A 54,692-nucleotide genomic window follows, 5' to 3' on the forward strand; every position below is an offset into this window, starting at 1 on the left:
GCAACGTGGGCAAGGTGGTGTTCTTCGCCAAGCACGTCGACGTGATGGACGTCGCCGAGGACACCTTCGCCCGCCGCGGGATCCGGTACTCCTCCATCCGCGGCGACCAGACCTCCCAGGCCCGGCAGCGCAACATCGACGCGTTCGTCAACGACCCCGAGGTCGAGATCGTCGTCTGCTCGCTGACCGCGGCCGGCGTCGGGCTCAACCTGCAGGTCGCCTCCAACCTGGTGCTGGCCGAGCTGTCGTGGACCGACGCCGAGCAGACCCAGGCGATCGACCGCATCCACCGCATCGGGCAGGAGGAGCCGGTCACCGCCTGGCGGATCATCGCCGCGCAGACCCTCGACACCCGGATCGCCGAGCTCATCGACAGCAAGGCCGGCCTCGCCGCCCGCGCGCTCGACGGGTCCGACACCGAGCTGCCCAACAGCGCCGACATCCAGCTCGAGGCCCTGGTCGCGATGCTGACCGACGCGCTGGTCAAGCGCGGGGACGCCGCCTGATGCGGACCGGCCGGCGGCGTCGTACGACGGGCGCGGGCGCCGTGGCGGTGCTCGCGGCGCTGGCCCTGGCCGGCTGCTCCTCCGAGCCCGAGCCGCTGCCGGTCGGGCCGGACGGGTCGGGCTCCTACCGGTCGGCCGAGCGGATCACCGCGACGCTGCCGACGCCCGACGGCGACGGACCCGCGCTCGGCCGCGCCGAGATCGCGCCGTCCGGCGACGGCGTGCGGCTCGAGGTGCGGGTCAAGGAGGCCGACACCGGCACCTGGACCGTCGCGCTGCTGCCGGGCACGACCTGCGACGAGCAGGCGGAGGCCGGCCAGGACGAGCAGGGCGCCGGCCTGCCCGACCTCCCCGACCTCGAGGTGGGGGAGACCGGCTCGGGCCTGCTGGACGCCGAGCTGGACCTGACCATGGCGGACCTCGAGGACGGCGCAGCCCTGGTCGTCGACGGGCCCGGGGGCACCAGCTGCGGGAACCTCGCGGACTACTGATCCGCCGGTGCGCAGCGGTGCCGGCGGGTACCGGACCGGGCATGACCACCGAACCGCTGACCCCCGAGCCCCTGACCGACCCCGATCCCGACATCGTGCCGAGCACCGACCCGGCCACCTCGCCGATCCCCACGCCCGACACCCCGCCGACGGAGCCGTCCCCCGCGGGTGCCTGACCGCCCGCCGCCGCGGCGGGCCTGACCTGGGACGATGCGGGCGTGAACGCGCCCGTCGACCCCTCCCCGCCCCTCGCGCGGGTGCTGCTGGGGCTGCTGGTCCTGGCGGTGACCCTGGTGTTGCTCGGCGCCCCGGTGTGGGCGTTCATGCACGGCTCGGCCTCCGGGTGGACCGACGAGCGCACGGTCCTCGCCCGGGTCGCCGCCGGTGCCGAGTGCCGCACCGGGCCGCCGCCGGGGGACCCACGCACCTGCGACGCGACGTGGCGGGACGGCGACGCGGTCGTCGAGGGCGAGGTGAGCGACCGGTACGGCGGGCCGGAGCCGCGCGCCGGCGAGGACGTCGAGGCCCGCGTCGTGGGCGACGGCCTGGCCTTCACCGGCTACCAGGGAGCGCTGCTCGGCTGGGGCCTCGCCGCGCCGTACCTCGCGGTCGGCGGGCTGGCGCTCGGCGCGCTGGCGGTGGCCGGACTGGTGCGGATCGACCCGCGCTGGGCCGCCCCCGGTGGGAGCCGGCCGGGGCGGCCCCCGGCCGAGACGGTCAGAACAGCCCGCGCGACCCCAGGAACCGGTCGACGGAGATCCGCAGCGCCACCCGCTCGGCGTTCTCGCGCGGCTGGCGGTAGCGGCCGGCATACCGCTCGACGGCGCGCGCCACGTCGCCGGCGTCGGAGGTGACCACGGCCGTCCCCTCGAGCGTCGACCAGCGGGCCCCGTCGACCTGGCACACCGCGACCGGACCGGGGGCGGCGAGCAGGTTGCGCACCTTGCGGGAGGTGCGCGAGGAGATCACCCAGGCGCACTGCTGCTCCGGGTCCAGCACGCAGCCGACCGGGACGACGTGCGGGCGGCCGTCGGGCCGCAGCGTGGTGAGCGTGCACAGGTGCCGCTCGGTCCACATCTGTGCGAGCGGGGCGGGCAGGGACGACCAACCGGGCCGGAAGGAGCTCACGGACGGTGACGCTACCCGCCGGCGGGCGGGCACCCGTCCGGCCGGACCCAGCGCTGGACCCAGCGCTCGATCAAGCGCTCGATCCAGCGCTAGATCCAGCGCTGGAACCAGATCCGGTCGAGCCACTCCGAGTGCGTGAGCAGCCCGTTGGTGTAGACCGGCCAGAACCAGGCGAAGTTCAGCAGCACCAGCACGACGAAGGAGCCCGAGAGCACCACGCCGACCGTCCGGCGTGGGGTCGGGACGCGCGAGGGCCCGACCGACCTGCCCATGGCGAGCACGATCGCGATCACGACGAACGGCAGCGAGAGCGAGACGTAGAACAGGAAGATCGGCCGGTCGTCGTACTGCAGCCAGGGCAGCCAGGTCGACGCCGTCCCCACCACGGCCACGCCCGCCCGCCAGTCCCGGGCGCCGACCCAGGTGGCGACGGCGACGAGCAGGGCGAGCAGCCCGCCCCACCACAGGACCGGGGTGCCCAGCAGCAGCACCTGGCGCAGGCAGTCGCTGCCCTCCGGTGCGTCGCAGCCCCGGGTGCCCGGCTCGATCCCGGTGTCGGCCGCGACGCCGACCGGCCGGTTCATCAGCAGCCAGCCCGACGGCTTCGAGGCGTAGGTGTGCGAGCTGCAGCTGAGGAAGTGGGTGTGGAAGGTGAACAGGTCCTGGTGGTAGCTCCACAGCGACCTCAGCGACTGCACGGCCTCGGCCGGGCCGGAGGCGTCGGGCTCGGTGGCGGTCGGCCAGCGCCTCCCCTCCTCCGGCGCCCCGTCGACGAACGAGTCGCCCTCGCACTGGCCGGTGCCGGAGTAGCGGGTGTACTGGGTGGAGGACAGGCTCTGCTCGTACTCCGGGGCGTGCACCAGCCAGCCGGTCCACGACGCGACGTACACGACCATCGCGACGAGCACCATCCACGCGAACGCCGGGACGCCGTCGACGAGCGCCGAGCGCAGGGTCGCCCGCCGCACGCCCGCCGCCCGGCGGGCCCCCGCGCTCCAGGCCCAGACCAGGATGCCGAAGGCGGCCAGGGGGTACGCCGCGGTCCACTTGGTGCCGAGCGCCAGGCCGAAGCAGACCCCGGCCCCGAGCAGCCAGGGCCGCCACAGCAGCCCGCGGACCGGGCCCCAGCCGCTGGTGACCGGGTCGGGGGCGAGCGCGGCCAGCCGGGCGCGGTACCAGTCCCGGTCGGCGACCACGCACGCGACGGCGCAGAGGGTGAAGAAGGCCAGGAAGATGTCGAGGAGCGCGAGCCGGGACAGCACGAAGTGCAGCCCGTCCAGGCTCAGCAGCAGCCCGGCGGTCAGGCCGAGCACTGTGGAGCCGGTCATCCGCCGGACGAGCCGCACCATCACCAGCACCATCAGCGCGCCGACGACGGCCGAGGCGACCCGCCAGCCGAACGGGTCCATGCCGAAGAGCCGCTCGCCGATCCCGATCAGCCACTTGCCCACCTCGGGGTGGACGATCATCGAGGGCTCGGACTCCCACAGGCCCTCGGTGGTCCCGGCGAGGATCTGCTCGTTCGCGTCGTCGACGTAGTCGCGGACGTAGCCGTGGTTGGCCAGCGACCAGGCGTCCTTGGCGTAGTAGGTCTCGTCGAACTCGAACTCGCGCGGCTCGCCGAGGTTCCACAGCCGCAGGGCCAGCGCGACCAGCGCGAGCGCGATCGCCGCGGTCCACGAGACCACCGGGTCCTCGACCCGCGCCCGGACCGTCCTCGCCGCCGCCACGGGGCAGGACTCTACGGGGGAGGACACGACCGTCGGGGCGCTGACGGGCGGCTGCCATGATCGGCCCATGACCGGCGTCCTCGTCCTCGCCGCCACCCCCATCGGGCGGGTGGCCGACGCGCCGCCCCGGCTGGCCGAGGAGCTCGCGGGCGCCGACGTCGTCGCCGCCGAGGACACCCGGCGGCTCAAGCGGCTCACCTCCGACCTCGGCGTCACCGTCGGCGGCCGGGTGGTGTCGTACTTCGAGGGCAACGAGTCCGCCCGCACGCCGGTCCTGCTCGAGGCGCTGCTGAACGGCGACCGGGTGCTGCTCGTGACCGACGCCGGCATGCCGAGCGTCTCCGACCCCGGCTACCGCCTCGTCGCCGCGGCCGTCGAGCACGACGTGCACGTGACCGCCGTGCCCGGGCCCTCCGCGGTGCTGACCGCGCTGGCGGTCTCCGGGCTCCCGGTCGACCGGTTCTGCTTCGAGGGCTTCCTGCCGCGCAAGGCCGGCGAACGGGCGCGGCGGCTGGCCGGGCTCGCCGCGGAGGAGCGGACGATGGTGTTCTTCGAGGCCCCCCACCGCACGGGGACGGCGCTGGCCGCGATGGCCGAGGCGTTCGGCGGGGACCGGCCCGCCGCGGTGTGCCGCGAGCTGACCAAGACCCACGAGGAGGTACGCCGCGGCCCGCTCGCCGACCTCGTCGCGTGGGCGGCCGAGGGCGTGCGGGGCGAGGTGACCGTCGTCGTGCAGGGCGCGTCGCCGGTCGCCGAGGTGGGCACCGACCCGGCGAGCCTGCGGGCGGCCGTCGCCGAGCGCGAGGCCGCCGGCACCAGCCGCAAGGAGGCCATCGTCGAGGTGGCCCGCCTGGCCGGGGTGCCGAAGCGGGAGGTCTACGACCTGGTCCACCGGGGAGAGGGATGAGCATGAGCGCACGACTGGAGCGGTTCCACCACGAGGGCCTGACCTTCGACGTCCACGACAGCGGCCCGGAGGACGGCGACCCCGTCGTCCTGCTGCACGGCTTCCCCGAGCGCGCGACGTCGTGGCGGCACGTCGAGCCGCTGCTGCACGCGGCCGGCCTGCGGACCTACGCGCTGGACCAGCGCGGCTACTCCCCGGGCGCCCGGCCCGAGGGACGCAGGCACTACCGCACCGAGCTGCTCGCCGGCGACGTCGAGGCGCTGGTGCGCACGATCGGCCGCCCGGTGCACCTGGTCGGCCACGACTGGGGGGCGATCGTCGCCTGGACCGTCGCCGGTCTTCACCCCGACCTCATCCGGACGCTGACCGCCGTCTCGGTCCCGCACCCCGCGGCGTTCCGCCGCTCGATGACCTCCTCGCCGCAGGCCCTGCGGTCCTGGTACATCGGGCTCTTCCAGGTGCCGCGCCTGCCCGAGCTGCTGCTGGGCCTCTCCGGCGGGCGCTTCCTGGAGCGGGCGATGATCGCGACGGGCATGTCGCGCGAGGACGTCTCGCGGGTCCAGGAGGAGGTCGTGGCGACCGGGGCGCTGCCGCACGCGCTCGGCTACTACCGGGCGCTCCCGCTCTCCGACCGCTCGGTCCTCGGCCGCACTGTCCGGGTCCCCACGACGCTGGTGTGGAGCAGCGGCGACACCGCGCTGGACCGCCGCGGCGCCGAGCTGACCGGCGAGCACGTCGACGCGCCGTACGAGCTGGTCGTGCTCGAGGGGGTCAGCCACTGGATCCCGACGCACGCGCCGGAGGCGCTGGCCGAGGCGGTCCTCGAGCGGGTGGCCGGCACGTGAGCGGGCGGCCCTCGGACCGCCCGCCCGTCCCCGACCCGCTCCCGGCGCCTGTCGTCGACAACCACTGCCACCTCGACATCACCCGGGGCGAGGCCCCGGACGGCCCGGGCGCGCAGGTCGACGTGGCCCCCGCGATCGCCGCCGCCGCGGCGGTCGGCGTGCCCCGGATCGTCCAGATCGGCTGCGACCTGCCCGGCGCCCGGTGGGCGGTCGAGGCGGCGGCGACGTACGACGCGCTCGTCGCCGGGGTCGCGCTGCACCCCAACGAGGCGCCGCGGCTGGTGGCGCAGGGCACCGACCTCGACACCGCGATGGCCGAGATCGAGGCGCTGGCCGGTGCCCACCCGAAGGTGCGGGCGGTGGGGGAGACCGGTCTCGACCACTTCCGGACCGGCGAGGAGGGGCGCGCGGTGCAGGTGGAGTCGTTCCGCCGGCACGTCGACCTGGCCAAGCGGCTGGACAAGACCCTCGTCATCCACGACCGCAACGCCCACGAGGACGTGCTGCGCGTCCTCGACGAGGAGCGCGCGCCCGAGCGCTGGGTGATGCACTGCTTCTCCGGCGACGCCGCCTTCGCGCGCGCCTGCCTGGACCGCGGGGCCTACCTCTCCTTCGCGGGCACCGTGACGTTCAGGAACGCCCAGCCGCTGCGCGACGCGCTGGTCGTGACCCCGCGCGACCGGGTGCTCGTGGAGACCGACGCGCCGTACCTCACCCCGCACCCGCACCGCGGCCAGGTGAACGCCTCCTACCTCGTCCCGCTCACCGTCCGAGCGATGGCGGAGGTCCGCGGGGACGACCTCGAGGACCTCTGCGTGGCCATCGACGCCTCGACCGAGGAGGCCTTCGGAGGGCCCTGGTGACCCGGTCGGACCGCCCCTGAGAGCCCTGATCAATGCACTGAGAGCCTGCCCACAACGGTGGACGAGGGTTTGCGATCGTCTCTCCGGCCTGTTGTGCTGGAGCACTGATGGCCGGGATCGGGACGATCACGCCAGTGCGCGAGGCGCGGACGACCATGGGTGGGGAAGCCCTCGGACGCAGTCGACTCGGGCCTGTCGCGAGCCGCTGGAAGGCGCTCGCGCGGGACGCACGGCAACCCGAGACCCGGGGAGTACGACGTTCGGAGAATCGTGCGCAGCAAGATCGCACACTGGGTGGCCCGGTCCAGCCGCAGCCGCCCCGTGATGGTGGCCCTGGCCGCCGTCGTCGCCCTGGCAGTCGCCGGGACCACCCTGGGCTACTCGGCCCTCAGCAAGTCCGTGACCCTCAGCCTCGACGGTGAGTCCTCGGACGTCAGCTCGATGGCAGCGACCGTCGGCGACGTCTTGGAGGACCAGGGCGTCGAGGTCGGCGAGCGCGACGAGGTCGCGCCCAGCCTCGACGAGGAGGTCAGCGACGGGATGGAGATCTCGGTCCGCTTCGCCCGGCCGGTCGAGCTGACCGTCGACGGCGACACCTCCACCCACTGGGTCACCGCCACCGAGGTGTCCGGTGCCCTCGGCCAGATCGGCCGCAGCTTCGACGGCGCCGACCTGTCGGCCAGCCGTGGCGGGTCGATCGACCGCGAGGGCCTGGCCCTCGAGGTGGTCACCCCCAAGACGCTCAAGGTCAAGCTGGGCGCGAAGGACTGGAAGAAGCGCACCGTCACCGCGCTCACCGTCTCCGAGGCGCTCGACCAGCTCGGCGTGGACCTCGGCAAGCGCGACGAGACCAAGCCGGCGCTCGACGCCGAGGTCGCCGACGGCGACCGGATCGTCTTCACCGACGTGCGGGTCGAGACCAAGCGCGTGCGGGCGGAGTCGATCGACTTCACCACCACCCGGCGCGAGGACGGCACGATGACCGAGGGCGAGACCAGCACGGTCCGGGCCGGCCGCGCCGGCGTGCGCGACGTGACGTACCGCCTGACCTACCGCAACGGGAAGCTCGTCGGCCGCGTCGTCAAGCGCGCCGAGGTCACCCGCGCCCCGGTCGACGCGATCGTCAAGGTCGGCACCAAGGAGCCCGAGCCGGAGCCCGAGGCCGTCACCGCGCCGAACTACGCCTCCGGCGGCACCGTCTGGGACGCCCTGGCCAAGTGCGAGTCCGGCGGCAACTGGGCCATCAACACCGGCAACGGCTACTACGGCGGCCTGCAGTTCTCGCTGTCGACGTGGCAGGCGTACGGCGGCCCCGGCTACCCGCACCAGCAGAGCCGCGAGACGCAGATCGCGATCGCCGAGAAGGTCCGTGCTGCGACCGGTGGGTACGGCTCCTGGCCCCACTGCTCACAGTCCCTCGGGCTGCCTCAGTAACCTGAGGCCCATGTCTGACACCTCCGCCGGTCCGAGGCTCCTCGGGCCGGCGGAAGTGCGTTCGCTCGCCGCGGCGCTCGACCTCCGCCCGACCAAGCAGCGCGGCCAGAACTTCGTCATCGACGCCAACACCGTGCGCAGGATCGTCCGCGAGTCCGGCGTCACCGCCGAGGACGTCGTCATCGAGGTCGGGCCGGGCCTCGGCTCGCTCACCCTGGCCCTGCTCGAGGTCGCCGGCCGGGTCGTCGCGGTCGAGGTCGACGAGCGGCTCGCCGGCGCGCTGCCCGCCACCATCCGCGAGCACGCGCCCGCCCAGGCCGACCGGTTCGAGGTGGTCCTGGCCGACGCGATGCGCGTGACCGACGTGCCCGGGCCGCCGCCGACGGCGCTCGTCGCGAACCTGCCGTACAACGTCTCGGTGCCGGTCCTGCTGCACCTGCTCCAGCTGCTGCCCTCCCTCGAGCGCGGCCTGGTCATGGTGCAGGCGGAGGTCGCGGACCGGCTCGCGGCCGCCCCCGGCTCCAAGGTGTACGGCGTCCCGTCGGTCAAGGCCGCGTGGTACGCCGACGTCCGCCGCGCCGGCGCGATCGGCCGCAACGTCTTCTGGCCCGCCCCGAACGTCGACTCCGGGCTGGTCGCCTGGAGCCGGCGCGAGCCCCCGGCCACCACCGCCACCCGCGAGCAGGTCTTCGCGGTCGTCGACGCGGCGTTCGCGCAGCGCCGCAAGGCCCTGCGCGGCGTGCTGCGCGGGCTGGCCGGCTCCGCCGAGGCCGTCGACGCCGCACTGACCCACGCCGGCGTGGACCCGCTGGCCCGCGGGGAGTCGCTGCGGGTGGAGGACTTCGCGCGGATCGCCGAGGGCCTGGCCGGGGCGGGGACGGCGGCATGAGCGCGGTGACCGTGCGCGCCCCCGCGAAGATCAACCTCCACCTGGGGGTCGGCGCGCCGCGCCCCGACGGGTTCCACCCGCTGACGACCGTCTACCACGCGGTCGGCCTCTGCGACGACGTCACCGCGACGCCGGCCGACGGGTGGGGCGTCTCGATGGCGGTGCCCGACTGGGTCAGCGCCGCGGACCTGCCCGCCGACGGCGCCAACATCGTCGACCGTGCCGCCACCCTGCTCGCCGCGCACCACGGCATCCCGCTCACCGGCCTGGTGTCGGTGACCAAGGCGATCCCGGTGGCCGGCGGCATGGCGGGCGGGTCGGCCGACGCCGCGGCCGCCCTGGTCGCCCTGGACCGGGTCTGGGACGTCCGGACCTCCGACGAGGACCTGCTCGCCATCGCCGCCCAGCTGGGCAGCGACGTGCCGTTCGCCCTCGTCGGCGGGACCGCCGTCGGCACCGGGCGGGGCGAGGTCGTCGAGCCGGTCGCCGACCACGGCACCTGGTGGTGGGTCGTCGTCCCCTCCGACGAGGGGCTCTCCACGCCGGCGGTCTACCGCCACTTCGACGAGATGTTCCCCGACGCGGCGCCCGAGCCGTGCGGCGCCGACGCGCTGCTCGCCGCCGTGGCGTCCTGCGACCCGCACCGGCTCGCCGACGTCCTCCACAACGACCTGCAGCTGCCCGCGATCGACCTGCGACCCGACCTCGGCGAGCTCATCGACCGCGGCCAGGGCGTGGGTGCCCTCCGTGGGCTCGTGTCGGGGTCCGGCCCGACGTGCGTGTTCCTCTGCGAGTCCGCCGACCACGCCCGGTCGGTGGCCGCCTCCCTCGAGCAGGACCACCCGCTGGTCCTGGTCGCCAACGGACCGGTGGCCGGCGCCCACCTGGTGGAGTACGCGTAACCCTCATGAGCAACCTCCTCAACCTCGAGCGCGTCTCGAAGTCCTACGGCGTGCGCCCGCTGCTCACCGACGTCTCCCTCGGCGTCGGGGCCGGCGACCGGATCGGCATCGTCGGCCGCAACGGCGACGGCAAGACCACGCTGCTCGAGGTGATGACCGGCATCGAGGAGCCCGACACCGGCCGGGTCTCGCGCCAGCGCGGCCTGCTGGTCGGCTACCTCCACCAGGGCGACGAGCTCGACGACACCCACACCGTCCGCGAGGCGGTGCTGGGCGGCCTCGACGACCACGAGTGGGCCGCCGACGGCCGGACCCGCGAGATCGTCGAGGTGCTGCTCGCCGGGGTGTCGCTGGACCGCGCGGTGGTCGGGCTCTCTGGCGGCGAGCGCCGCCGGTGCTCGCTGGCCGCGCTCCTGCTCGGCGACCACGACCTCGTCGTGCTCGACGAGCCCACCAACCACCTCGACGTCGAGGCGGTCGCCTGGCTCGCCCAGCACCTCGCCGGCCGCCCGTCCGCGCTCGTGGTCGTCACCCACGACCGGTGGTTCCTGGACGCGGTCTGCCAGTGGACCTGGGAGGTCCACGACGGCCAGGTCGACGCCTACGAGGGCGGGTACGCCGCCTTCGTGCTGGCCAAGGCCGAGCGCCAGCGGCAGATGGCGGCCTCGGAGATCCGCCGGCAGAACCTGGTCCGCAAGGAGCTGGCCTGGCTGCGGCGGGGCCCGCCGGCCCGGACCTCCAAGCCCAAGTTCCGCATCGACGCCGCCAACCAGCTGATCGAGGACGTGCCGCCCCCGCGGGACCGGCTCGAGCTGCAGCGCTTCGCCACCCAGCGGCTGGGCAAGGACGTCATCGACGTAGAGGACGTCGACCTCGTCCGCGGCGAGAGGACGCTGCTCTCGCACGCCACCTGGCGGATCGGGCCGGGCGACCGGATCGGCCTGGTCGGGGTCAACGGCGCCGGCAAGACCTCGGTCCTCGCGCTGCTCTCCGGCGAGCTCGCGCCGAGCGTCGGCCGGGTCAAGCAGGGCCGCACCGTCGCGCTGCAGCACCTGACCCAGCAGCTCGACGACCTCGACCCGAGCGGGCGCGTGCTGCCCACGGTGGAGTCCATCCGGCGGGTCACCAAGACCCTGGAGGGCCAGGAGCTGACGGCGACCTCGCTGCTGGAGCGGTTCGGCTTCACCGGCGACCGGCTGACCGCCCGCATCGGCGACCTCTCCGGCGGCGAGCGGCGCCGCTTCCAGCTGCTGCGCCTGCTGCTCACCGAGCCCAACGTCCTGCTGCTCGACGAGCCGACCAACGACCTGGACATCGAGACCCTCAACGTCCTCGAGGACTTCCTCGACGGCTGGCCCGGCACGCTCGTCGTGGTCAGCCACGACCGGTACTTCCTCGAGCGGGTCACCGACTCCGTCTGGGCGCTCCTCGGCGACGGCCAGGTCTCGATGCTGCCGCGTGGGGTCGACGAGTACCTCGAGCGCCGCGCCGCGTCCCTCCACCTTCAGGGCGTCGAGGTGCCGACCGGGCCGGACCCGGTGGCGTCCGGGGCTTCCGGGGCGGCCGGGGCTTCCGGGGCGTCCGGCGGGGTGGTCGCCGCGGAGCCGGCGAAGGCCAAGGTCGGCGGCGCCGAGGAGCGCGCCGCCCGCAAGACGATCAACCGGATCGACAAGCGGCTGGCGCGGATCGCCGAGCTCGAGGCCGGGCTCAACGCCCGGGTGCTCGAGCACGCCCAGGACTACACCGAGCTCGCGCGGCTCAGCGCGGAGCTGCAGGAGCTGGCCGACGAGAAGGAGCAGCTCGAGCTGGAGTGGCTCGAGGCGGCCGAGGCGCTGGAGTAGCCCGGCTGGGGCCCCACCTGCGAGATGTCCGGTGACCACCTGGTCGACCTCGAGCCGTACCGGCCGCGCACAGTCCGCCGCCGACTGGCGGCCTGACCGAGCATTCCGCCGCGGTTCGTCTACCGCGCCGTTGCGACATGCAACGCGCCGTTCGACGTCCTGGCGCGCCGTTCGACGACTACCGCGCCGTTGGCATGTCTGCCGCGCCGGTCCAACGGCGCGGTAGATGCACGAACAGCGCGTTACAAGCCGGCAGCGTCCGCTGGTCACTGCACAAACGCAGTACCGCGTGTGGAGCGACCGTACGGTCGCTGGAGACCCCGGCAGGGTCAGGCGAAGGGCGCGAGCAGCCGGCGCAGCAGGTCCGCGAGCTGCTGGCGGTCGGCCGGGGGCAGGTCAGCGAGCAGGCCGTGCTCGGCGCGCAGCAGGGCGGTGAACCCGCCGTCGACGGCGTTCTTGCCCTCGGCGGTGAGGCGCACGATGACGCCGCGCCGGTCGTCGGGGTCGGGGTAGCGCTCCACGAACCCGCGGGCGGCCAGCCGGTCGACCCGGTTGGTCATCGTCCCGCTGGTCACGAGCGTCTCCCGCAGGAGCCGGCCGGGGGAGAGCTCGTACGGCGCGCCGGCCCGGCGCAGCGCCGCGAGGACGTCGAACTCCCAGGACTCGATGCCGTGCTCGGTGAACGCCTGCCGGCGCGCGAGGTCGAGGTGGCGGGCGAGCCGGGAGATCCGGCTGAAGACCGCGACGCCGTCGAAGTCGAGGTCGGGGCGCTCGCGCGCCCACGCCTCGACCAGCTCGTCGACCTCGTCCCACATGTCCGCACTCTAACGGAGGTCGAGAATCTTGACATCAAGATATGTGCGGCGCAGCATGGCGGGATGGCACACACCTGGGACCCCGACCGGTACCTCACCTTCGCCGACGAGCGGGGGCGGCCGTTCGTCGACCTCCTCGCCCGCGTCGGCGCCGCCGGCCCGCGGACCGTCGCCGACCTCGGCTGCGGTCCGGGCAACCTCACCGGCCTGCTGCGCGAGCGGTGGCCGGACGCCGAGGTGACCGGCGTCGACTCCAGCCCGGAGATGGTGCGCCGGGCGCGGGAGCGCGAGGACGGCGTGCGGTACGACGTCGCCGACCTGCGCGACTGGTCGCCGGCCACCCCGGTCGACGTGCTGGTCTCGAACGCCACGCTGCAGTGGCTCCCCGACCACCTCCACCTCCTGCCACGGCTGCTCGACCACGTCGCCGCGGACGGCTGGCTCGCGTTCCAGGTGCCGGGCAACTTCGAGGAGCCCAGCCACACGATCCGCCGAGACCTCGCGGCCCGGGCGCCGTACGCCGAGCACCTGCGCGACGTCGCCGTGCCCGCCAGCCACGACCCCGCGACGTACCTCGACGTGCTCAGCGGGCTCGGCTGCGAGGTCGACGCCTGGGAGACGACGTACCTGCACGTGCTCACCGGGCCCGACCCCGTGTTCACCTGGGTGTCCGGCACGGGCGCCCGACCGACGCTGCAGGCGCTGCCCGAGGACCTGAGGCCGGTCTTCGAGGAGGAGTTCCGGGCCCGGTTGCGGACGGCGTACCCCGAGCGGGCTGCGGGCGTGGTGCTGCCGTTCCGGCGCGTCTTCGTCGTCGCCCGGAAGCCCCGCGCCTGAGGCGCACCGCACGGCGTAACCCGGCGCGACATGGGGCGTTGTCAGGGCTACCGGCACGGCCCCCGAACGTGCCGGTGCGGGGACTCGGCCCCGGACGACCTGCCTCCCTGTCGAAGGACACCCCCGTGACCGACCTCGCCGACCGTCCGGACACCACCCAGCAAGCGCCGACCGAGATGCGCGAGCCCGCCCCCGCCGTCCCTGCCGCGCCTGCGGTCCCGGTCCAGGAGGTCGACATGTCGGCCGTGGTCAACCGGGTGAAGCGGGCCCAGGGCCAGCTCGGCGGCGTGCTGCGGATGATCGAGGATGGCCGGGACCTCGAGGCAGTGGTCCACCAGCTCAAGGCCGTCTCCCGCGCCCTCGACCGCGCCGGGTTCGCGCTCATCGCCGCCGAGCTGCGCCAGAGCGTCGTCGACGGTGCCGTCGTCGGCGAGCCCGAGCTGGCCAAGCTGGAGAAGTTCTTCCTCTCCCTCGCCTGAGCCCCGCCCGCCCGTGGTTACCGTCGGGTAACGTGTGCCGCATGAGCCGGGTCCTGAGCATGTGGCAGACGACGACGAGCCTGCCGGTGGTGGGGCCGCGGGTGGGCGCGCGGGCGTTCTCGCTGCTGTTCTCCCAGCAGGCGCCGTACTTCGCGACGATCCGGCCGCGGTTCACCGAGATCGGGCCGCACCGCGCCGAGCTGGTGATCCCCAAGCGGCGCAGGGTGCACAACCACCTCGGCACCGTCCACGCGATCGCGCTGTGCAACGGGCTCGAGGCGGCGATGGGCGCGATGGCCGAGGCGACCGTGCCTGCCGACAAGCGGTGGATCCCCAAGGGGATGGAGGTCAGCTACACCGCCAAGGCCACCAGCGACATCACCTGCACCGCGGAGACCGACCCCGAGCAGTGGACCGGCCTGCCCGACGAGGGCGCCGACCTCCCCGTCCGCGTCCGCGGCGTGCGCGACGACGGCACCGTCGTGGTCGAGGGCGTCATCCGGCTCTGGGTGACCCCGAAGAAGCGCTGACCCGGACGATTCCACGGCGCCCGCCGGGCCGCCGTACCCTGGATCGGTCATGAGCAGCGCACGCACGTACGAGGTCCGCACCTACGGGTGCCAGATGAACGTCCACGACTCCGAGCGGCTCACCGGGCTGCTCGAGGGGGCCGGGTACGCCGCCGCGCCCGCGGGCGAGCAGGCCGACGTCGTCGTCTTCAACACCTGCGCGGTCCGGGAGAACGCCGACAACAAGCTCTACGGCAACCTCGGCCACCTGGCGCCGGTCAAGGCCGCCCGGCCGGGCATGCAGATCGCCGTGGGCGGCTGCCTGGCCCAGAAGGACCGCACGACCATCACCGAGCGCGCCCCCTGGGTCGACGTCGTCTTCGGCACCCACAACATCGGCTCGCTGCCGGTGCTGCTGGAGCGGGCGCGGGTCCAGGAGGAGGCGCAGGTCGAGATCCTCGAGAGCCTCGACGTCTTCCCGAGCACGCTGCCGACCAAGCGCGAGTCGGCGTACGCCGCGTGGGTCTCGGTCTCGGTGGGGTGCAACAACACCTGCACGTTCTGCATCGTCCCGGCGCTGCGCGGCAAGGAGAAGGACCGTCGCCCCGGCGACATCCTCGCCGAGGTCCGCGCGCTGGTCGCCGAGGGCGTCACCGAGGTGACGCTGCTGGGCCAGAACGTCAACGCCTACGGCGTGGAGTTCGGCGACCGGCAGGCGTTCTCCAAGCTGCTGCGCGCCTGCGGCGACATCGAGGGCCTCGAGCGGGTGCGCTTCACCAGCCCGCACCCGGCGGAGTTCACCGACGACGTCATCGAGGCGATGGCCGAGACGCCGAACGTCATGCCGAGCCTGCACATGCCCCTGCAGTCCGGCTCGGACCGGGTGCTGCGCGCCATGCGCCGCTCCTACCGGTCCACGAAGTTCCTCGGCATCATCGACCGGGTCCGCGCCGCGATCCCGCACGCCGCGATCACCACCGACATCATCGTGGGCTTCCCCGGCGAGACCGAGGAGGACTTCCTCGAGACGATGCGGGTGGTGCGCGAGTCGCGGTTCGCCAGCGCGTTCACGTTCCAGTACTCCAAGCGCCCCGGCACCCCGGCCGCCGTCCTCGAGGACCAGGTCCCGCCCGAGGTGGTCAAGGACCGCTACGGCCGCCTGGTCGACCTGGTCAACGAGATCGCCTGGGAGGAGAACAAGGCGATCGTCGGCCGCACCGTCGAGCTGATGGTCGCCGAGGGCGAGGGACGCAAGGACGCCGCCACGCTGCGGCTCTCCGGACGTGCGCCGGACAACCGGCTGGTCCACTTCGCCGCCCCGGGTCCCGAGCACGGCGCGCCCGTCCGTCCCGGCGACATGGTGACCGCCGAGGTCACCTACGCCGCGCCGCACCACCTGGTCGCCGACCGCGTGCTCGCGGTCCGGCGTACCCGCTCCGGCGACGCCTGGGAGGCCCGGACCGCGGCACCGGCGGCGCCCACCGGGGTCTCGCTGGGCATGCCGGCGGTCGGCGCGCCCGCGCCGCTGCCCGCAGCGCCGGCCTGCGGCTGACCGCGCCCGTCCGGGACGCGGGGCTCAGATGTCGGGCTTGGCCTGGAACGGGTGCTCCGCGGACCGCGGGTCCTTGCTCGGGTAGCCCGCCTTCGGCAGCACGGTGTCGGGGTTGTCCTCCGGCCCGCCGGCGGACTGCTCGGGAGGCGCGTCGGCGCCCGCCTCGGTGACCGAGCTGTCGCGGACGCCGTCGGTGCTCCGCTGCCCGGGGCCGGCGTGGCCGACCCGCTCGGAGCTGACGCCCATCCCGCCCGCGGCCGCGTCGGGGCCGGTGGCACCCGGCTGCGACGCGCGCAGCGGCTCGGCCAGGTCCGGGTCGACCGGGGGCTCGCCCGGCAGGTCGCCGGACCGCTCGCTCACTCCGCCTTCCCCTGCTCGGCGGCGCCCTCGTCCTGGGCGCCGGCCTCGTCGGGGCTGGCCTCGGTCGCCTCGGTCGAGGTGTCCTCGGACCCCGACATCTGCTCCTGGAGCGAGTCGGGGGTGCTGTCGTCGATGGCCGGGTTCTCGTCGGGCGTGAGGTCCGGGATGGTGCGCTCGTCGGCCTCGGCGACCGGGTCGTCGATCGCGTCGGCGCCGCCCGGGTTCGGCTCGCCGGGCTCGATCTGCGGCTCGGGCATCGCCGCGAGCTCTCCCGTCCCGGTGTCGGTGCGGGTCTCCTCGGACATCAGTCCTCCTGGCTCGGGTGGCTCGGGCTGCTCGGCTCGTCGAAGCCGAAGGTCGAGTACGCCGTGCTGGTACCCGACCGGATGCTCGCCAACACGGCCGCCTCGTGGGGCACGACCGGGTCGGGCAGGGCGTCGAGCGGCCACCAGCGGAGATCGGCGGCCTTGTCCGGCTCGACGATCCGCGGCTCCCCGGTCCACCGACGGGCGGTCAGGAAGAAGTCGATCCGCTCGTCGATCGGCTCGCCGCCGCCGGTGCGCTGCATGGCGGTGACCAGCTCCAGGTCGAGCCCGTGGATGCCGAGCTCCTCCTCGGCCTCGCGCCGCGCCGCGTCGTACGCCGTCTCGCCGCGCTCGACGTGGCCGGCGGCCGCGGCGGCCCAGTGGTCGTCCATGTAGCCGGTGCCGCGGCGCAGCTGCAGCAGCACCTCGGTCCGCCCGGCGTCGTCGGTGCGCAGCAGGAAGACGTACGCCGCGGGGACGACGACGAAGCGTCCGTGCGTCGCCCCCGCGCCGGCGTCACTCAGGGCGGTCACCGTGGCGGTGGTCGGCCTCGGAGCCGGCGACCGGCTCCTCGAGGTGGGACTCGTCGACCTCCCCGCGCGGCTCGCGCGACGCGCCGGTCGGTGCGGCCGGCTCGTCCTCGCGCAGCGGGGTGCCCGGAGGGGCGGGGGTCTCGGGGTCGCTGGTGCCGTGGTCGCTCATGCCAGCTCCTCCTCGTCGGGGGTCTCGTCGTTCGGGGTCAGCTCGGGCTCGCCAGTCGCCGCCTCGTAGACGGTGCCGGTGTCGGGGGACTCCGGCTCGGCGGGTGTGTACTCGTCGGCCTCGTTGACGGCCTGCTCGGGGCTGGTCTCGCTCATGCGTCGGTCTCCTTCACTGGCTCGGCTCGGGGAACGACGTCTCGGCGTTCTCCTCGCGGACGGCCTCCTCGGCGGCGGACGGGTCCTGCCCGTCGGGGAGCTCGCTCCCGTGCTCGCCGGGCGGGTCCTGGTCGGTGTCGAGCACGGGCTCGTTGCGCTCCTCGGGGATCGGCGCGGTCATGGTGCCCTCCAGTCGCTCGGCTGCGGTTCCTTGTCACACTAGCCACATGCGGTCGACCTCAATCCCGGCCGCCGTCCCGGTCGTGGCGGTCGTCGGCGCCACCGCGAGCGGCAAGACCGCGCTGTCGCTGGACCTCGCCGAGCGGCTAGGCGGCGAGGTCGTCAACACCGACGCCATGCAGCTCTACCGCGGCATGGACGTCGGCACCGCGAAGCTCCCGCCGGCCGAGCGCCGGGGCATCCCGCACCACCTCCTGGACCGGTTGTCGGTGCGGGAGCCGGCGTCGGTCGCGGAGTTCCAGGGCTGGGCGCGGGCGACGATCGCCGAGCTCCGCGCCGTCGGCCGCACGCCGGTGCTGGTGGGCGGGTCGGCGCTGTACACCCGCGCGGTGGTCGACCGCTTCGACTTCCCCGGCACCGACGAGGCGGTCCGCGCGCGGCTCGAGGCGGAGCTCGCCGAGGTCGGCCCGGCCGCGCTGCACGCGCGGCTCGCCGTGGTCGACCCCGAGGCGGCCGCACGGATCCTGGTCGAGAACGGCCGCCGCACCGTCCGGGCGCTCGAGGTCGTGGAGATCACCGGCCGGCCGTTCAGCGCCTCCCTGCCGCGGCTGGAGTACGTCGACCCGCACACCGTCCAGGTCGGCGTCGACATCGACCGACCGACCCTCGACGCCCGGATCGAGCAGCGCGTCGACGCGATGTTCGCGGCCGGCCTCGTCGACGAGGTCGCCCGGCTGCTCGAGGAGGGGCTGGCCGAGGGCCGCACCGCCGGCCGCGCGATCGGGTACGTCGAGGTGGTGGCCCACCTCGCCGGTGGGCTGTCGCTCGACGAGGCCCGCGAGCGGACCGTCGTCGCCACCCGGCGCTTCGCCCGCCGGCAGGACGCGTGGTTCCGCAAGGACCCCCGCGTCGTCTGGGTCCGCCACGACGACCCCGACCGGGTGGAGCAGGCATTGGCGGCGGTGGAGAGGGTGGTCGCATGAGACGCACCCGCCCGACCCCGACCGTCGACGAGCTCCTCGCCCGCCGCACCGACGACGGCACCGGCGTCGTCGTCGCCGTCCGCACGCCCGAGGGCACGGCGTACCACGCCCGCGGCGAGCTGCCCGACGGCGCCGCCTCGATCCTCGAGATCGGCTCGGTCACCAAGACCATGACCGCCCTGCTGCTCGCCGAGCTGGCCCGCGACGGGCTCGTCGGCCTCGACGACCCGGTCGCCGACCACCTGCCCGTGGCCCCGCCGGTCGTGGGCCGGCCGATCACGCTGCTCGACCTCGCCACCCACCACTCGGGGCTGCCGCGGCTGCCGCACGGGTCGCTGTGGCCGGCGGTCACGAGCGAGCGGCACGACCCCTACGCGCGCTACGACGAGGCGGCGCTGTCCGCCGCGGTGCTCGCCACCCGGCCGAAGGTCGAGCCCGGCCGCCGGTTCGGCTACTCCAACCTCGGCGGCGGGCTCCTCGGCTGGGCGCTCGCCCGGGCGGCCGGCACCGACTACGCCACGCTCCTGGCCGACCGGGTGACCGGGCCGCTCGGCCTGGCGGACACCGGCGTCGAGCTGCCCGCGGAGCAGGCCCACCGGCTCGCGCCCGGCCACGGGTGGCGAGGGCGGCCCGCGGGCCGCTGGGACCTCGCGCTGCTCGCCGGAGCCGGAGGTGTCGTGTCGACCGCCGCGGACCTGCAGCGCTACGTCGCCGCCTTCGACACGGCGTACGACGGCCCGCTCGCCGCGGCCGCCGCCGACGCGCGCACCCCGCGGCACCCGGCGGGCCGGGTCGGCCCCGCGAAGGTCGCCCTCGGCTGGCTGGTCGGCCCCGACGGGATGCTGTTCCACGACGGCGGCACCGGCGGGTACCGCTCGTTCGCCGGCTCCAGGCCCGACCTCGGGGTGTCGGTCGTCGTGCTGTCGGCGCGTGCCCGCGGGCTCACCGGGTTCGGGATCCTGCTGCTGCGGGCCGCGGTGGCGGCAGCGGGCGGGGCGGCGGCCCGGCCGGAGCTGTGAGGCGACGTTCCCGCACCAGCGCAAGAACGGTCGGGCGCAGGACGGGGCGGCGCGGCCAGACTGGTCGGCATGGACCGACGGGTGCCGGGGCGCGACCGGCTGCGCGAGCTGCTGGACGCCGTGCTGGACGAGGACAACCGGACGCTGGCCGACATGGCCGGCGGCGCGTACGCCTCGCCGTACCACTTCTCCCGGCAGCTGAGCCGCGACGCCGGCGAGCCGCCGGTCGCCATGCGGAGGCGGGTCGAGCTGGAGCGTGCGGCCTGGCAGCTGCGGCGCGGGGCCAGCGTGACGGACGCGGCGTTCGCCGCCGGCTACGAGAGCGTCGACGGGTTCAGCCGCGCCTTCACCCGGGCGTACGGCGAGCCGCCGTCGGCCGTGGTCGCGGGCGGGCCGCGCGACCACTGGCTGCCGGCGCCGAACGGCATCCACTTCCACCCGCCGACCTCGCTGTGGGTCGATGCCGGCGGGTCCCCGGGCGGCCGGGCCGGCGACGCGGTCACCGGGCACCTCGTCGAGCACGACCTGGACGACACCCGGTCCCTGCTCGAGGTCGCCAAGGGGCTGACCGCCGAGCAGCTGCACCGCGAGGTGCTCCCCGGCGCCCGGGTCCTGGAGTGGGACGGCGAGGAGGCCTCGCTCGCGGCGGTGCTGGAGAGCCAGGTGTTCGGCAAGGAGGTGTGGCTGGCCTCGATCGAGGGGCTGGACACCCCGGTCCGCGGCGACGGCGACGTCACCCGCCTGCTCGAGCGGCACGACGCGGTCGCGCCGCGCTGGCTGTCCCTCGTGCGCGACGTCGACCGGCGCGGCGCCTGGGACGACCGGCTGGTCGACGCGCTCTGCGAGCCGCCGGAGAGCTTCGTGCTGGGCGAGGTCGTCGCCCACGTGCTGACGTACGCCGCACACCGGCGCCAGCTCGCGCGGCTGGTGCTGCGGGTGCTCGGCGTCGAGGTCGCCGACGGCGACCCGATCACCTGGAACCGCACCCGGAGGAGCACCCGATGACGAGGACCGTCTACTACACCGCCACCACGCTCGACGGCTTCCTGGCCGACGAGCACGACTCGCTGGACTGGCTGCTGAGCCAGCCGCTCGACGAGGGCGGCATGCTCGACCACGACGAGTTCATCGGCGGGATCGGGGCCCTGCTCATGGGGGCGACGACGTACCAGTGGGTGCTCGACCACGGTGCGCGCACCGGCGACCCGTGGGCCTACGAGCAGCCGACCTGGGTGATGACGCACCGCGACCTGCCGCCGGCGGCGGAGAACGTCACGATCGCCTCGGGCGACGTCCGCGCGGTCCACGCCGCGATGGTGGAGGCGGCCGCCGGACGGGACGTGTGGGTGGTCGGTGGGGGAGACCTGGCCGGGCAGCTCGCCGACGCGGGGCTGCTGGACGAGGTGCTCGTCTCGATCGCCCCGGTGGTGCTCGGCGCCGGGCGACCGCTCCTCCCGCGGCGCCTGGACCTGCGGCTCACCTCCCACGGCCGCAACGGCGCGTTCCTGTGCGCGACGTACGACGTGGTGGGGCCGCTCGCGGCCAGTGCGGGGACGGACGCCTGAGACCTGCCCGCAGCGGGCACCTCGACAACTGTCGGCGGTCGGGTCCACAGTGAACGGACCGCCTCGTCGCGGAGCTCTCGGGAGGAAACCATGCGCCGTCTCGCCGTCGTCCCCGTCCTGGCCCTGCTCTCGCCCGCGCTCGTCGCCCTGCCGGCGACGCCCGCGGCCGCGGAGCCGGTGCCGCCCAAGGTGCCGACGGCGGTCGGCACGGGCGGTGCCGTGAGCTCGGTGGACCCCGAGGCGACGAGGGTGGGCCTGGCGGTGCTGCGCGCGGGCGGCAACGCCGTCGACGCCGCCGTCGCGACCGCCGCAGCGCTCGGCGTCACCGAGCCCTACAGCGCCGGCATCGGCGGAGGCGGCTACTTCGTCCACTACGACGCCTCGACCGGCCGGGTGGCCACGATCGACGGGCGGGAGACGGCGCCGCGCAGCATCCCGGACGACGCCTTCGTCGACCCCGCGACCGGCGAGACCTACCCCTTCACCCCCGAGCTCGTCACGAGCGGGGTCAGCGTGGGCACCCCCGGCACGCTCGCCACGTGGAAGCGGGCGCTCGACCGCTGGGGCAGCCGCTCGCTGCGGCAGGTGCTCGGGCGGCCCGCGGCGCTGGCGCGGCGCGGGTTCGTGGTCGACCAGACCTTCCGCCAGCAGACCGAGGACAACCGCGAGCGGTTCCGCGCGTTCACCTCGACCAAGCAGCTCTTCCTGCGCGGCGGCCGGCTCCCGGTGGTCGGCACCCGGTTCCGCAACCCCGACCTCGCCCGCACCTACGACAGGATCGCCGCCGACGGGCTGGCGCCGTTCTACCGCGGCACGATCGGCAAGGAGGTCGTGCGGGCGGTCCGCAGGCCCCCGGTCACCGCGAGCACGGACCTGCCGGTGCCCCGGGGCTTCCTGACCCGGCGCGACCTGCGCGACTACGAGGTCCGCAACCAGCAGGCCACGCGCACGAGCTACCGCGGCCTCGACGTCTACGGCATGCGGCCCTCCTCCAGCGGCGGCTCGACGGTCGGTGAGGCGCTGGAGATCCTCGAGCGCTACGACCTCGCCGCGATGGACGACGTGCAGGCGCTGCACCTCTACCTCGAGGCGAGCGCCCGGGCCTTCGCCGACCGGGCCGCCTACGTCGGGGACCCGCGGTACGTCGACGTGCCGCTGCGCGACCTGCTCTCGCCGACCTTCGCCGCCGAGCGCGCCTGCACCGTCGACGAGGACAGCGCGTCGACCAAGCCGGTCGAGCCGGGGGACGTGGACGACTACGACGGCGAGTGCGCGACCGGCGGGAGTGCCGAGCCCGTCCAGGTCCCCGACACCGAGAACGTCGAGACCACCCACCTGACCGTCGTCGACCGCTGGGGCGACGTCGTGTCGTACACCCTGACCATCGAGCAGACCGGCGGCTCCGGCATCGTCGTGCCGGGCCGCGGGTTCCTGCTCAACAACGAGCTGACCGACTTCACCGCGGAGTACGACCCGGCCGACCCCAACCGGATCCAGCCGGGCAAGCGGCCGCGCAGCTCGATGTCGCCGACGATCGTGCTGCGCGACGGGAAGCCGGTGCTGGCGGTCGGGTCACCGGGCGGTTCCACCATCATCACCACGGTGCTGCAGCTGCTCGTCGAGCGCTTCGACCGCGGGCGCAGCATCGCCGAGGCGATGGCCGCGCCGCGGGCCTCCCAGCGCAACACCGCCACGGTCACCGCCGAGCCGGCGTTCATCGAGGCCTACGGGCCCCTGCTCGAGGCCTACGGCCACGAGCTGACCCCGGCCGGTGACGCGCTGACCAGCGCCGCCGAGATCGGCGCGGCGGCCGCCATCGAGATCGGACCGGGCGGGCTGCTCACCGCGGTGGCCGAGCCCACCCGGCGCGGCGGCGGCTCCGCCGGGGTGGTCCGGCGCCGGGACTGAACCGGGACCGGGCCGGCCCCGGTCCGGCGGAACCCGGGTGAGCCGCACGGTGTCGGGCACTACCGTGGAGGCGTGCCCGGACCCGCGACCACCGAGATCACCAGCGAGATCACCACCGAGATCACCACCGTCGAGGAGCTCGTGGCCCTGCTGGGTGAGCCGAACCAGCGGGCCCGGGACAAGTCCCGGCCGGCGCTGCTCCCGGTGGACCGCGACTGGCTCGCGGCCTCGCCGTTCTGCGTGATGGCCACCAGCGACGCCGACGGCCGCTGCGATGCCTCGCCCAAGGGCGACCCGGCCGGCCAGCTGGTCCACGTCCTCGACGACACGACGATCGCGCTGGCCGAGCGGCCCGGGAACCGGCGGGCCGACGGCTACCGCAACATCCTGGCCAACCCCCACGTCGGGCTGAACTTCCTCATCCCCGGCCGCGGCGACACGCTGCGGGTCAACGGTCGGGCGCGCCTGGTGAGCGACGCGCCGTGGTTCGACCAGCTCGTGGTCAAGGGGCACCGACCGCTGCTGGCGGTCGTGGTCGACATCGAGGACCTCTTCTTCCACTGCGCGAAGGCGTTCCTGCGCAGCCAGCTGTGGCAGCCGGAGACCTGGGACCCGGAGGCGAGGGTGCCGCGGCGCGCCCTCATCGCCAAGGAGGTCGAGGCGAACGGGATGGACGTCGCGCAGCTCGACGACTACTACAAGCCGGAGAACTACGGGAAGAGCCTCTATGAGTGAGCAGGAGCGCCCCGCCGAGGGCTCGGCGTACCCGTTCCTCAAGGGGCACGGCACCCAGAACGACTTCGTCCTGCTGCCCGACCACGACGGCACCCTCCACGGCGACCTCGACCCGGCGCGGGTCGCGCGGCTCTGCGACCGGCGCGCCGGCATCGGCGGCGACGGCGTCCTGCGGGTGGTCCGGACGGCGGCGTACGCCGCGGCGCGCGAGCACGTGGACCCCGCCGAGGCCGAGTGGTTCATGGACTACCGCAACAGCGACGGGTCGCTCTCGGAGATGTGCGGCAACGGCGTGCGGGTCTTCGCCCGGCACCTGCTCGAGGAGGGGCTCGTCGAGCCCGGCCGGCCGATCCCGGTCGGCACCCGCGCCGGCGTCAAGGTGATCGAGGTCGACGGGGACCGGATCACCGTCGACATGGGCCGGCCCCGGCTGCTCGGCGCCACCGAGGTCGCGGTCGGGTCGACCCGGTGGGCGGCGACCCACGTCGACATGGGCAACCCGCACGCGGTGGCGTTCCTCGCCGAGGGCCAGCCGCTGGACGCGCACGGCCCGGTCGGCCCGCTGCTGGAGGAGCCGGCGTACGACGTGCAGGTCTACCCGCACGGGGTGAACGTGGAGTTCGTCGAGCGCCGCGGGGCCGGCCACGTCGCGATGCGCGTGCACGAGCGGGGGTCGGGGGAGACCCGGTCCTGCGGCACCGGCGCGTGCGCGGTGGCGGTCGCGACGGCGCTGGCCGACGGCCGCTCCGGTGTGGACGCGACGTACCGCGTGGACCTGCCGGGCGGGACGCTGGAGATCAGCTGGACCGCCGACGACCGGGTGCTGATGAGCGGTCCGGCGGTCGTCGTGGCGAGCGGATCCACCGCCCTGTGAGGGGTGGCGGGCCACTACAGTCCGCTGCATGGAACTCAACGGAGCCAGTGCCATCGTCACGGGCGGAGCGTCGGGCATCGGCGCTGCCTGCGCCCGCCAGCTCGCCGCCCGCGGGGCCGTCGTGGTCGTCGCCGACCTCCAGGCCGACAAGGGGGAGGCCCTCGCCTCGGAGATCGGCGGTGTCTTCGCCCAGGTCGACGTGACCGACAGCGAGCAGATCGCCGGCGCCGTGCGCGCCGCCGCCGAGATCGCGCCGCTGCGTGCGGTCGTCAACTCCGCAGGGATCGGCTGGGCCTCGCGCACCATCGGCCGCGACGGCACGCTGGAGTCCGCCCATGACCTCGACGCCTTCAAGAAGGTCGTCGCGATCAACCTGGTCGGCACCTTCGACATGGTCCGCCAGGCCGCGACCGTCATGAGCACCCAGGACCCGACCGAGACCGGCGAGCGCGGCGCGATCGTCAACCTGGCCTCGGTCGCCGCGTTCGACGGGCAGATCGGCCAGGCGTCGTACTCCGCCTCCAAGGGCGGCGTCGTCGGGATGACCCTCCCGGTCGCCCGCGACCTCTCCGCCGCCGCGATCCGCCTCAACACCGTCGCCCCCGGGCTCATCGAGACCCCGATCTACGGCGAGGGCGAGGGCGCGGAGGCGTTCAAGGCCAAGCTGGGCGAGAGCGTGCTGTTCCCCAAGCGCCTCGGCACCCCCGACGAGCTGGCCTCGATGGTGATGGAGTGCCTGACCAACTCCTACATGAACGCCGAGACGATCCGTGTCGACGGCGGCATCCGGATGCCTCCCAAGTGACCCCCTCCGCCTCGTGATGCCCAGCGAGCGCCCCGGCGCGCGCCTGGCATCACGAGGCGGTCGTCATCGCGGGCGATCGGGTACCGGGCGCGCATGACGAAGGAGTTCAAGAAGGGCGACAAGGTCGAGTGGAAGTCACACGGCGGCACGGCCGAGGGCGAGGTGGAGAAGAAGATCACCTCCGACACCCACGCCGCGAAGCGTGACGTCAAGGCGAGCAAGGACGACCCGCAGTACCTCGTGAAGAGCGAGAAGTCCGGCGGCGAGGCCGTGCACAAGCCAGGTGCGCTGAAGAAGAAGAGCTAGGACCGGCCGCCACGCGACCGGGACCGACGAAGGCCCGCTCCCTCGGGGGAGCGGGCCTTCGTGCGTCCGGACGGGCGGCGCGGGTCAGCGCTCGACGACCACCCGCTCGTTGGGGACGCAGTGCGTCATGGTGTGGCCCTCGACGTCGCGCGGACCGTTCTTGCCCAGGTTGCGGGCCCGGTCGAGCTCCTCCTCCGACAGCGTCTGGGTCGCGAGCGGCGGGAGCCCGCGGACGTCGTCGGCGGTGATGCCGAGGCCCTCGCCCACGCGCTGGCCCAGCTCGTCCTCACACATGAGGAAGTGCCAGACCATCCGCTCCTGGACCTCCCGGGTGGCCTCGGAGATGTTGGCGACCAGGTTCGCCACCAGGTCGTCGCGCTCCCAGTCCTCCATCAGGCGGAACCGCTCACCGGCCTGCGCGTAGTCGTTCGTGCGGGGCAGCCGGGCCCGGGTGAGCCGGCCGCTGAGCTCCGGCCCGACCTCCGCGGACCCGCCACCCTCGGCCTCCTCGAGGCCGCCCATCGTCGACGGCTCGTAGTTCACGTGCGGGTTCTGGCCCTCGGCCAGGTCCACGCCGTACGACATCTGGCCGCCGCGCTGGTTGGTGTGGACGTCGACCTTGGCGGCGTTGACCGGCAGCTGCAGGTAGTTCGGCCCCACCCGGTAGCGCTGGGTGTCGCTGTAGGAGAACGTGCGGCCGACGAGCATCTTGTCGTCGGAGAACTCCAGGCCGTCGACCAGCACGCCGGTGCCGAAGGCGATCTGCTCGTTCTCGTCGTGGTGGTCGGCCACGTTGCGGTTGAGCGTCATGGTCGCGACGAGCTTGGGCTCGAAGAGCTCCTCGGGCCAGACCTTGGTGTCGTCGAGCGGGTCGAAGTCGAGCTCGGGGTGGTCGTGGTCCTCCATGATCTGCACCTTGAGGTCCCACTTCGGGAAGCTGCCCGCCTCGATCGCCTCGTAGAGGTCCTTCGAGGCGTGCCCGAGGTCGCCGGCCTGGATGTTCGCGGCGTCCTCCTCGGTCAGCGACTTCACGCCCTCGTGCGGGTAGAAGTGGTACTTGACCAGGTGCGAGACGCCCTCGGCGTTGACCCACCGGTAGGTGTTGACCCCGAAGCCCTGCTGGGTGCGGTAGCTGGCCGGGATGCCGCGCGGGCTGAACAGGTTGACCAGCATGTGCATCGACTCCGGCGTCTGCGACATGAAGTCGAAGATCCGCGCCGGCTCCTGGCGGAAGGTGACCGGGTCGGGCTTGAGGGAGTGGATGACGTCGGGGAACTTGATGGCGTCGCGGATGAAGAAGACACCCAGGTTGTTGCCGACGAGGTCCCAGTTGCCGTCCTCGGTGTAGAACTTCACCGCGAAGCCGCGCGGGTCGCGGGCGGCCTCGGAGGAGTCCCGGCCGCCGATGACGGTCGAGAACCGGATCGCCAGCGGGGTCTTCTTGCCGGCCTCGGAGAACAGCTTGGCGCGGGTGTAGCGGGCGATCGGCTCGTCGCCCCACTGGCCGGTGGCCTCGAGCTCGCCGTAGCAGACGAAGCCGCGCGCGTGCACCACGCGCTCGGGGATCCGCTCGCGGTCGAAGTGGCTGATCTTCTCGAGGAACTGGTAGTTCTCCAGCGTCGCGGGACCGCGGGCGCCGACGGTGCGGGTGTTCTGGTTGTCGGAGACAGGGTGGCCCTGCCGCGTGGTGAGCGAGCGGGTGGCGTCAGCCATGGCTCGGTTCCTCCAATGGAGTGGGGTGCGGGGGGACCTGGGGCCGGTACCCGGGGCCGAGGCGCGGATTCAGCGGCCGACCGTCCGTGGGGGTCGGTGCCAGGCGGTCAGGTCGAGGACCCGGTCGGCCCGCTCGGCGGCCGCCTCCACGAGGCGGGCGTTCGGCTCGTCGACGCGGTCCACCCACGCCCGCGCCTGGTCGGGGGACTTCCCGTGCCGCACGTGGCGCGCCACCAGCCGCTCCCGCCGCAGGTCGGCGTCGACGTGCAGGTGCCAGACCTCCTCGACCTCCGCGCGCACGGCGCGCCAGCGCGGCTGGTCCAGCAGCAGGTAGTTGCCCTCGGTCACCACCGTGCCGGTCGGCGGCACCGCGATCGCCCCGGCGAGGGGCTGCTCGAGGTCGCGGTCGAACGCCGGGGCGACCACCGCCGGCTCGCACCCGCGCACGCGCCGCAGCAGCGCGGCGTACCCCTCGGCGTCGAAGGTGTCGGGGGCTCCCTTGACCTCGACCAGGCCGCGGCGGGCCAGCTCGACGTCGGCGTAGTGGAAGCCGTCCATCGGCACCACCGCCGCACCGTGCTCGGCGGCCAGCGCCGCGGCGGCCGTGCTCTTGCCGACGCCGGGCGCCCCGGTGAGCCCGAGCAGGCGGATGCCGACGGGCGGGGTGGGGAAATGGATGTCCACGTGCCCAGTCAAGCGGGCATAGTGGAGGGCCCGGAGGCGTTGTGCTCTCCGAGATGGCAGTCACGACACGGAGGCACATGACCAACGCGAACGCACGCGACTTCTCCCTCGACACCGAGCTGGAGGAGACCGTCGGCTGGGACGAGGACGAGGTCCTCGCCGTCGATGAGCGCGACGGGTCCGACGACGACCACGACGACCACGACGAGGTGGAGGACTTCACCTCCGGGTACGCCGACGAGCCGGACCCCGAGGAGCTCACCACCGGTGAGCTCGACCTGGCCGAGCGGCACGAGCTGCGCCGCGTCGCCGGCCTGCGCACCGACCTCGAGGACATCACCGAGGTCGAGTACCGCCAGCTGCGCCTCGAGCGCGTCGTCCTCGTCGGCGTCTGGACCGAGGGCAGCGTCGAGGACGCGGAGAACTCGATGGCCGAGCTGGCCCTGCTCGCCGAGACGGCCGGCTCCGAGGTGCTCGACGCGATCTACCAGCGCCGGCAGAAGCCCGACCCCGCGACGTACATCGGCCGCGGCAAGGTCGAGGGGCTCAAGGAGATCGTCGCCGCCACCGGCGCGGACACCGTGATCTGCGACGGCGAGCTCGCGCCCAGCCAGCTGAGGAACCTCGAGGACCGGCTCAAGGTCAAGGTCGTCGACCGGACCGCGCTGATCCTCGACATCTTCGCCCAGCACGCGAAGTCCAAGGAGGGCCAGGCGCAGGTCGAGCTGGCGCAGCTGACCTACCTCAAGCAGCGCCTGCGTGGTTGGGGTGGCAACCTGTCGCGCCAGGTCGGCGGTCGCGCCGCCGGCGGTGTCGGCATCGGTGGCCGTGGTCCCGGTGAGACGAAGATCGAGACCGACCGGCGCCGGATCAACACCCGGATCGCCAAGCTTCGCCGCGAGCTGCGCGAGATGAAGGGCACCCGCGACACCAAGCGCCAGGAGCGCCGTCGTCACCAGGTGCCGGCCGTGGCGATCGCCGGCTACACCAACGCGGGCAAGTCCTCGCTGCTCAACCGGCTCACCGGTGCGGGGGTGCTGGTCGAGGACGCGCTGTTCGCGACCCTGGACCCCACCACGCGACGCACGACGACCGCGGACGGCCGCGTCTACACGATGAGCGACACCGTCGGGTTCGTGCGGCACCTGCCCCACCAGCTCGTCGAGGCGTTCCGGTCCACGCTGGAGGAGGTGGCCGACGCCGACCTGGTCCTCCACGTCGTCGACGGCTCCCACCCCGACCCCGAGGGCCAGATCGCCGCGGTGCGCGAGGTCTTCGCCGAGATCGGCGCGGACCAGGTGCCCGAGCTCGTGGTCATCAACAAGGCCGACGCCGCGGACCCGATGGTCCTGGCCCGGCTCCAGCAGCGCGAGCCGCACTGCGTCGTGGTCAGCGCCAAGACCGGCGAGGGCATCGCCGAGGCGCTCGGCGTCGTCGAGGGCGAGCTGCCCCGCCCGGGCGTGGAGTTCTCCGCGCTGCTGCCCTACGAGCGGGGCGACCTGATCAACCGGCTCCACCAGCAGGGCGAGATCGACTCCCTCGAGCACACCGGCGACGGCACCATCGTCCGCGGGCGCGCCAACGAGGACCTCGCCGGCGAGCTGGCGGCGTACGCGCTGGTCTGAGTGGTCACTGCCCGGTGCGGGCAGGTGCGAGGGTCCCCGGTCAACCGGGGACCCTCGTGCTTTCCGGGGTAGGTCTACCCCGGTAAGCGAGGGAGTCCCCGGTGAACCGGGGACTCCTGCAGCGGCGTGGGGTCCTGCCGGAATCCCCGGGGCCCCGGGGATTCCGGCACTTCTCGGGCGATGCATCCCCTGAGAAGCGCCGGTTTTCCCCGAGGAGTCGGGCGGGATTTCCGGCGGATCTACAACGGTCCTGCAACAACTCCGGCGGATCGGCGCAGGAGGGCGCACCATCGATGGGTGCTTCTCGCCCGTCGCTCCTCGGCACGATCGATCGCCCTGGCCGCCTGCCTGCTGCTCGTCATCGGCGTGCTCGTGCTGCAGCTGGCCGAGCGGGCGCGCGGTTCGGACGCGAGCCGGTGCGAACGGTTCGCGGCGGGCTCCGCGGAGCGGGCCGCGGTCGTCACCGGCGAGGGGCGCGACGTGCTCGTGATTGGCGACTCCTGGTCGGCCGGGCTCGGCCTGGACGAGGTCGGTACGTCGTGGCCGTCGCGGCTGGAGGGCCGGGTGCGGGTCGCCGGGTTCTCCGGGTCCGGGTTCAGCTCGGGCGCCAGCCGGTGCGGCCCGCAGGTGTCGTTCGCGGCCCGGGCGGGCGCGGCCCTCGGTGCCGGCGCCGACCTGGTGGTCGTCGAGGGCGGGCTCAACGACGTCGACCAGACCGACGCGGCCATCCGGTCGGGGTTCGAGCGGCTGATGCGACGGCTCGAGGGCCAGCGGGTGGTGGTCGTGGGCCCCGCGACCGCTCCCTCGCGGGCCGGTCGGGTGCCGCGCGTCGACCGGCTGCTCGCCGTCCTCGCCGAGCAGCACGCAGCGGCGTACGTCCCCACGAGCGGGCTCGCGCTGGACTACCTCGAGGACCGGCTGCACCTGACCCCCGAGGGTCACCGGGCCTTCGGTGACGCCGTCGCCGCCGCGATCGCGGCCGCCGGGGTCTGAGCGGGCGCGCCGCAGCCGTCCGGAGCCCGGCGCTAGGAGCTGAACGCGGCGTCGAAGGCGGCGGCGGGCGGGTCGTAGTCGAACCGCTTGAGGAACGCCAGCGCCTCGGGGGCGCCGTGGAGGCGGTCCATGCCGGCGTCCTCCCACTCCACCGAGACGGGTCCGTCGTAGCCGATGGCGGCCAGCGCCCGGAAGGAGTCCTCCCAGGGCACCTGCCCGCGTCCGGTGGAGACGAAGTCCCAGCCGCGGCGGGGGTCGCCCCACGGCAGGTGCGAGGAGAGCCGGCCGTTGCGGCCCCCGCCCACGCGCAGCCGGGTGTCCTTGCAGTCGACGTGGTAGATCCGGTCGGCGAAGTCGGAGATGAACGCCACCGGGTCGAGGTCCTGCCACAGCATGTGGCTGGGGTCCCAGTTGAGCCCGAACGCCTCGCGGTGGCCGATCGCCTTGAGCGTGCGCACGGTCGACCAGTAGTCGTAGGCGATCTCCGAGGGGTGCACCTCGTGGGCGAACCGGACGCCGCACTCGTCGAAGACGTCGAGGATCGGGTTCCACCGGTCGGCGAAGTCCTGGTAGCCCGCCTCGATCCGGGAGGCCGGGACCGGCGGGAACATCGCGACGTAGGGCCAGATCGAGGAGCCGGTGAAGCCGACGACGGTGGACACGCCCATCCGCTGCGCGAGCCGCGCGGTCAGCCGCATCTCCTCCGCGGCCCGGGTGCGCACCCCCTCGGCGTCGCCGTCGCCCCACACCCGCTCGCGCACGATCGCGCGGTGCCGGTCGTCGATGGGGTCGTCGCAGACCGCCTGGCCGGTGAGGTGGTTGGAGATGGCCCACACGCCGAGCCCGTGCCGCTCGAGGATCTCCAGCCGGCCCTCGACGTACCCCGGCTCGTCCCACCGCCACGCGTCGAGGTGCTCGCCGGAGACCGCGATCTCGAGGCCGTCGTAGCCCCAGCCGGCGGCGAGCCGCGCGACCTCCTCGAGCGGCAGGTCGGCCCACTGGCCGGTGAAGAGGGTGAAGCGCTTGCCCATCTCAGTCCTCCTGCTGGTGCGCGGCGGGGTGCGGTGCGGGTACGTCGACGCGGGCGCCCGAGCGTCCCGCACTCTCTTCGATCGCCGCCAGCACCCGCTGCACGGCGAGGCCGTCGGCGAACGACGGCGACGGCTGGTTGCCGCTCGCGACCGCGGCGAGGAAGTCGGCCGCCTGCGAGGTGAACGTGCTGTCCCAGCCGAGGGTGTGGCCCGGCGGCCACCAGGCGTCGAGGTAGGGGTGGGTGGCCTCGGTGACCAGCACGCGACGTACGCCGCCGTCCGGGTCCAGCCCGCGGTCGTCGACGCCGAGCTCGTTGAGCCGCTCGAGGTCGAAGGAGAGCGAGCCGGTGGTGCCGTACACCTCGATCTGCAGGGCGTTCTTGCGGCTGGTCGCCATCCGGCTGACCTCGAGGCTGGCGACCACGCCCGAGGCGGTCTCGAGGGTGGCCCAGGCGGCGTCGTCGACGGTGACCGGCTCGGTCCCGTGGTCGCCGGTGCGCTCGGGCACGAACGTCCGCAGGTGGCCGCTGGCGGAGACCACCGGCTCGTCGAGCAGGTGGTGGAGCTGGTCGACGAGGTGCGAGCCGAGGTCGCCGAGCACGCCGGAGCCGGCCGACTCGCGGCGCAGCCGCCAGGTCATCGGTGCGGCCTCGTCGACGAGCCAGTCCTGCAGGTAGCTGGCCCGGACCTGGCGCACGGTGCCGATCCGCCCCTCGGTGATCATCCGGCGCGCGAGCGCCAGCGCGGGCACCCGGCGGTAGTTGAAGCCGGTCATCGACACCACGCCCCGCTCCGCCGCGGCCCTCGCCGCGGCGACGAGGGCCTCGGACTCCGCGACGGTGTTGGCCAGCGGCTTCTCGAGCAGCACGTGCTTGCCGGCGTCCAGCGCGGCCAGGGCGATCTCGGCATGCAGGTGGCCCGGGGTGCAGATGTCGACGACGTCGACGTCGGCGCGGGTGACGACGTCGCGCCAGTCGGTGGCGGTGTCGGCCCAGCCGTAGCGGTCCGCGGCGGTCTTCAGCGCCGCCGGGTCGCGCCCGACGAGCACCTGCTGCCGCACGCCCGGGGCGTCGGGGAAGAAGGCGGAGACGTTGCGCCAGGCGTTGGAGTGGGCCTTGCCCATGAAGGAGTAGCCGACGACGGCCACCCCCAGGGCGGGCGCGCCGCCCGCGGTCCGGTCAGTCATGGGTGGTGCCTCCTGCGGCGTGGGCGTCGGTCGCGGTGAGCGACCGGAGGAAGGTGAGGCCGTCCCGGGCGAGGTCGTCGGGCGAGGCGGCGAGCGGTCGCCAGATCGAGGCGGCCACGGCGATGGCGGCGTTGTCGGGGGTGAAGCTCTCGATGTTCAGCGCGCCGGCGTACCCCACCTCGTCGAGCGCGGCGAGCAGTGCGGGCCAGTCGGTCTGGTCGTGGCCGGGGGCGCCGCGGTCGTTGCCGCAGACCTGGAGGTGCACCAGGTGCCGGCCGGCGCGGCGTACGGCGTCGGCGCTGGAGCGCTCCTCGATCCCGAGGTGGTAGGTGTCGAGCGCGAGCCCGAGGGACGGTCCCAGCAGCGGGCCGAGGGCGGCGAGCGCCTGGTCGACGGTGTTGACCAGCGAGGTCTCGTAGCGGTTCAAGGGCTCGATGCCGACGGTGACGCCCGCGTCGCGGGCGTGCTCGACGACCGGCGCGAGGTTCCGGCGCCACTCGTCGTACGCCGCGTGGCGCTCGTACGGCGTCATCCGCCACACCCGTCCGGTCGCGGCGTAGAAGGGCCCGCAGACGCTGGGCGCGCCGACGGCGGCGGCGAGGTCGGTGCAGCTGCGCAGGTAGTCCTGGGTGCGGGCCACGGTCGCGGGGTCGGTGGCGACGAGGTCGCGCCCGGGGGCCATCGCGCCGACGACGTACGGCGCCAGGCCGGCGTCGCGGACGGCGGCGGCGGTCCGCGCCGGGTCCAGGTGGCCCGGCTCCTCCAGCGGCAGCTCGACGGCGTCGAAGCCGAGGCCGGCGACGAGGTCGAGCATCCGGGGCAGGTCGGCGTCGGTCAGGGGCGAGGTCCAGACCCAGGTGTTGACGCCGAGGGGGCGGTCGAGCGCGCGCACGGGCACACCTTCCGGTCGGAGGGAGGGGGAGGAGGAGCGGGAGCAGGAGCACCGGCCGGGGGTGGGTCCGTCCACCCCCGGCCGGCCGGGCTCACGGGATCTGGCGGTCCTGCCAGACCTTCGGGTAGCCCGGCAGGTCCTCGCCGCCGAACTTGGCGTAGTGGCCGTCGGGCATGCCCTCGTTGGCCGCGAGGAAGTCGCCGCGCTCCTCCTCGGTGATGGGCGTCTGCGGGAGCACCCACTCCTTGGGGATCTCCTCGCCGGCGACGATCTTCTGGATCGCCAGCAGCGGGGTACGCCACTGGAAGTTGGAGTAGACCGGGGCCAGGCCGGTCAGTCCGGTCTCCTCCCACTTGCGCAGGAAGCTCATCTCGTCCTCGCCGGTCATCACCGGGTAGTCGACGCCTTGGTCCTCGAAGGCCTCGATCGCGGCGACGGCGCCGTCACCGGCGTCCATCCACACCCCGGCGACGTCGCCCTTGGTGAGCTCGTCGGTGATGATCCCCTTGATCTTGGTGGGGTCGGCGCCGGTGAAGTAGTCGACGGCCTCGATCCCGTTCTCCTCGAAGATCTTCTCCGCGGCGGCCCAGCGGGTCTCCAGCACGTCGACGCCGGGCAGGATCCGCAGGGCGACGACCTTGTCGCCCTCCTCGAGGTTCTCGGAGAGGAACGTGGCGGTGTCGATGCCCCAGGCGTAGCCGCCGATCGGGTGGATGAACGTCGTGTAGCAGTCGGTCTCCACGCCCCGGTCGAACACGATGACAGGCTTGCCGGTCTCGCAGGCGCGCTCGACGGCCGGCGTCATCGCGGCGGTGGAGTTGGGGGAGATGACGAAGACGTCGCAGTTCCCCTCGCTGATGAAGTAGTCGATGTCGGCGATCTGGGTGTTGTCGTCGTCCTGGGCGTCGCGGGTCTCCATCTCGGAGATGACGCCCTCGTCCTGGAGCGCCTTGAGCTGCTGGTTCATGGTGATCCAGCCGGTCTGGCGCCAGGGGTTGGAGATCGAGGCGTTGGCGAAGCAGACCTTCTGCGGCTCCTTCGAGGCGAAGTCGGAGGTGTCGGTCATCTCGCCGTCGATGTACTGCAGGTAGGGCTGCTCGGGGTCGCCCTCGAAGGTCGCCGAGCGCTGCTCGTCCTGCTCGTCGAAGTCGGCCTGGACGAACCACTCCTCACCCGACCCCTCGGTCTCGGAGGCCGACTCCTCGCCCGCCTGCGGGGCGGGGTCGTCGATGGACTCGTCGGTGCTGCACGCGGCCAGGGCGGCCAGGGCAGCGACGGACGCCACGGCGCCCCTGAGCGACCTGCGTCGCAACGGTGTGCGCATCAGTTGTCTCCTGTGGTTGTGCCCGGGGAGGGCGGTTGGGTGGGGTGCCGAGACGGGGTTGCGGGAGAGGCGGTACGGCGCGTGGGCCGGCGGCCGCGCTGCCAGGCGCGGCCGGCCACGGCGACGGCGGCGATGATGATCAGGCCCTGGACGGTGGCGCGCCACGTGGACTCCACGCCGAGCGCGGTCAGCAGGACGAAGAGCAGCTCGAGCGCGACCGCACCGGCGGCGGCGGAGAGGACCCAGCCGCGGCCGCCGCCGAGGACGACCCCGCCGAGGACCACCGCGGTGATGGCGGTGAACTCGTAGCCCTGGCCGACCGAGGGGTGCACGCCGGCGTACCCGACCAGGATGATCCCGGCGACGGTGGCCGAGAGCGAGGAGATCACGAACGCGCGGGTCTTGAGCCACCACAGCGAGCTGCCCGAGACACGGGCGGCGTCGGCGTTGTCGCCGGCGGCCACGAGGCTGCGGCCGAAGGGACGGCGCATCGACCACGAGGCGAGCGCGCCGAGCACCACCAGGATGACCAGCGGGTAGGGGATGACGTCGACGACGGGGACGTCCTGGATGCCGCCGCGGCCGATCTCGCGGAAGGAGTCGGCCGGGTTGCCGGTCGCGGCACCACCGGTGAGGTGGTCGACCAGGCCGCCGAGCGCGAGCATCATCCCCAGCGTCACGATGAAGCTCGGGACGCCGAGCAGCGTCGTGCCGAGGCCGTTGAGCACCCCGATGAGGACGCCGACGGCCAGCATCAGCAGCGTGACCGGGAGGATCCGGCTCTCGTCCTCGCCGATCAGGTTGCCGGCCATGACGACCTGGGCGGCGACGACCGCGCCCATGGAGAGGTCGAACTCGCCGGAGACGATCACGTAGTACTGGCCGATGGCGGCGATTGCGATCGGCGCCGTGCGGCCCAGGAAGCGGATCACCACGCCGGGGTCGCCGAAGTTCGGGTTGGCCAGGACCGTCGCGACGAGCAGCGCGACGACGAGGACGTACACCGCGCCGCCCGGGGTGGCGAGCGCCGCTGCGGCCCGCCCGCCCCAGCTGCGGTGGTGGTCGGGGAGCGGAGGTCGCTCGGCGCGCTCGAGGAGCGGGGTCGAGGTGGTCACTTCGCCTCCTGCAGTGCGGCGTCGAGGCCGGTCGGTCGTTCGAACCTGGCGGGCCGGCGGTCGATCTCGCGGCGGGCGTAGACCGCGACCGCGACGACGATCACCAGGCCGCGGACGACGTCCTGGAGGAAGGCGCTGACGCCCATGACGCCCATGACGTTGTCGAGGACGGAGAAGATCGCGACACCCGCGAGGGTCCCCACGACGTTGCCCTTGCCGCCGGCGAGCAGCGTGCCGCCGAGGACGACCGCGGCGATGGACATCAGGTCGTAGTCGCCCTGGCTGCCGATGGTGGGGCTGCCGACGCTGAGCCGGGCCACCAGCAGCAGCCCGGCGAGGGCGGCCAGCACCGAGGAGAGGGTGTGGGCGACGAGCACCGGCACCGACGTGCGGATGCCGGAGAGCCGGGCCACCTCGCGGTTGCCGCCCACGGCGTAGAGGTGGTGGCCGACGCGGGTGCGCCGCAGCATCAGCACGACCAGCACCGCGCAGCCGAGCAGGATCAGCGTCGAGAGCGGCACCGGGCCGACCTGGGTGGCGCCGACCAGCCGGAACGAGCGCGGGGCCGAGCCGTGGCTGCCCTGGTAGTTGGTGGCGAGGTAGCCGCTGATCACCAGGCCCGTGCCGAGGGTCGCGATGAAGCCGTGGACGCCGAGGTACGCCACGATCGCGCCGTTGACCAGGCCGACCGCCGCGGCCACCAGCAGGGCGAGCAGCACCGCCGGGACCACCTTGCCGTCCTGGCCGGCCATCGTGCCGGCCGCAAGCACGCTGACCAGGCTGACGACGTACGGCACCGAGAGGTCGAGGCTGCCGACGAGGATGACCAGCGTCTGGCCGATGGCGATGAACCCCAGGATGCTGATGCCGGTCAGCAGGGCGGAGATGTTGCCGGGGCTGAGGAAGTTGCGGCCCTCGACGGCGGTCAGCACGAAGCCGACGACCAGGCTCAGCGCGAGCAGCACCAGGACGATGCCGGTGGAGGTCAGCGGGGCCCGGCGCCGGGCGAGCGTGCTCATCCGCCCACCCCCGTCGCGACCTGCAGCACCTGCTCCTCGGTGGCGCCCGCGGGCAGCTCGCCGGCCAGCCGGCCGTCGCGCATCACGAGGATCCGGTCGGACATGCCGATCACCTCCGGCAGCTCGCTGGAGACCATCAGGACGGCCACGCCCCGGGCCGCCAGGGCGCGCATCAGCTCGTAGATGGAGTGCTTCGCGCCGACGTCGATGCCGCGGGTGGGCTCGTCCATCAGCACGACGCGGGGGTCGGTGGTCAGCCAGCGGGCCAGCACGACCTTCTGCTGGTTGCCGCCGGAGAGGAACTGGACCTCCTGGTCCATCGCGCGGGCGGAGACCTCCAGCGAGGACAGCAGCCCGGGCAGCTCGCGACGGGCGGGACCGGTGCGGCGCGGGAAGACCGCCCGCACGACGCCGAGCGCGTTGTCGAGGATCGTCTGGTTCAGCGCCAGCCCGGTGGCCTTGCGGTCCTCGGTGACCATCGCGAGGCCGGCGCGGATGGCCGCACGCGGCGAGCCGGGGCGCACGTCGCGCCCGCCGACGCGCATCGTGCCCCGGGTCAGCGGACGCACCCCGAAGACCGCCTCGAGCAGCTCGGTGCGTCCGGAGCCCTGGAGGCCGGCGATGCCGACGACCTCGCCGGCGCGGAGGGTCAGGTCGACGCCGTCGACGTACCCGTTGCCGGCGTCGAGCAGCTCCAGCGCCGGCTCGCCCACCTCGGTGCCGGGCAGCGGGTCGGGGAAGAAGGAGGAGATCGAGCGGCCGACCATGAGCCGGACCAGCTCGGCGTCGTCGAGCTCGCCGGCCGGTCGCGTGGTGACCTGGCGGCCGTCCTTGAGGACGGTGATGGTGTCGCAGAGGTCGAAGATCTCCTTGAGCCGGTGGGAGACGTAGACGATCGCGACCCCGCGGGCGGTGAGCCGGGCGATGACGGAGTAGAGCAGCTCGACCTCGTGCTCGGCGAGGGCGGCGGTCGGCTCGTCCATCTGGATCACCCGGGCGTCGTAGCTGACGGCCTTGGCGATCTCGACCAGCTGCTGCTCGGCGACCGACAGCGTGCGCACCCGCTGGCCGGCCCGGAGGCCGGTGACGCCGAGCCCCTCGAGCAGCTCCTCGGTGTCGCGGTGCATCCGGTCGACGTCGACCAGGCCGCGGCGGCGGGGCTCGCGGCCGAGGTAGACGTTCTCGGCGACCGAGCGCTCGGGCAGGAGGTTGAACTCCTGGAAGACCGTGGACAGGCCGGCCTGCTGGGCCTGGACGGGGTGGGTGAACGACACGTGCTCGCCGCCCACCTCGACGGTCCCGGCGTCGGGGGAGTGCACGCCGGCGAGGATCTTCATCAGGGTCGACTTGCCCGCGCCGTTCTCGCCCACGAGGCCGAGCACCTGGCCGGCGCGGAGCTCGAGGTCGACGTCCTCGAGCACGGTGTGCCCGGCGAATGCCTTGGCCAGCCCGCTGGCCCGCAGCACGACGGCGCCCGCGTGGGCGGCGCTTCCGGAGGGCGTGCCGGGGCTGCCGGGGGTGCCCGGGCTCTCGGTCGGCGACGTGGTGGTCACGAGCGCACTGTGGCACGCGTCACTCACTTCTGTCGAGGTCTCGTCAAAAGTTGCTTGCTGGACGTTCAGAAGTCCGCGTGGAACACTTCCGGCCGTGCGGACCAGCGACGTCTTCGAGCTCCTTCGGGACGGGCAGCCCCGCACCCGTGCGCAGCTCGCCGATCTCTCCGGGCTGGCCCGCTCCACGATCGCGTCGCGGATCGACGTCCTGCTGCGGCTGGGCCTGGTGGCGCCGTACGGCGGCGGGGTCTCGACCGGGGGGCGCCCGCCCTCGCTGCTGGCGCTCAACCCGGGGGCGTGGGTCGTCGCCGGCGTGGACATCGGCGCCAGCCACGCGACCGCCGCCCTCTCCGACCTCAGCGGCACCATCCTCGCCGAGCGCCGCGCCGACCTTGACGTGGCGCTCGGGCCCGACCACGTGCTCGGCTGGGTCGAGCGGGTGGTCGCCGACCTCCTCGCCGACCAGGGGCGCGAGGTCGGCGAGCTGGCCGCGATCGGCATGGGGCTCCCGGGACCGGTCGAGCACTCGAGCGGCCGGGCGATCAACCCGCCGATCATGCCGGGCTGGGACGAGTACGACGTGCCGGGCCACGTGCAGCGGGCCTTCGACGTGCCCGTGCTCGTCGACAACGACGTCAACATCATGGCGCTGGGCGAGCAGCACGCCCACCTGCCCGACACCGCCGACCTGGTCTTCATCAAGGTCAGCACGGGCATCGGCGCCGGCCTGATCTCCGGCGGCCAGCTGCAGCGCGGCGCCCAGGGGACGGCGGGCGACCTCGGCCACGTGGCCGTCGCCCGCGCCGCCGAGGTGCTGTGCCGGTGCGGCAACCAGGGGTGCCTGGAGGCCGTGGCGGCCGGGCCGGCGGTCGCCCGCGCCCTCCGCGAGTCCGGCGTGGACGCCGCCGGCTCCGCGGACGTCGTGGCGCTGGTGCGCAGCGGCGACCCCCGGGCCGTCCAGGCCGTGCGCCAGGCCGGCCGCGACCTCGGCGAGGTGCTGGCCACGCTCGTGAACATGATCAACCCCTCGGCGATCGTCATCGGCGGCTCGCTGGCCGACGCCGGCGAGAGCCTCCTGGCGGGCATCCGCGAGGTCGTCTACCAGCGCTCCCTCCCGCTCGCGACCCAGCACCTCGCGGTCACCACCTCGCGGGCCGGCGAGCGGGCCGGCGTCATCGGCGCCGCTGCGCTCGCCATCGGCCACGTGCTCTCGCCCGAGCACATCGACCGGGCCGGCGCGCGCGTCGCCGAGGCGGGCGCGGGCGGGGTCGTCGCGGCGGGGGTGGCGGCCGGGCTGTGACGACAGGTTCGCCGCTGCGTCGGCACGCTGCAGCGTGCCGACAGTGGTGGGAACGTGTCGACGGTGCAGCGGACGTCGCGTGACAGCCGGCCCGGCCCGGCCCGGCCCGGCCTGGCCCGGCCCGGCGCGGCGCACGTCACCTGTCCACAGGCGCAGCCGTCGAGCCCCGCACCGGTGTCGGCGGGCGCCGTTAGGGTTCTCGGGTGCCCGGGACCCCCTCCACCGCCACCTCGTCGACCACCCGCGTCAGCGAGGTGCTCGCCGGCGCGGTGCAGGCGCTCGGCGGCGCCGAGCGGACCGGGCAGGTGCGGATGGCCGAGGCGGTCGGCCGGGCGCTCGCCGACGAGGAGCACCTGCTCGTCCAGGCCGGCACCGGCACCGGCAAGTCGCTGGCCTACCTCGTGCCCGCGCTGCTCCACCCCGACCGGGTCGTGGTCGCCACGGCCACGCTGGCGCTCCAGCACCAGCTGGTCGAGCGGGACCTCCCGCGCCTGGTGCAGGCGGTCGCGAAGGACGAGGCGGCGCGCGACGTCGACACCTCCTACGCCGTGCTCAAGGGCCGGTCCAACTACGCGTGCCTGCACCGCGTCCGCGAGGGCGTCCCGGACGACCAGGGCACCCTGGTGCAGATGCCCGAGGGGTCGATGGGCCAGAAGGTCCTCGAGCTGCGCTCCTGGGCCGAGGAGCAGGCCGAGGAGGGCGGCAGCGGGGAGCGGGACAACGCCCCGCGGCACACCGACCGCGAGTGGCGGCAGGTCAGCGTGAGCCACCGCGAGTGCCTGGGCGCCGCCAAGTGCCCCTTCGGCCAGGAGTGCTTCGCCGAGCTGGCCAAGGAGAAGGCGCAGCGCTCGCACCTGATCATCACCAACCACAGCCTGCTCGCGATCGACGCGATCGAGGGCGTCCCGATGATCCCGGAGTACGACGCGGTCGTCATCGACGAGGCGCACGAGCTCACCGCGCGGGTGACCCAGGCCGCCACCGACGAGCTGTGGGCCGCCGAGGTCGAGCGGGCCGCGCGGCGCAGCCAGCGGCACGTCGACTCCGAGGCCGACGACCTCTCCGACGCGGCCGAGGCGCTGCGGGCGGCGATCACCGACGCCCGACCCGGCCGGTTCGAGCGGATGCCGCAGGAGCTCGGTGACGCGCTGGTGCTGGTCCGCGATGCCGCGCGCGCCTGCCTCTCGGCGTACCCCAAGGGCGACGACAAGGGCGACAAGGGCGCCGACCCCGGCCTGACCCAGGCCAAGGGCTCGGTCCAGGAGGTCTTCGCGACCGCGGAGCGGATGGCCGCCGACCTCGACTCCGACGTCCTGTGGCTGACCGAGGGCAGCGAGCGGATGCCGCCGCGGCTGTGCGTCGCGCCGCTGCAGGTGTGGGGGCCGATGCGCGACAAGCTGCTGCGTGAGAAGAGCGTGGTCTTCACCAGCGCCACGCTGATGCTCGGCGGCGACTTCGGGTCCGTCGCGACCGGTGTCGGGCTCAAGCCCTCCGAGCGGGTCGTGGACGAGGGCTCCGACGCCCAGCGGACCGACACCGTGCTGCCCTGGCGCGGCATCGACGTCGGCTCGCCGTTCGACTACGGCCAGCAGGGGATCCTGTACGTCGCGCGGCACCTGCCCGCCCCGGGTCGCGACGGCCTCGTGGGCGCGCAGCTCGACGAGATCGTCGAGCTGATCGACGCCGCCGACGGGCGGGCGCTCGGCCTGTTCTCCTCGCGTCGCGCGGCCGAGACCGCCGCGGAGGCGGTCCGCGAGCGGCTGCCGCACCTGACCACGCTCGCCCAGGGCGACGCCCAGCTGCCCGAGCTGGCCAAGCAGTTCGTCGAGGACCCGCACACGGTGCTGTTCGGGACGCTGTCGCTGTGGCAGGGCCTCGACGTCCCCGGTGACACCTGCCAGCTGGTGCTCATCGACCGGATCCCGTTCCCGCGGCCCGACGACCCGCTGATGTCGGCGCGGCAGAAGGCCGCCGACCAGGCCGGCGGCAACGGCTTCATGCAGATCGCCGCGACCCACGCCGCGCTGCTGATGGCGCAGGGGGCCGGCCGGCTGATCCGCACGACCACCGACCGCGGCGTGGTCGCGGTGCTCGACCCGCGGCTGGCGACCGCCCGGTACGGCGGGTTCCTCAAGGCCAGCCTCCCGCCGATGTGGACCACCACCGACCCCGCCGTCGTCCGCAAGGCCCTCGCCCGGCTCTCGGCCACGGCCGGCTCCTGACCCCGGCTGGTCGAGCAGGCGAGCGCCGGCGAGCCGTCGTCGAGACCCGGTGACCGGGGTCGCAGCGCCGAGCCCACACCGGGTCTCGACGACGCTCAGGCGCAGGACGCCTTCGCCGCTCGACCAGCGGCAGCGGGCCTCAGATCCGCGAGCGACCGTCCCAGCCGCCCCGCGGCGTGCCCCGGATCCCGAAGAACTCCGCGATCGTCGGCGCGACGTCGACGGTGGCCGCCAGCGTGGAGGAGACCGCCCGCGCGGCGGCCGGGTGACCGCCGCCGATGAAGAACGGGATCGCGCGGGTCGCCGGGTGGCCGTGGTTGCCGGGGATCGGGTTGGAGACGACATCGGGGTCGCTGAACCGCCAGCCCGCGCGGCAGTAGGCGACGACGTCGCCGGCGTTCGGGCCGAGCCGCAGCCAGGAGGTGCGGGCCCGGTCGTGCGCCGAGAGCACGCCCTCGGTGGCCCGGGCGACCCTCAGCATCCGCTCGACGGCGCGAGCCCGTTGCCCGTCCGGGCCGGTCCAGTAGAGGAGGTCGGCGCCGCCGTTCTGCGCGACCGCGACCTTGCCGGCCAGCAGCCGGTCCTCGCCCAGCGGGCCGGTGAGCGAGACCACCCGGTCGGGCCGCGACCAGTCCATCGAGTGGTCGGCGAGGACGACGACGATGGACCGCTCCCAGCGGCCGGTGGACCGCAGCAGGTCGAGGAACCGGCCGACCTGGAGATCGGTCGAGACCAGCGCGGCCCGCCGGAGGGCCTGCAGCGTGCCGCCGGTGAGGTCGCTGTGGCCGACCCGGTCGACGTCGCCGAGGTTGACGAACACCAGGTGCGGGTCGAGCTCCTCGACCATGGTGAGCGCGGCCTCCATCGTGAAGACGTCGGGGGCGTGGTCGGTCACCGGGAGCAGCGGGAACGGCTCCCACCGGTGCGTGGCGCGCTCGCCGAACACGCCGTACAGGTAGTCCTTGCTCAGCACCGTGCCGGTCCGGAAGCCCTGCCTGCCCAGCCGCTCGATCACGGTGGTGGTGCGGATGTCGGTGGGCCGGTCCATCGTGCGGGTCGCGCCCAGAGCCCGGTCGTAGATCTCGTTCGCGGGCACGCCGCTCCGGTCGGGCCGGACGCCGGTCATCATCATCACGTGGTTCGGCACCGTCTCCATGACGGGCATCGAGTGCGCCCGGGGGAAGTGCCGCCCGTCCGCGCGCAGGGCGGCGAGGTTCGGCATCAGGCCGCTGTCGATCTCGTCGGGCCGGCAGCCGTCGACGACGAGGACGTAGGCACGGCGACGGTCCCGGCTCGGGGCGGCGTACGCCGGCTGGCCGGTGGCGGTGGAGAAGGTGAGCGCGAGGCCCCCGGCGCCCGCGACCTTGAGCAGGGTGCGCCGGTCGGTCGGGTGGCCGGGGACCGGCGGGGTCGGCGTGCTCATCAGCGCACCGGCCCGTCGACGGCGACCAGCTTGTTCGTGCCCGCGCGGGTGGCGAAGGACTGCGACCAGGTGGCCGGCGTGCGGCGGTCGGTGCGCGACCCGATGACGTACCAGTCCATCTGCACCCGGGCCGGGGTCACGTCGAGCACGGAGTAGCCGTGGGAGTCGAAGTCGAGGTACTTGACGTGCGGGTTGGCGGCGCGGATGAGCTGCTCGACGCCGACGCTCGCGGTGCGTGGTGGCACGCCGAGGATGTCCTTGAGGTTGTCGGAGGTGACCGAGGAGCAGACCAGCTCCACCCCGGCCGTCTCCGAGGCGATCGGGTAGAGCCCGCGGTCGAAGGGGAGGTCGGCGGCCCAGCCGGAGTGGATGTCGCCGGTGAGGAACACGGTGTCCTTGATGCCGCGGTCGCGGATGTGGGCGAACAGCTCGCGGCGGTCGTCGGTGTAGCCGTCCCACTGGTCGACGTTGTAGGGCAGGCCGTCCTGCGGGAGGAGCCCGGTGACGTCGTTGACCGGTGTGACCAGGTCGGCGGGGAGCGCGGCGAAGGTGACCGGCGCGATCATCACCGGGTTGCCCACCAGCTTCCACTGGGCGGTGTCGCGGGCGAGCGAGTCCTTGAGCCAGGCCAGCTGGGCGGTGCCGGTGATCGTGCGGTCGGGCCGGCTCACCGCGGGGTCGAGCACGGGCGCGGAGACCTGCTGGCTGCGGTAGGTGCGCAGGTCGAGCATGCTCAGCTCGGCGAGCCGGCCGAAGCGCAGGCGGCGGTAGAGGCGGGTGCCGTCACCGAGTCGGGCGGTCCCGTCCAGCCGGACGGGCATCCACTCGTCGTACGCCCGGTGCGCGCGGGCGCGGCGCCGCTGCCAGCTGCCCTCCCCGCCCTCGCCCGTGCCCGCGGTGTGGTTCTCCGCGCCGTCGCGCCACGCGTCGTTGGCCGTCTCGTGGTCGTCCCAGACGGTGACGAACGGCGCGGTGGCGTGCAGGTCCTGCAGGTCGGGGTCGGTCTTGTACTGCGCGTGCCGCCGGCGGTAGTCGGCGAGCTGCACGATCTCCCCGGCCGGCTCGTGGCGCCGGACGATGACGTCGCCGGCGCCGTACTCCCCGGCGGGGTACTCGTAGAGGTAGTCGCCCAGGTGCAGCACCGCGTGCAGGTCGTCGCGGGCGGCGAGGTGGCGGTAGGCGCTGAACCAGCCGGCCTGCCAGTTGGCGCAGGACACCACGCCGAAGCGGAGGTTCGAGGGCGTCGCGTCGTGCGCGGGGGCGGTGCGGGTGCGGCCCACGCGGCTGCGCTGGCCGGCCGCGGTGAAGCGGTAGAAGTACCACCGCGCCGGGCGCAGCCCGGTCACGTCGAGCTTCACGGTGTGGTCGCGGCTGGCGCTGGTGACGAAGCTGCCGCGGCGCACGACGTCGCGGAACGCCCGGTCCGTCGCCACCTCCCACCGCACGTCGGTCCGGGGCCCGCGCCCCGAGCCCGGGGTCGCGCCGCGGGTGGGGGTCACCCGGGTCCACAGCACGACCGACTCCGGCAGGGGGTCGCCCGAGGCGACACCGTGCTGGAAGACGCGGTGCCGGGCCGCGGCACCCGTCGGTACGGCGGCGTGGCCGGTGCTGGTCGGGACGGCCGCCACCCCGAGGCCGGCGGCCCCGGTGGCGACGACGGTGCGGCGGCCGAGGGTGCTGACGGGGGTCGGCCGGCCGGGCTGGGTCGTGGTCACGCCTCATCCAACGACGATCGGCTCCCGGCGTGATGGGTGTGCGCGGGTGTGCACCACCTGTTCAGGCGGCGTACGCCGCGGCGTCGCCGGGCGGCCGGCGGCTCAGCTGGCCGAGACGCGCACCGCCGTGGCCTGCCCGTCGCCGAGCGGGGTGCCCTGGCAGGCGTAGTCGGTGCGCTTCCAGCACTCGTAGCGGATGTCGGCGTTCGCGACGGTCACCTCGACCGAGGCGACGGTCCCGGCGCGGAACGAGGCGGTGACCGCGCCGTTCCCCGAGGCGCCGAGCTCGACCAGGCGGCTCTCCGCGGCACCGTCGGTGCCCACGAGCGTCGCCACCGCGCGGGTGGCGCCGCCCGCGGGCAGGTCGACCTCCACGCGCACACCGGTCGCGGACGGCTGGGTCCGCACCTCGAGGGTCGCGCTGCTCAGGTGCGCCAACTCGGTCCTCCAGGAGACGGCCGCGCCACCGGTGGCCGCCGTCGCCGACCTCGCGAGCGGTGCCGGCCGGTACTCCGCGGCGCTGCCCTCGTCGTAGGCCTGGGCCGGGCGGCGGTTGCCGGTCGCGAACTGGGCGAAGGCGACGGGGAACCGGGTGCCGCGGTCCTCGAGGACCGCGGCGACGGCGTCGACCGAGCTGAGGTCGGGTGCGCCGGCGCGGGCGTCGGCCTGGCGCCAGATGTCGCGGACGACCGTCGGCAGGGTGCCCGCGCGCTGGTCGAGCCGCTCGCTGAGGTGGCGGAAGAACAGCCAGGTGCCGTAGTGGAAGCCGTCGTCGCCGCCACGGTCCATGGGGCGGGCGGGGTCGGACAGCGGGCTGGCGGCGAGGTACTGCCGGTTGTCGTCGACGTCGTCGAACAGCTCGTCCTCCACCCAGGCCGCGGTGCCCTCGAGGAGCCACTGGTCCTCGTAGGAGTCGTAGCCGAACTGGACGGCGTGGAAGTACTCGTGCCCGACGGTCACCTGGAGGTTCTGCAGCGGGGTGCCGGTGGGGAAGCCGCGGTAGTCGTTGTCGACGACGCAGAAGGCCCACACGTCCTCCGCCCGCGTGCGCTGGTCGCTGGTGCAGTAGCCGTAGAGACCACCGGCGAGGTCCTGGACGTAGATGTCGGTCTTGGCGTTGCCACCGGCCCTGCCGTCGCGCTTCGGCGCCCGGTAGCCGGCGCCGACGAAGGTGCGGTGCACGCTGCTGGCCGTGGCGAGGACCTTCCTGGCCCACGACGCGCTCGCCCGGTGCCTGCCGCTCGTGCGCCAGTGGACGCACACCACCGTGCACTTCTTCCTGTCCTGCGCCGGGCGGGCCAGCAGGCGGCCGGCCGCGGCCCGGTCGGCGGGCGCCAGCGCCGGCCGCGCCATGCGCAGCTGCCGCAGGGCCTCGGTAGCGTCCCGGCCGTCCCCGGCCAGGGCGGACCGCGCGGCGGCGAGGCTGCGCGCGGCGGTGACGGTGCCCGGGGCGAGGAGGGCGGAGGAGTCCTGCGCCCCCGCGCGCTCGGCGTCCGGGCGCCCGTCCGGGGCCTCGGCGGTGGCGGTGGTGACCCCCGTGAGCGTGGACAGCCCGGTCGCGAGGACGAGGGCGAGGGCGGCCAGGGGACGTGCGCGACGCATGGGTTCTCCCGGGATGCTCGGCGGTGGCCGGGGGGTCACCGACCGGGGCGCTCCCCGGAGGTCTCGAGGTCAGCGCTCAGCCAACCGCAGGCTCGTGCTGCTCCGCATGACCCGTCGGGACCATCTTCTCCGGGGCGGCCGGCGCGGGGTCCGGTCGCTCACGCCGGCGCTCCACGAGCCGGCCCAGCCGTGCCGAGACCAGGAACCCCAGGCCGATCACCAGCCACCCGGCGAGAGCGTCGAGGACCCAGTGGTTGCCGGTGCCGACGATGACGACCGCGGTGATGAGGGCGTGGCCCCAACCCAGGCCGCGGACCCAGTGGCGGCGGGCGTGCTGCTGGACGACCACCGCCACCCACAGCGCCCAGCCGGCGTGCAGGGAGGGGAAGGCCGCGAGCTGGTTCGTCAGCCCGCCCAGGCCCTTGGGCGCCGATGCCTCGGACCCCCACCAGCCGTCGGCCGCGTGCAGGGACAGGACGTCGACGTACCCGTCGACGAAGCGTGGGGGAGCGGTCGGCAGCAGGAGGTAGAGCGCCAGGCCGATCAGGGTGGCCGCCACCAGTGCGCGCCGGGCCGGCACGTAGCGCCGCTCGCCGAGGCGGTAGAGCCACACCAGCGCGATCGCGGTGACCACGTAGTGGGCGGTGGCGTACCAGTAGCTGGAGAGCAGGCCGAGGACCCGCGTGTCGACGAAGAACTGGTTGAGGGAGGCCTCCCAGTGCAGGCCGATGAGCCGCTCCACGTCGAGCAGCTCGCGTGCCCGGGTGAGCGCGGGGCCCAGGGCGTCGTCGGCGAACAGCCGGGACCCGCTGTAGACGACGTAGAGGGTCAGGATGAGCGCCAGCTCGGCCACGCCACGCCGCAGGCGCGGGTGCCTCGTGGTGCTGCTGGGGAGACTCACGGCTCCAACATTGCCGTATCCCACCCCCGAGAAGCATCCGGCTTACCCCCGAGTCGCCCCCCGTTTGCCCATTCTTGGGGGTGAGGCGCCACCCGACCGGGCCTTTTCTCCCGGATCAGCCCCCGCCGCGGTCCGGTAGGGCCCGGGACCGGCGGTGCGCTCAGACGCGCCGCAGGACCGCGGTGACCTTGCCCAGGATGGTCGCGTGCGTGCCGTCGATGGGGTCGTACGCCGCGTTGTGCGGCAGCAGCCACACCTGGCCGTCCTTGCGCTGGAAGGTCTTCACCGTCGCCTCGCCGTCGATCATCGCGGCCACGATCTCGCCGTTGTTCGCCGTCGGCTGCTGCCGGATGACGACGTAGTCGCCGTTGCAGATCGCGGCGTCGACCATCGAGTCGCCGGCGACCTCGAGCAGGAACAGCTGGCCGTCGCCGACCAGCTGCTTGGGCAGCGGGAAGACGTCCTCGACGCGCTCCTCGGCGAGGATCGGGCCGCCGGCCGCGATCCGGCCGACCATCGGGACGTACTGCGCCTCGGGCAGCACGTCGCCCACGCCCGTCTCGTCGACCGAGGCCTCCTCACCGCTGGACATCGCGCGCCGTGCCGCCATCACCTCGGGCAGGAACACCTCGAGCGCCCGCGGGCGGTGCGGGTCGCGCTTGAGGAAGCCCTTCTCCTCGAGGACCTTGAGCTGGTGAGCCACGCTCGAGGAGCTGGTCAGGCCCACCGCGTCGCCGATCTCGCGCATGCTCGGCGGGTAGCCGCGGCCCTCGATGCTGTCGCGGATGTGGGCGAGGATCCGGGTCTGACGAGGGGTCAGGCCGGTCACGTCGGGTGCGCCGTCGGGCAGCTCGGAGACCTTGGGACCGGGGTTCTTCGCCATGGGTGGAGTGCCTTCCGGGGTGCGCGAGGACGAGGGGTGCTGCTGGCAGCACGGTAGAGCCTCCGCGGGCCGTGTTCAAACACCTGTTCGAAGGTGTGTCGCGCGGTGGGCGCCCGGCCCGGGCCGCTGCTTGGATGCGTGCATGGAACCCACCAGCTGTGTCGTCACCGGAGCGGCCCGCGGCATCGGCCGCGGTATCGCCGAGCTCATGGTCGCGCGCGGGCACCGCGTCGTGGTCACCGACATCGACGCCGAGGGCGCGGCGCGCACCGCGGCCGAGATCGGCGCCGCCGAGGGCCTCGGCCAGGACGTCCGCGACGCCGCCTCGCACACCGCCGCTGCCGAGGCGGCCGCGCGGCACGGCGCGCTCGTGGCGTGGTTCGCCAACGCCGGCGTGGGTGACGACGGGAAGCTCGCGGACCTGACCGACGAGCAGGTCCGCCGCCTCGTCGAGGTCAACCTGCTCGGCGCCGTCTGGAGCACCCGCGCGGCGCTCGCCGCGTTCGGCCCGCGCGGCGGCGACCTGGTCCTCACCGCGTCCCTCTCGGGCCTGGGTCCCGTCCCCGGCCTCTCCCTGTACGCCGCGACCAAGGCCGCGGTCGTCTCGCTCGCCTCCTCGGTCGCCCTCGAGGCGCCGCGGGGTGTGCGGGTGCACGCCCTGTGCCCCGACGGCGTGGCCACCGACATGGTCGCCGCGATGCGCGAGGACGGGATGGGCAAGCAGCTCGTCGCCTCGGGAGGCCGGATGCTGGGCGTGGCGGAGACCGCGCAGGCGGCCGTCGACCTGGTCGGGTCCCGCCGGGTCCTGCGGACCCTCCCCGGGTGGCGTGGTGCCGCGATGCGCGTCGGCCAGCTCGCCCCCTCGGTGTCCGGGCCGGCGCTCGCGGTCTTCGCGGCCCAGGGCAGGCGCCGGCTGCGGTAGTCGCCGGGGAGGCAGGTCGGTTCCTTCGAACATTTGTTCGCCCAGGTCCTTGAACTGTTCGAACACGTGCTCTACGGTCGTACACATGTTCGATCGAACGTCTGCTCGATCGTCAACCGGGCCAGCCACTGTCGGTGGCCGCGGTTAGACATCTGCTCAGACCGAGATCGACACGACCCGAGGCTGACCGCCACTTCCCCAGGAGGTCCCCATGAGCACCATCACCGCCACCCCCACCGCCCTGCCGCGCACGACCGGCAGCACCCGCCGCTCCGGCCAGGTGCGGCTCACCCGCCGGGGCCGGCTCGTGGTGTTCCTCCTGGCGCTCGCGATCGTGCTCGGCCTCGGCCTGGCCATCGCGGCAGGCTCGGTGGCCACCGACGAGGCCGGCACCCCCGAGCCGACCCGCGTGGTGATGGTCGGCACCGGCCAGACCCTGTGGGGGATCGCCGCCGACCTCGCCGAGGACGGCGAGGTGCGCGAGATGATGACCCACATCGAGCGGCTGAACGCCCTCGACTCCGCGGTGCTCGCCGCGGGCCAGCGCCTCATCGTCCCGGTGCAGTAAGGCACTCGCCAGCACCGACACAGACGTCGCCAGCCGCTTCGACCCCGGCTGGCGATCCGGGGAAGACAGGGGCGGGGCCGTTCGCGGCCCCGCCCCTGCGGCGTCTCCGGACGCGCTCGCCGGCGCGGCCGCGGAAGTTTCAGCGGCCAGCCGATGAAGCTCCCGGTTGGCCGCTGAAACTTCATCGGCCAACCGACAGGTTCAGCGGCCGGCCGATGGAATGTCGCCCGCCGGGACCGCTCGACGACGCCCACTCAACAAGATCGAGCAGGCTCGACCCGTCCGGGAGCGGCTCGGCGAGCGGGTCAGCGAGCGGCGCGCCGCCCGCCGGGAGCGGCGGGCTGCTGCTGCTCCGACCGCGGCTCGCGGGAGGCCGGGGGAGAGGTGATGCCGAGCTCGCGGAGCAGTCGGGCGACGAGCATCAGTCCGACGAACAGGCAGGCGACGGCACCGACCGAGGCCAGGGCGAGGAAGGCCCACGCGCCGGACTCGCCGCCACGCGCGGTCGCGCCGAAGTCGATCGCGGCGTAGACCAGGTAGCCCCAGGCGACCACCAGGAGGGTGATGCCGAGGGCGAGGAGGGCCAGGCGCGGGGAGAAACCGGCACGGCGCTTGTCGCCCCGCCGTGCGCCCGCCCGCTTGCCCGTCGCCACGTGGCACATCATCGCTGATCGGTGGCGGCCGGGTGCAGTCGACCCGCAGGTCGTCGGCCCCCGGTTCCGGCCCGTCGGGCGCGACGCGGTGATCGTGCCGAGCCGGATCGGCTCGGAGGCTTTACGCTGTGCCTCGTGCAGGGCGAAGTGGGGACGTCGTCGGCGCCGGGTGGAGCTCCCGGTGCGTCGACTCCGCAGTCGTACCACCCGGACGGAGCGCTCCCGCAGGCCCACGACGTCGACGACGTCGCCCGGTCGGTCCTGGCCCGGGTCGGGGCCCACGACGGGGTGCAGCGCGCCGCCCTGGCGCTGAGCGAGGGCGGTGGTCGCCGGCTGCGCTTCGTCGACAACGCGGCGGCAGCCGACCCCGCGGACCTGCGCTGGTGCCACATCGACGCCTACGACGACGTACCGCTCACCACCGTCGTGCGGACCGGTGAGGCGGTGCACGGGCGGCTCGAGGACTTCACCGGTCGGTACGTCGCACTGCTGGAGGCCCAGCGCGAGCGCGAGGTGCGGGCGCTGGCGGCCGTGCCGCTGCCGGGGACCGGCTCGCCGATCGGTGGCCTGCTGGTCTGGTTCTCCGACGCCGAGGCGCTCGACGCCGCGCGGGTCGCCGCGCTCACCGAGCTGGCCCGCCGCGCCTCGGACGCCGTACGCCGGGTCCGGCTGGTCTCCGGGCGCCAGGGCTCCGACGCGGTGCCCGAGGAGCCGGCGATCCCCGAGGGCGCGCTGACCACGAGCGTGCTGCTCGAGGGCGACCCGCGGGCGACGGGCGCCGCGCGGCGGTTCCTCCGCGAGCACCTGCGTGCCTGGGGCGTCGACGACGAGCCGGTCGACGACGCGCAGCTGTGCCTCTCCGAGCTGGTGACCAACGCGGTCGTCCATGCGGGCACGGCATCGGAGCTGCGGGTCGTGCTCGACGACGGCGTGCTGACGGTGACCGTCCGCGACCTCGGCGGCCTCGGCAAGCCCGCCGTCGGGGGCGAGCCGCACCCCTCCGAGGACCTCGACCCGCTGCGCGTCTACGGCCGCGGCCTCCAGCTGGTCGACGCCCTCTCCCAGCGGTGGGGCTCCGAGCGCGACGTCACCGGCACCACCGTCTGGTTCACCCTCGAGCTCGGCACCTACGCCCGCACCGACGCGGTCGCCGCCGGCTGAGGCCGTTCGCGCCGTGTCGGGCCGCTAGGTCCCGATGCCGATGACCACGCCCGCGATGGCGGCGTTGGACAGGTTGGCGAGGCTGCCGGCCAGGAGTGCCCGCAGGCCCAGCTCCGCGACGGCCGAGCGGCGCTCGGGCGCGAGGGAGCCGATGGTGCCGATCTGGATGGCGATCGAGGAGATGTTCGCGAAGCCGGCCAGCGCGAAGGTCACCACCGCGACGGTCACCGGCGAGAGCGAGTCGACCTGCGGACCGAAGTCGGCGTACGCCACGAACTCGTTGAGCACGGTCTTCTGACCGATCCACGAGCCCGCGTCGACCGCCTCCGACCACGGCACGCCGAGCAGCCAGGCCAGCGGCGCGAGCGCCCAGCCGAGGATCTTCTCGAAGGTCAGCCCTTCGGCGCCGAGCCAGCCGCCGACCGCGCCCAGGATGCCGTTGGCCAGCGCGATCAGGGCGATGAAGGCGATCAGCAGCGCGCCCACCGTCACCGCGATCCGGCCGCCGGCGATCGCACCTCGGCCGAGGGCGTCGATGGCGTTGCGGGACTCGGTGTCGCGCACGCTGCGCACGTCGAGCTCGTCCAGGTCGGGGACCGCCCGGTCGTCCCCGGCGCGGGCGTCCTCGAACGGCTCGTCCGGCGTGCTGTCGGGCCACATGATCTTGGCCATCAGCAGGGCGGCCGGGGCGTTCATCACGGTCGCGGCCAGGAGGTACTCCAGCGGCGCGCCGAGCAGGGAGTAGCCCACGAGCGTCGAGCCGGCCGCCGCGGCGAACCCGGCGGCCATCACGGTGAAGAGCTGGCCCTTGCGCAGCGAGCGGAGGTACGGCGCGATCATCAGCGGCGCCTCGCTCTGGCCGAGGAAGACCACCGTGCCGGCGTACAGCGACTCCACCTTGCTCACCCGCAGCAGCCAGGACAGCGCGCCGCCGACGACGTACGTCGCCCACTGCACGACCCGCAGGTAGTACAGCAACCCGACCAGCGCGCCCAGGAACACGATCACCGGCAGCACCGACAGCGCGAAGACCGTCTCGCCCTCCTCGCCGACCTCGGTCAGCGGGCCGAAGACGAAGGCCGTGCCCTCCTCGGCGTACCCGATGAGCGCGGCCACCCGGTCCGAGAGCCAGTCCAGCGCCCGCTCGCCGGGCCCCCACCGCAGCACCAGTGCCGCGAAGGCGACCTGGAGGGCCAGGGCGACCCCGACCGTGCGCCAGGAGATCCCGCGCCGGTGCTTGGAGAAGGCCACGGCCACCAGCACCAGCACGACCAGGCCGAGCAGCCCGCGCAGAGCGTCCATGTCGACGCCGGTGCCCGCGGGGGACCTGCTCGGAACGTGTGCCCGGTCGACGGCCTGGTCACCGGCCGCGCGTGGTGATGGTCCTCCCGCCGATCGTGGCGCCCGAGCCGGTCGCGGTCTTCTGCGGCCTGGCCGGTGCGGCCAGCACCAAGCACCGCGACCACTACTACGAGGGCCCGGGCAACAGCTTCTGGCAGTCGCTCCACCGGGCCGGCTTCACCCCGCGCGAGCTCGCCCCGCACGAGGACCGCCTCCTCGCCGAGCCGGTCGCCGGCACCGCGCTCGGCCTCACCGACCTCGTCGGGCACTGGGACCCGCGCTGGGTGGAGATCGACCGGCTCGTCGAGCAGGTGGAGCAGTGGGAGCCGGAGTGGCTGGCGATCACCGGCAAGGGCGCCGCCCACGAGGCCTCGAAGGCGCTGGGCCGCCGCGGCCGCCCGCACCTCGGCGTCCAGGACTGGTACGTCGGTCCGGCCCAGGTGTTCGTGCTGCCGGGGCCGTCGGGCGCCAACCAGCGCCGCGACTACGACGGCCGCCCCAACCGGCTCTCGTGGTGGCGCGACCTGGCGATGATCTGCGGCGTCCCGGGTGGCTCGTCGGACGGCTCGTCGGACGGCTGAGCAGGGCGCAGGATGGGCCCATGAGCCGCTCCGCCCGCCTCGCCGCCCTCGCCCTGCTGCTGGTCGGCACCACCGCCACCGCCGCCCCCGCGGCGACCGCGGCGCCCGGTGGCCCGACGTCCCCCGCCGCCACCGAGCGCACCGCCACCGAGCGCACCGTCACTGAGCGCACCGTCACCGTCCGTGGCGACTGCGTCCGGCACGGTCGGGTCGTCCTGCGCCAGGACGTCGGGCCGGAGACCACCACGGTGACGGTCCGGGCGCGCGGGATCGCGAACGGGCGCTGGCGCGGTGAGCACCTGCTCGAGGTGGGCGTCGACGACACGAACGACACGCGCGTGTCGGTGCGGGCCCGCCGGCACGGGTTCGCCACGACCTTCGAGGTGGACGGCTCCGGCATCGGTGGCGTGCTCGACCTCGGGGCGCCGAGCGGGGGCGCCTGCTCGGTGGCGTACTCCGAGGCCGACGACCTCGTCGTGGTCGGCGACCGCCGCACCGACGTCTTCGTCGCCACGCCGGGGCCGCGGAGGCGGCTCACGCGGGCGCACGTCCACTGCCGCCCCGGGACCAGGTGGAGCCTGGCGGTGGAGGCGAGCGACGAGGACGGCGGCTACGGCTTCGGGGGGAGCGCCGTGCCGTGTCGCCGGGGGAGCGTCGTGG

Annotated in this window: 57 protein-coding genes (2 of these 57 cut by a window edge); 32 read left to right on the forward strand and 25 right to left on the reverse strand. The window is 74.2% G+C overall.

Going from position 1 to position 54,692, the window contains the following annotated elements; translation table 11 throughout:
- The 3 genes in view from AB0N29_RS11365 to AB0N29_RS11375 are tightly spaced (at most 41 nt apart) and all read left to right on the forward strand, a layout consistent with a single transcriptional unit that may run on beyond the window.
- On the forward strand, window positions 1-506 hold the 3' portion of the coding sequence (locus tag AB0N29_RS11365) for a DEAD/DEAH box helicase (protein WP_364866709.1). Its footprint begins 1,636 nt before the window's first position; only the last 506 of its 2,142 coding nucleotides appear in the window; the start codon falls outside the window, past its left edge; its stop codon occupies window positions 504-506.
- A complete protein-coding gene (locus AB0N29_RS11370) occupies window positions 506-997 on the forward strand; it encodes a hypothetical protein (RefSeq protein ID WP_364866711.1) in 492 nt (163 codons plus the stop codon). Before AB0N29_RS11365 ends, AB0N29_RS11370 begins: the two co-directional genes overlap by 1 nt.
- Window positions 998-1,038: 41 nt before the next feature.
- Window positions 1,039-1,173 carry a hypothetical protein gene (locus AB0N29_RS11375; protein ID WP_302269681.1) on the forward strand — a complete coding sequence of 45 codons (135 nt, stop codon included), beginning with the start codon at window positions 1,039-1,041 and terminating at the stop codon, window positions 1,171-1,173.
- 541 nt (window positions 1,174-1,714) lie between these two features.
- On the opposite strand, the gene AB0N29_RS11380 is transcribed toward AB0N29_RS11375, so the two are convergent.
- Together AB0N29_RS11380 and AB0N29_RS11385 are read right to left on the reverse strand one after the other, a co-directional pair.
- Complete coding sequence (locus AB0N29_RS11380) at window positions 1,715-2,125, reverse strand: PPOX class F420-dependent oxidoreductase (RefSeq protein ID WP_364866713.1); 411 nt, start codon at window positions 2,123-2,125, stop codon at window positions 1,715-1,717.
- An 89-nt stretch (window positions 2,126-2,214) separates the two neighbouring features.
- Window positions 2,215-3,855 (reverse strand): phospholipid carrier-dependent glycosyltransferase, encoded by a 1,641-nt coding sequence (locus tag AB0N29_RS11385; protein ID WP_364866714.1) that lies wholly within the window; start codon window positions 3,853-3,855, stop codon window positions 2,215-2,217.
- A 67-nt stretch (window positions 3,856-3,922) separates the two neighbouring features.
- Here AB0N29_RS11385 and rsmI point away from each other — a divergent pair, with 67 nt between their 5' ends.
- The 7 genes from rsmI (at window position 3,923) to AB0N29_RS11420 (ending at window position 11,536) form a co-directional block, all read left to right on the forward strand.
- Window positions 3,923-4,762 carry a 16S rRNA (cytidine(1402)-2'-O)-methyltransferase gene (rsmI, locus tag AB0N29_RS11390; RefSeq protein WP_364866717.1) on the forward strand — a complete coding sequence of 280 codons (840 nt, stop codon included), beginning with the start codon at window positions 3,923-3,925 and terminating at the stop codon, window positions 4,760-4,762.
- 2 nt (window positions 4,763-4,764) lie between these two features.
- Window positions 4,765-5,607 carry an alpha/beta fold hydrolase gene (locus tag AB0N29_RS11395; protein WP_302269685.1) on the forward strand — a complete coding sequence of 281 codons (843 nt, stop codon included), beginning with the start codon at window positions 4,765-4,767 and terminating at the stop codon, window positions 5,605-5,607.
- Window positions 5,604-6,470, forward strand: coding sequence for a TatD family hydrolase (locus tag AB0N29_RS11400; protein WP_364866720.1), 867 nt, complete (start codon window positions 5,604-5,606; stop codon window positions 6,468-6,470). The genes AB0N29_RS11395 and AB0N29_RS11400 overlap by 4 nt, the downstream gene beginning before the upstream one ends.
- A gap of 270 nt (window positions 6,471-6,740) precedes the next feature.
- Window positions 6,741-7,904, forward strand: coding sequence for a transglycosylase family protein (locus AB0N29_RS11405; RefSeq protein ID WP_364866722.1), 1,164 nt, complete (start codon window positions 6,741-6,743; stop codon window positions 7,902-7,904).
- Window positions 7,905-7,914: 10 nt separating this feature from the next.
- Entirely contained in the window at window positions 7,915-8,793 is an 879-nt protein-coding gene (gene rsmA, locus AB0N29_RS11410; protein ID WP_364866724.1) for a 16S rRNA (adenine(1518)-N(6)/adenine(1519)-N(6))-dimethyltransferase RsmA, read from the forward strand.
- Window positions 8,790-9,695 carry a 4-(cytidine 5'-diphospho)-2-C-methyl-D-erythritol kinase gene (locus AB0N29_RS11415; protein WP_302269689.1) on the forward strand — a complete coding sequence of 302 codons (906 nt, stop codon included), beginning with the start codon at window positions 8,790-8,792 and terminating at the stop codon, window positions 9,693-9,695. The genes rsmA and AB0N29_RS11415 overlap by 4 nt, the downstream gene beginning before the upstream one ends.
- A 5-nt stretch (window positions 9,696-9,700) precedes the next feature.
- Complete coding sequence (locus AB0N29_RS11420) at window positions 9,701-11,536, forward strand: ABC-F family ATP-binding cassette domain-containing protein (protein ID WP_364866727.1); 1,836 nt, start codon at window positions 9,701-9,703, stop codon at window positions 11,534-11,536.
- A gap of 329 nt (window positions 11,537-11,865) precedes the next feature.
- Here the strand turns inward: AB0N29_RS11420 and AB0N29_RS11425 are convergent, their stop codons facing one another.
- Window positions 11,866-12,351 carry a MarR family transcriptional regulator gene (locus AB0N29_RS11425; protein WP_364866730.1) on the reverse strand — a complete coding sequence of 162 codons (486 nt, stop codon included), beginning with the start codon at window positions 12,349-12,351 and terminating at the stop codon, window positions 11,866-11,868.
- Between the two features lie 63 nt (window positions 12,352-12,414).
- On the opposite strand from AB0N29_RS11425, the gene AB0N29_RS11430 reads away from it, so the two are divergent.
- The 4 genes from AB0N29_RS11430 (at window position 12,415) to miaB (ending at window position 15,728) form a co-directional block, all read left to right on the forward strand.
- Window positions 12,415-13,188 (forward strand): trans-aconitate 2-methyltransferase, encoded by a 774-nt coding sequence (locus AB0N29_RS11430; RefSeq protein WP_364866732.1) that lies wholly within the window; start codon window positions 12,415-12,417, stop codon window positions 13,186-13,188.
- Window positions 13,189-13,424: 236 nt separating this feature from the next.
- Window positions 13,425-13,667, forward strand: coding sequence for a metal-sensitive transcriptional regulator (locus AB0N29_RS11435; protein ID WP_302271573.1), 243 nt, complete (start codon window positions 13,425-13,427; stop codon window positions 13,665-13,667).
- 41 nt (window positions 13,668-13,708) lie between these two features.
- Entirely contained in the window at window positions 13,709-14,197 is a 489-nt protein-coding gene (locus AB0N29_RS11440) for a hotdog fold domain-containing protein (protein WP_302269693.1), read from the forward strand.
- A 49-nt stretch (window positions 14,198-14,246) separates the two neighbouring features.
- Complete coding sequence (miaB, locus tag AB0N29_RS11445; protein ID WP_364866735.1) at window positions 14,247-15,728, forward strand: tRNA (N6-isopentenyl adenosine(37)-C2)-methylthiotransferase MiaB; 1,482 nt, start codon at window positions 14,247-14,249, stop codon at window positions 15,726-15,728.
- Between the two features lie 24 nt (window positions 15,729-15,752).
- Here the strand turns inward: miaB and AB0N29_RS11450 are convergent, their stop codons facing one another.
- The 6 genes from AB0N29_RS11450 to AB0N29_RS11475 are packed head-to-tail and all read right to left on the reverse strand — an operon-like array spanning window position 15,753 to window position 17,431.
- Window positions 15,753-16,088: a hypothetical protein gene (locus AB0N29_RS11450; RefSeq protein WP_302269695.1), complete on the reverse strand. Its 336-nt coding sequence runs from the start codon at window positions 16,086-16,088 to the stop codon at window positions 15,753-15,755.
- Window positions 16,085-16,393: a hypothetical protein gene (locus AB0N29_RS11455; RefSeq protein ID WP_302269696.1), complete on the reverse strand. Its 309-nt coding sequence runs from the start codon at window positions 16,391-16,393 to the stop codon at window positions 16,085-16,087. Before AB0N29_RS11455 ends, AB0N29_RS11450 begins: the two co-directional genes overlap by 4 nt.
- Window positions 16,393-16,926, reverse strand: a complete 534-nt coding sequence (locus AB0N29_RS11460) for an NUDIX domain-containing protein (protein WP_364866738.1) — start codon at window positions 16,924-16,926, stop codon at window positions 16,393-16,395. The genes AB0N29_RS11455 and AB0N29_RS11460 overlap by 1 nt, the downstream gene beginning before the upstream one ends.
- A complete protein-coding gene (locus tag AB0N29_RS11465; protein ID WP_364866740.1) occupies window positions 16,910-17,095 on the reverse strand; it encodes a hypothetical protein in 186 nt (61 codons plus the stop codon). The genes AB0N29_RS11460 and AB0N29_RS11465 overlap by 17 nt, the downstream gene beginning before the upstream one ends.
- Window positions 17,092-17,250: a hypothetical protein gene (locus AB0N29_RS11470; RefSeq protein WP_364866742.1), complete on the reverse strand. Its 159-nt coding sequence runs from the start codon at window positions 17,248-17,250 to the stop codon at window positions 17,092-17,094. The genes AB0N29_RS11465 and AB0N29_RS11470 overlap by 4 nt, the downstream gene beginning before the upstream one ends.
- A gap of 13 nt (window positions 17,251-17,263) precedes the next feature.
- Complete coding sequence (locus AB0N29_RS11475; RefSeq protein ID WP_364866744.1) at window positions 17,264-17,431, reverse strand: hypothetical protein; 168 nt, start codon at window positions 17,429-17,431, stop codon at window positions 17,264-17,266.
- Window positions 17,432-17,477: 46 nt separating this feature from the next.
- Between AB0N29_RS11475 and miaA the strand changes: the two genes are divergently transcribed.
- From miaA to AB0N29_RS11520, 9 genes are all read left to right on the forward strand, one after another.
- Window positions 17,478-18,413, forward strand: coding sequence for a tRNA (adenosine(37)-N6)-dimethylallyltransferase MiaA (gene miaA, locus AB0N29_RS11480; protein WP_364866746.1), 936 nt, complete (start codon window positions 17,478-17,480; stop codon window positions 18,411-18,413).
- Window positions 18,410-19,432, forward strand: coding sequence for a serine hydrolase domain-containing protein (locus AB0N29_RS11485; RefSeq protein ID WP_364866748.1), 1,023 nt, complete (start codon window positions 18,410-18,412; stop codon window positions 19,430-19,432). The genes miaA and AB0N29_RS11485 overlap by 4 nt, the downstream gene beginning before the upstream one ends.
- A gap of 69 nt (window positions 19,433-19,501) precedes the next feature.
- On the forward strand, window positions 19,502-20,437 hold the full coding sequence (locus AB0N29_RS11490; RefSeq protein WP_364866750.1) for a helix-turn-helix transcriptional regulator: 936 nt from the start codon (window positions 19,502-19,504) through the stop codon (window positions 20,435-20,437).
- Complete coding sequence (locus AB0N29_RS11495; protein ID WP_364866753.1) at window positions 20,434-20,997, forward strand: dihydrofolate reductase family protein; 564 nt, start codon at window positions 20,434-20,436, stop codon at window positions 20,995-20,997. Before AB0N29_RS11490 ends, AB0N29_RS11495 begins: the two co-directional genes overlap by 4 nt.
- 90 nt (window positions 20,998-21,087) lie before the next feature.
- Complete coding sequence (ggt, locus tag AB0N29_RS11500) at window positions 21,088-22,905, forward strand: gamma-glutamyltransferase (protein ID WP_364866755.1); 1,818 nt, start codon at window positions 21,088-21,090, stop codon at window positions 22,903-22,905.
- 72 nt (window positions 22,906-22,977) lie between these two features.
- Complete coding sequence (locus AB0N29_RS11505; protein ID WP_364866757.1) at window positions 22,978-23,640, forward strand: pyridoxamine 5'-phosphate oxidase family protein; 663 nt, start codon at window positions 22,978-22,980, stop codon at window positions 23,638-23,640.
- Complete coding sequence (gene dapF / locus AB0N29_RS11510; RefSeq protein WP_364866760.1) at window positions 23,633-24,514, forward strand: diaminopimelate epimerase; 882 nt, start codon at window positions 23,633-23,635, stop codon at window positions 24,512-24,514. Before AB0N29_RS11505 ends, dapF begins: the two co-directional genes overlap by 8 nt.
- A 28-nt stretch (window positions 24,515-24,542) precedes the next feature.
- Window positions 24,543-25,319, forward strand: coding sequence for an SDR family NAD(P)-dependent oxidoreductase (locus AB0N29_RS11515; protein WP_302269708.1), 777 nt, complete (start codon window positions 24,543-24,545; stop codon window positions 25,317-25,319).
- 93 nt (window positions 25,320-25,412) lie between these two features.
- Window positions 25,413-25,625, forward strand: coding sequence for a DUF2945 domain-containing protein (locus tag AB0N29_RS11520; RefSeq protein ID WP_302269709.1), 213 nt, complete (start codon window positions 25,413-25,415; stop codon window positions 25,623-25,625).
- Window positions 25,626-25,709: 84 nt separating this feature from the next.
- Here the strand turns inward: AB0N29_RS11520 and AB0N29_RS11525 are convergent, their stop codons facing one another.
- Together AB0N29_RS11525 and AB0N29_RS11530 are read right to left on the reverse strand one after the other, a co-directional pair.
- Window positions 25,710-27,338, reverse strand: a complete 1,629-nt coding sequence (locus tag AB0N29_RS11525) for a catalase (protein ID WP_364866763.1) — start codon at window positions 27,336-27,338, stop codon at window positions 25,710-25,712.
- A gap of 69 nt (window positions 27,339-27,407) precedes the next feature.
- Entirely contained in the window at window positions 27,408-28,022 is a 615-nt protein-coding gene (locus tag AB0N29_RS11530; RefSeq protein WP_364866765.1) for a nucleoside/nucleotide kinase family protein, read from the reverse strand.
- Window positions 28,023-28,099: 77 nt separating this feature from the next.
- Between AB0N29_RS11530 and hflX the strand changes: the two genes are divergently transcribed.
- The gene (hflX, locus tag AB0N29_RS11535) at window positions 28,100-29,647 is read left to right on the forward strand and encodes a GTPase HflX (RefSeq protein WP_364866767.1); all 1,548 of its coding nucleotides are present in this window, start codon (window positions 28,100-28,102) and stop codon (window positions 29,645-29,647) included.
- Window positions 29,648-29,944: 297 nt separating this feature from the next.
- Window positions 29,945-30,640 (forward strand): SGNH/GDSL hydrolase family protein, encoded by a 696-nt coding sequence (locus AB0N29_RS11540; protein WP_364866769.1) that lies wholly within the window; start codon window positions 29,945-29,947, stop codon window positions 30,638-30,640.
- Window positions 30,641-30,672: 32 nt separating this feature from the next.
- Here the strand turns inward: AB0N29_RS11540 and AB0N29_RS11545 are convergent, their stop codons facing one another.
- From AB0N29_RS11545 to AB0N29_RS11575, 7 genes are all read right to left on the reverse strand, one after another.
- Window positions 30,673-31,671 (reverse strand): sugar phosphate isomerase/epimerase, encoded by a 999-nt coding sequence (locus AB0N29_RS11545; RefSeq protein ID WP_364866771.1) that lies wholly within the window; start codon window positions 31,669-31,671, stop codon window positions 30,673-30,675.
- Window position 31,672: 1 nt separating this feature from the next.
- The gene (locus AB0N29_RS11550; RefSeq protein ID WP_364866773.1) at window positions 31,673-32,857 is read right to left on the reverse strand and encodes a Gfo/Idh/MocA family oxidoreductase; all 1,185 of its coding nucleotides are present in this window, start codon (window positions 32,855-32,857) and stop codon (window positions 31,673-31,675) included.
- The gene (locus tag AB0N29_RS11555) at window positions 32,850-33,749 is read right to left on the reverse strand and encodes a sugar phosphate isomerase/epimerase family protein (RefSeq protein WP_364866775.1); all 900 of its coding nucleotides are present in this window, start codon (window positions 33,747-33,749) and stop codon (window positions 32,850-32,852) included. The genes AB0N29_RS11550 and AB0N29_RS11555 overlap by 8 nt, the downstream gene beginning before the upstream one ends.
- A 91-nt stretch (window positions 33,750-33,840) precedes the next feature.
- Window positions 33,841-35,034 carry a substrate-binding domain-containing protein gene (locus AB0N29_RS11560; protein ID WP_364866777.1) on the reverse strand — a complete coding sequence of 398 codons (1,194 nt, stop codon included), beginning with the start codon at window positions 35,032-35,034 and terminating at the stop codon, window positions 33,841-33,843.
- Window positions 35,035-35,072: 38 nt separating this feature from the next.
- Window positions 35,073-36,188, reverse strand: coding sequence for an ABC transporter permease (locus tag AB0N29_RS11565; RefSeq protein ID WP_302269718.1), 1,116 nt, complete (start codon window positions 36,186-36,188; stop codon window positions 35,073-35,075).
- Window positions 36,185-37,207: an ABC transporter permease gene (locus tag AB0N29_RS11570; RefSeq protein WP_364866780.1), complete on the reverse strand. Its 1,023-nt coding sequence runs from the start codon at window positions 37,205-37,207 to the stop codon at window positions 36,185-36,187. The genes AB0N29_RS11565 and AB0N29_RS11570 overlap by 4 nt, the downstream gene beginning before the upstream one ends.
- Complete coding sequence (locus tag AB0N29_RS11575; protein ID WP_364866782.1) at window positions 37,204-38,760, reverse strand: sugar ABC transporter ATP-binding protein; 1,557 nt, start codon at window positions 38,758-38,760, stop codon at window positions 37,204-37,206. The genes AB0N29_RS11570 and AB0N29_RS11575 overlap by 4 nt, the downstream gene beginning before the upstream one ends.
- 94 nt (window positions 38,761-38,854) lie before the next feature.
- Between AB0N29_RS11575 and AB0N29_RS11580 the strand changes: the two genes are divergently transcribed.
- Both AB0N29_RS11580 and AB0N29_RS11585 read left to right on the forward strand, forming a co-directional pair.
- A complete protein-coding gene (locus AB0N29_RS11580) occupies window positions 38,855-40,060 on the forward strand; it encodes an ROK family protein (protein ID WP_364866784.1) in 1,206 nt (401 codons plus the stop codon).
- A gap of 311 nt (window positions 40,061-40,371) precedes the next feature.
- Window positions 40,372-42,282: an ATP-dependent DNA helicase gene (locus AB0N29_RS11585; RefSeq protein ID WP_364866870.1), complete on the forward strand. Its 1,911-nt coding sequence runs from the start codon at window positions 40,372-40,374 to the stop codon at window positions 42,280-42,282.
- Window positions 42,283-42,421: 139 nt separating this feature from the next.
- Here AB0N29_RS11585 and AB0N29_RS11590 read toward each other — a convergent pair whose 3' ends face one another.
- The 5 genes from AB0N29_RS11590 to lexA all read right to left on the reverse strand — a co-directional run bounded on the left by AB0N29_RS11590 (window position 42,422) and on the right by lexA (window position 48,806).
- Complete coding sequence (locus AB0N29_RS11590) at window positions 42,422-43,705, reverse strand: nucleotide pyrophosphatase/phosphodiesterase family protein (RefSeq protein WP_364866787.1); 1,284 nt, start codon at window positions 43,703-43,705, stop codon at window positions 42,422-42,424.
- A complete protein-coding gene (locus tag AB0N29_RS11595) occupies window positions 43,705-45,420 on the reverse strand; it encodes an alkaline phosphatase D family protein (protein ID WP_302269723.1) in 1,716 nt (571 codons plus the stop codon). The genes AB0N29_RS11590 and AB0N29_RS11595 overlap by 1 nt, the downstream gene beginning before the upstream one ends.
- A gap of 102 nt (window positions 45,421-45,522) precedes the next feature.
- Window positions 45,523-47,022: an MXAN_6640 family putative metalloprotease gene (locus AB0N29_RS11600; protein ID WP_364866790.1), complete on the reverse strand. Its 1,500-nt coding sequence runs from the start codon at window positions 47,020-47,022 to the stop codon at window positions 45,523-45,525.
- 76 nt (window positions 47,023-47,098) lie between these two features.
- Window positions 47,099-47,923, reverse strand: a complete 825-nt coding sequence (locus AB0N29_RS11605) for a phosphatase PAP2 family protein (RefSeq protein ID WP_364866792.1) — start codon at window positions 47,921-47,923, stop codon at window positions 47,099-47,101.
- A gap of 160 nt (window positions 47,924-48,083) precedes the next feature.
- Window positions 48,084-48,806 (reverse strand): transcriptional repressor LexA, encoded by a 723-nt coding sequence (lexA, locus tag AB0N29_RS11610; RefSeq protein WP_302269726.1) that lies wholly within the window; start codon window positions 48,804-48,806, stop codon window positions 48,084-48,086.
- A 142-nt stretch (window positions 48,807-48,948) separates the two neighbouring features.
- On the opposite strand from lexA, the gene AB0N29_RS11615 reads away from it, so the two are divergent.
- Both AB0N29_RS11615 and AB0N29_RS11620 read left to right on the forward strand, forming a co-directional pair.
- Window positions 48,949-49,728: an SDR family oxidoreductase gene (locus AB0N29_RS11615; protein WP_302269728.1), complete on the forward strand. Its 780-nt coding sequence runs from the start codon at window positions 48,949-48,951 to the stop codon at window positions 49,726-49,728.
- Between the two features lie 211 nt (window positions 49,729-49,939).
- A complete protein-coding gene (locus AB0N29_RS11620) occupies window positions 49,940-50,296 on the forward strand; it encodes a LysM peptidoglycan-binding domain-containing protein (RefSeq protein ID WP_302269729.1) in 357 nt (118 codons plus the stop codon).
- A 305-nt stretch (window positions 50,297-50,601) separates the two neighbouring features.
- Here AB0N29_RS11620 and AB0N29_RS11625 read toward each other — a convergent pair whose 3' ends face one another.
- Window positions 50,602-50,949 (reverse strand): hypothetical protein, encoded by a 348-nt coding sequence (locus AB0N29_RS11625; protein ID WP_302269730.1) that lies wholly within the window; start codon window positions 50,947-50,949, stop codon window positions 50,602-50,604.
- A 135-nt stretch (window positions 50,950-51,084) separates the two neighbouring features.
- Here AB0N29_RS11625 and AB0N29_RS11630 point away from each other — a divergent pair, with 135 nt between their 5' ends.
- A complete protein-coding gene (locus AB0N29_RS11630) occupies window positions 51,085-52,110 on the forward strand; it encodes an ATP-binding protein (RefSeq protein WP_364866795.1) in 1,026 nt (341 codons plus the stop codon).
- A gap of 24 nt (window positions 52,111-52,134) precedes the next feature.
- Here AB0N29_RS11630 and AB0N29_RS11635 read toward each other — a convergent pair whose 3' ends face one another.
- On the reverse strand, window positions 52,135-53,412 hold the full coding sequence (locus tag AB0N29_RS11635) for a nucleoside transporter C-terminal domain-containing protein (protein WP_364866797.1): 1,278 nt from the start codon (window positions 53,410-53,412) through the stop codon (window positions 52,135-52,137).
- Window positions 53,413-53,489: 77 nt separating this feature from the next.
- On the opposite strand from AB0N29_RS11635, the gene AB0N29_RS11640 reads away from it, so the two are divergent.
- Both AB0N29_RS11640 and AB0N29_RS11645 read left to right on the forward strand, forming a co-directional pair.
- Entirely contained in the window at window positions 53,490-54,032 is a 543-nt protein-coding gene (locus AB0N29_RS11640; protein ID WP_364866872.1) for a mismatch-specific DNA-glycosylase, read from the forward strand.
- A gap of 20 nt (window positions 54,033-54,052) precedes the next feature.
- On the forward strand, window positions 54,053-54,692 hold the 5' portion of the coding sequence (locus AB0N29_RS11645; RefSeq protein ID WP_364866799.1) for a hypothetical protein. It continues 146 nt past the right edge of the window; only the first 640 of its 786 coding nucleotides appear in the window; the start codon lies at window positions 54,053-54,055; its stop codon lies off the right edge, out of view.

Source organism: Nocardioides sp. NPDC092400 (genome assembly GCF_040684155.1).
In the GTDB taxonomy this organism is placed as follows: Bacteria; Actinomycetota; Actinomycetes; order Propionibacteriales; family Nocardioidaceae; genus Nocardioides.

Excerpts from the sequence above, each read along its gene's own strand:
- AB0N29_RS11635 (WP_364866797.1), bottom strand. The coding sequence starts at position 53,412 with ATGGACGCTCTGCGCGGGCTGCTCGGCCTGGTCGTGCTGGTGCTGGTG.
- AB0N29_RS11465 (WP_364866740.1), bottom strand. The coding sequence starts at position 17,095 with ATGAGCGACCACGGCACCAGCGACCCCGAGACCCCCGCCCCTCCGGGC.
- AB0N29_RS11495 (WP_364866753.1), top strand. The coding sequence starts at position 20,434 with ATGACGAGGACCGTCTACTACACCGCCACCACGCTCGACGGCTTCCTG.
- AB0N29_RS11395 (WP_302269685.1), top strand. The coding sequence starts at position 4,765 with ATGAGCGCACGACTGGAGCGGTTCCACCACGAGGGCCTGACCTTCGAC.
- AB0N29_RS11370 (WP_364866711.1), top strand. The coding sequence starts at position 506 with ATGCGGACCGGCCGGCGGCGTCGTACGACGGGCGCGGGCGCCGTGGCG.
- AB0N29_RS11640 (WP_364866872.1), top strand. The coding sequence starts at position 53,490 with ATGGTCCTCCCGCCGATCGTGGCGCCCGAGCCGGTCGCGGTCTTCTGC.
- AB0N29_RS11615 (WP_302269728.1), top strand. The coding sequence starts at position 48,949 with ATGGAACCCACCAGCTGTGTCGTCACCGGAGCGGCCCGCGGCATCGGC.
- AB0N29_RS11490 (WP_364866750.1), top strand. The coding sequence starts at position 19,502 with ATGGACCGACGGGTGCCGGGGCGCGACCGGCTGCGCGAGCTGCTGGAC.
- lexA (WP_302269726.1), bottom strand. The coding sequence starts at position 48,806 with ATGGCGAAGAACCCCGGTCCCAAGGTCTCCGAGCTGCCCGACGGCGCA.
- AB0N29_RS11475 (WP_364866744.1), bottom strand. The coding sequence starts at position 17,431 with ATGACCGCGCCGATCCCCGAGGAGCGCAACGAGCCCGTGCTCGACACC.
- AB0N29_RS11600 (WP_364866790.1), bottom strand. The coding sequence starts at position 47,022 with ATGCGTCGCGCACGTCCCCTGGCCGCCCTCGCCCTCGTCCTCGCGACC.
- AB0N29_RS11420 (WP_364866727.1), top strand. The coding sequence starts at position 9,701 with ATGAGCAACCTCCTCAACCTCGAGCGCGTCTCGAAGTCCTACGGCGTG.
- AB0N29_RS11455 (WP_302269696.1), bottom strand. The coding sequence starts at position 16,393 with ATGTCCGAGGAGACCCGCACCGACACCGGGACGGGAGAGCTCGCGGCG.
- rsmA (WP_364866724.1), top strand. The coding sequence starts at position 7,915 with ATGTCTGACACCTCCGCCGGTCCGAGGCTCCTCGGGCCGGCGGAAGTG.
- miaB (WP_364866735.1), top strand. The coding sequence starts at position 14,247 with ATGAGCAGCGCACGCACGTACGAGGTCCGCACCTACGGGTGCCAGATG.
- AB0N29_RS11545 (WP_364866771.1), bottom strand. The coding sequence starts at position 31,671 with ATGGGCAAGCGCTTCACCCTCTTCACCGGCCAGTGGGCCGACCTGCCG.
- AB0N29_RS11525 (WP_364866763.1), bottom strand. The coding sequence starts at position 27,338 with ATGGCTGACGCCACCCGCTCGCTCACCACGCGGCAGGGCCACCCTGTC.
- AB0N29_RS11515 (WP_302269708.1), top strand. The coding sequence starts at position 24,543 with ATGGAACTCAACGGAGCCAGTGCCATCGTCACGGGCGGAGCGTCGGGC.
- AB0N29_RS11435 (WP_302271573.1), top strand. The coding sequence starts at position 13,425 with ATGTCGGCCGTGGTCAACCGGGTGAAGCGGGCCCAGGGCCAGCTCGGC.
- AB0N29_RS11375 (WP_302269681.1), top strand. The coding sequence starts at position 1,039 with ATGACCACCGAACCGCTGACCCCCGAGCCCCTGACCGACCCCGATCCC.
- rsmI (WP_364866717.1), top strand. The coding sequence starts at position 3,923 with ATGACCGGCGTCCTCGTCCTCGCCGCCACCCCCATCGGGCGGGTGGCC.
- AB0N29_RS11470 (WP_364866742.1), bottom strand. The coding sequence starts at position 17,250 with ATGAGCGAGACCAGCCCCGAGCAGGCCGTCAACGAGGCCGACGAGTAC.
- AB0N29_RS11440 (WP_302269693.1), top strand. The coding sequence starts at position 13,709 with ATGAGCCGGGTCCTGAGCATGTGGCAGACGACGACGAGCCTGCCGGTG.
- AB0N29_RS11415 (WP_302269689.1), top strand. The coding sequence starts at position 8,790 with ATGAGCGCGGTGACCGTGCGCGCCCCCGCGAAGATCAACCTCCACCTG.
- AB0N29_RS11620 (WP_302269729.1), top strand. The coding sequence starts at position 49,940 with ATGAGCACCATCACCGCCACCCCCACCGCCCTGCCGCGCACGACCGGC.
- AB0N29_RS11520 (WP_302269709.1), top strand. The coding sequence starts at position 25,413 with ATGACGAAGGAGTTCAAGAAGGGCGACAAGGTCGAGTGGAAGTCACAC.
- AB0N29_RS11570 (WP_364866780.1), bottom strand. The coding sequence starts at position 37,207 with ATGAGCACGCTCGCCCGGCGCCGGGCCCCGCTGACCTCCACCGGCATC.
- AB0N29_RS11585 (WP_364866870.1), top strand. The coding sequence starts at position 40,372 with ATGGCCGAGGCGGTCGGCCGGGCGCTCGCCGACGAGGAGCACCTGCTC.
- miaA (WP_364866746.1), top strand. The coding sequence starts at position 17,478 with ATGCGGTCGACCTCAATCCCGGCCGCCGTCCCGGTCGTGGCGGTCGTC.
- hflX (WP_364866767.1), top strand. The coding sequence starts at position 28,100 with ATGACCAACGCGAACGCACGCGACTTCTCCCTCGACACCGAGCTGGAG.
- AB0N29_RS11590 (WP_364866787.1), bottom strand. The coding sequence starts at position 43,705 with ATGAGCACGCCGACCCCGCCGGTCCCCGGCCACCCGACCGACCGGCGC.
- AB0N29_RS11485 (WP_364866748.1), top strand. The coding sequence starts at position 18,410 with ATGAGACGCACCCGCCCGACCCCGACCGTCGACGAGCTCCTCGCCCGC.
- dapF (WP_364866760.1), top strand. The coding sequence starts at position 23,633 with ATGAGTGAGCAGGAGCGCCCCGCCGAGGGCTCGGCGTACCCGTTCCTC.
- AB0N29_RS11425 (WP_364866730.1), bottom strand. The coding sequence starts at position 12,351 with ATGTGGGACGAGGTCGACGAGCTGGTCGAGGCGTGGGCGCGCGAGCGC.
- AB0N29_RS11430 (WP_364866732.1), top strand. The coding sequence starts at position 12,415 with ATGGCACACACCTGGGACCCCGACCGGTACCTCACCTTCGCCGACGAG.
- AB0N29_RS11550 (WP_364866773.1), bottom strand. The coding sequence starts at position 32,857 with ATGACTGACCGGACCGCGGGCGGCGCGCCCGCCCTGGGGGTGGCCGTC.
- ggt (WP_364866755.1), top strand. The coding sequence starts at position 21,088 with ATGCGCCGTCTCGCCGTCGTCCCCGTCCTGGCCCTGCTCTCGCCCGCG.